The following is a 52,946-nucleotide window of genomic DNA, read 5'->3' on the forward strand; positions in this document are numbered from 1 at the left end:
ACAGGTGTTGGCGCCGAGGAAGACCAGGTTGGTCCCGGTGTCACGGGCCCGGGTGACGTGCTCGCGCTGCTCGGGGGTCCAGTACTCGTCGTGCCCGAGCGAGACCACGCACCGCGCGCCGCGCAGCACCGACGGCGCGAGGTGGACGTCCACGCCCGTGGTGTACGCGAGCGGGATGCCGAGGCGTTCGGCGAGGACCACGGCGGCGCGTTCGTAGGCCAGGAACTTCTCGGCGCCGTTCTTGTCGTACGGCCGGTCGAAGCTGACGGCCAGTGAACGGGTCCCGTACGCGCCGTCCTCGCCCTCGTAGAGGTTGCGGCCGCCCCAGAGGTTGTACGCCTGCCAGGTCGCGGGCGCGTGCATCAGCACCGTCCGGCCCTCGGCGCGCGTCGAGCGGACGATCAGCGGGACGTACCTCTGGTGTCCGTTCCGGGCGTCCAGCCGCAGCAGGTACGCGCCCTCCGGCCAGCCGTCGGCGCGGACGGCGAGCGTGCGTTCCCAGTCCGCCCGCACGGTGTCGGTGAACGTGTCCGTGCGCGGGGCGCGCTGGACGCGGCCCGCCACGGGGTCCGAGCGCCAGACCAGCCGGGCCTGGGCGCCGCCGTACCAGCCGATCCGGTAGGCGCAGACGCGGAAGCGGGGTGCGGTGGTCGAGACGTACAGTCCGAACTCGTCGCCCGGCGCCACGCTCACCGTGTCCGTGTACCCCTCGACCGCGTCGGGCGGCCCGACGGACCGGACGCGCCAGTCGGGGTTGCCGGAGCGTGCCTGTTCGGCCGAAGCGGCGGCCGTCGGGTCGGCGCCGGTACGGCTGGGCTCGGGGCCCTCGTCCGCCGGGGAGTCGCAGCCGGCCACCGCTCCCACGGCGATCCCGGCGGCCCCGGCCGCTGCGGCGCCCAGAAAGCGCCGGCGGTCCAGCCGCCCGGAGGGCTCGCCCCGCTCCGGGTGTTCGCGGTGCCTCAGCTGGTCGCACCGGTTCTCGTCGTCGCCCATCGGCCCGTCCCACGCGCCTTGCCCACGTGCTGTCCGTGTGCCGTCGATGTCCTGTCGGCACGATCTTCGGCGGGCGGGTGCCGGCGGGCGACTCCGGGAGGGCCTGATACGTCCGGTCCGGGGGCGGCTTCAGCCGGTCGGCGGGGTCCCGTCGGGCTGCCGCGTCAGATGCGCGAACGCGTCGAGGTTCCGCGTGGACTCGCCGCGGGAGACCCGCCACGCGTACTCCTTGCGGATCGCGGCGGCGAAGCCCAGTTCCAGCAGCGTGTTGAAGGAGCCGTCGGCCTCTTCGAGCACGGCGCCGAGCAGCCGGTCCACCTCGTCCTCGCCGACGGCGGCGAGCGGCAGCTTCCCGGAGAGGTAGATGTCGCCGAGCCGGTCGACCGCGTACGCGACCCCGTACAGCTTGAGGTTGCGCTCCAGCAGCCAGCGGTGGACGCCTTCGTGGTTGGCGTCGGGGTGCCGGATGACGAAGGCGTTGACGGAGAGGGAGTGCCTGCCCACGCGCAGGGAGCAGGTCGTGGAGAGCTTGCGGGTGCCGGGCAGCGTGACGACGAACGTGCCGGGTTCGGGGCTCTCCCACTTCAGCCCGGAGTCGTGGGCCGCGGATCTCAGGGCCCGTTCGACGAGGTCGGCGGCGTGGGCCGGCCCGGCGGGGGCGGCCCCGGCGGGACCGGCCCCGGTGGCGGAGGTGCTTCCGTTCGCGTCGGCTCGCGCTTCGTCAGCCATGGTGCGAGCGTACGCGACCGCGGTGATCATGTACGGCGGCCGTGTAGACGTCCGCCGTGGCCGAGGCCGCCGTGTCCCAGCCGAAGGACTGCGCGTGCCGCGAGGCCGCCAGCCCCATCCGGTCCACGAGTTCGGGCCGGTCCACCAGGCGGGCGAGCGCCTGGGCGTACGCCTCCGGCTCGTGACCGGGTATCAGGAAGCCGGTCTGGCCGTTGCGCACCGCCACCGGCAGCCCGCCCACGGCGGCCGCGACCACCGGGGTGCCCGCCGCCTGCGCCTCGATGGCGACGAGTCCGAACGACTCGCTGTAGGAGGGCATGACCAGCACGGACGCCGCGCGGAACCAGTCGGCGAGCCCCTCCTGGCCGACCGGCGGACGGAACCGTACGACATCGGCGATACCGAGCCTGGCCGCGAGCTTGTGCAGCCCCTCCGGCTTCGCGAGACCGCTGCCGCTCGGGCCGCCCACGACCGGGACGACCAGCCTCCTGCGGAGGGAGGGATCACGGTCCAGCAGGACGGCGACGGCCCGCAGCAGGACGTCGGGGGCCTTGAGCGGCTGGATCCGGCCGGCGAAGAGCGGCACGAACGCGTCCTGCGGCAGCCCGAGCCGGGCGCGCGCCGCCGCGCGCCCGTCGGCGGGGGTGAAGAGGTCGAGGTTCACACCGGGGTGGACGACCGCGACCTTCCCGGGGTCGGCTTCGTAGAAGCGGACGAGTTCGTCGGCCTCCTCGGAGGTGTTCGCGATCAGCCGGTCCGCGGCGCGCACGACCTGGGTCTCGCCGATGACACGGGCCGGGGGCTCGGGTGTGTCGCCTTCGGCGAGCGCGGCGTTCTTGACCTTGGCCATGGTGTGCATGGCGTGCACGAGGGGGGCGCCCCAGCGCTCGGCGGCGAGCCAGCCGACATGGCCGGAGAGCCAGTAGTGGGAGTGGACGAGGTCGTAGTAGCCGGGGCGGTGGCCGGCCCACGCCTGCATCACACCGTGCGTGAACGCGCAGAGCTGCGCGGGCAGTTCCTCCTTGGCCAGCCCTTCGTACGGACCGGCGTCCACGTGCCGTACGAGCACGCCCGGCGCCAGCTCCACGCTCGGCGGCAGCCCCCCGGTGGTCGAGCGGGTGAAGATCTCGACCTCGATGTCGATGTCGGCCAGCCGCTTGGCCAGCTCGACGATGTAGACGTTCATGCCGCCCGCGTCGCCCGTGCCCGGCTGGTGCAGCGGGGAGGTGTGGACGCTGAGCATGGCGACGCGCCGCGGTTTGCGGGGGTGGCCGGGGATCCGGAGCCGGGGTGGTGACACCAGGGTGCCGGCAAGCCTGGACACGTACTGGCTCACGTCGAAGCCTCTCGCTCGGAGCATGGCAAGGAGAGGGTGTGAGGACCCTCTGGGAGGCGCCAACACCGGAACGCCCTCTTTCATTTCCGGCTTTACCGAATCATTGCCGTTGAGTGCTCAACCATGGGCGGGTGTGCCGGGGACCGGGCGACGAAGGCGGTCGGGGACGGCGGGGCCCGCCGACCGCAGTCCCGTCCGGATCCGCCGCGTCGTTAGGCTCGTCCGCATGCCCGCGCGACCGCCCTCCTCGCCCCGCCGCCCCGTGGGCACGGTCACGCGCGGCACGACCAACCCGAACCGGCTGCGCCGCATGGACCGCTGGATCGCCGCCGTACACGGCCCCGCGCTGCGCCGGTCGGCCGATCCCGTCGCCGTCGACCTCGGGTACGGCGCGGCCCCCTGGACCGCCGTCGAGTTGCTGAGGCGGCTGCGGGCCGCCGAACCGCGCACCGAGGTGGTGGGCGTCGAGATCGAGCCCGCTCGGGTCGCGGCGGCGCTTCCGTACGAGGAGGAGGGACTCGGCTTCGTGCACGGCGGCTTCGAGACCCCGCTGCCGGACGGCCGCCGGCCGCTGCTGATCCGGGCGGCGAACGTGCTGCGGCAGTACGAGGAGGCCGAGGTCCCGGCCGTCTGGGACCGGCTCCGGGCCCGCCTCGCGCCCGGCGGGCTGCTGGTCGAGGGGACGTGCGACGAGATCGGCAGGCGCCATGTCTGGGTGGCGCTCGGTACGGAGGGTCCGCGCACGGTCACCTTCGCGGCCCGGCTCGGCTCGCTGGACCGCCCGTCGGATCTGGCCGAGCGGCTGCCGAAGGCGCTGATCCACCGCAATGTGCCGGGCGAACCGGTGCACGCCTTCCTGCGGGACTTCGACCGCGCGTGGGCGGCTGCCGCCCCGTACGCCTCGCTGGGCGCGCGGCAGCGCTGGATCAGGGCCGTACGGGATCTGTCGGCGGACTGGCCGCTGGCCGGCCCGGCGGCGGGTGGCGGCGCGGGCAGATGGCGGCAGGGAGAAGTGACGGTGGAGTGGGCGGCGCTGGCGCCGGGCTCGGGCGAAAGGGACGCGTCCTGGGGAACGTGAGCGGCGGGCCGTTCGTCCCTGACGGGTAGACGCGACCGTCAGCCGGTCACGCCCTCTGTCGTTCGGGGGGCCGGCATGGCACGATCGCGTCGGCGGAGAACAGTTACTGACAGTAAGTCAGATGTATTCGCCCTTACACGTTCAGAGAGTTGCGAGAGTTCGGCAGAGCAGTCGCCGAGGCGGCTGTCCGGAGGGGGAGCTTGTGAACCGACGCCGCTGCGTCAGAGTCGCGATCACGGTCGTCTGCGCTCTGTCGGTGCTCACCTCACCGGCGTTGCTGAATCAGGCGTACGCGGCTCCCGCGTCCCCAGCCTCGCCCGCCTCCCCCGCGTCTCCGGCCGCACCCGTGTCGCCGAGCGACCCCCCGGTCGCGCCACGCCCGTTCGACCGCTCCCTGCCGCCCGGCGCGGACGGCAGGACCCCCGCCGCGGACGACTCCAAACTCGAATCGGTGCGCAGGAAGCTCGACGGGCTGTACGGCAGGGCGGCCTCGGCGACCGACGCGTACAACCTCGCCGAGAGCCGCGCCGACAACCAGTCGGCCGAACTCGTCAGGCTGGCCGGCGAGATCGTCGACGGCCAGGTCCGGATCGACCGGCTCAAGCGGCAGGCGGGCGCCGCGGCCCGCGCCCAGTACCGCGCGGGCGGACTGCCGCCGGAGGCGCAGCTGATGCTCACCGACGACCCGCAGCTCTTCCTGGACGGGGCGGGCAGGGTCGAGCGGGGACAGAAGGCGACCAGGGACCTCCTCGGCCGGATGACCGAGGCGCAGGACGACCTGACGGCGTACACGAAGAAGGCCGGAGCCGAGTGGACCAAGCTCGAAGCCAGCCGGGTCAAGCAGGCGAAGGCCAAGAAGGAGATCCAGCGGCAGATCAGGGCCGCCAGGAAGATAGAGGCGGGGCTTGAGAAGGAGGAGCGCGACCGGCTGCTGATGCTCGAACAGCAGGACGCGGCCAGGGCGCAGGCGGCGTGGCTGAGTTCGGGCGCGCTCAAGGACATCAACGGCAAGGCCAGCGCGCGGGGGAAGAAGGCGATCGAGTACGCCATGGCGCAGATCGGCAAGCCGTACGTATGGGGAGCCGAGGGCCCCTCGTCGTTCGACTGCTCGGGGCTGACCTCCGAGGCGTGGTCGGCGGCCGGCAGGGTGATTCCGCGTACCTCGCAGGAGCAGTGGCGCCTGCTCCCCCGGATCCCCCTGGCCAACATGCGGCCCGGCGACCTGATCATCTACCACGACGACGCGAGCCATGTGGGCATGTACGTGGGCGACGGCTCGATCGTCCACGCACCGCGGCCCGGCCGGCAGGTGACCCTGACGGGGGCGGGCTCGATGATGATCCTCGGGGTCGTCAGGCCGGACAAGTAAGGACGGGCGGCGACGGCGCCGGGGCGCCCCTCCCGCCCCGCCTGGCCCCTTTTCATCGCATTCGCCCCGTGCGTCTCCCGCGGTTCTCCTCCCACGTGATGTTTGTCATGGCCGTTTCGAGCCGTCGCGGCGCCCCGAGCGCGCCGGATGCGTGGTGGGAAGCGGCATATGACGCGGGTTCTTCCCGGCGCGGCGTTCCGTACGCCATTCCTTTCGGACACCGGCTACCGCTAAGGTCCCGGTCGGTGGGGCGGCGATCGTCGCCGTCCCGCGCCCTCGGGGGGAGGGAAGGACTCACAGACCGATGGCCGTACCCGCACCTGTGCCGCGTCAGCGCACGGGCTCGACAGTCGAGAGCGCGCCCGCCCGGGAGACCACCGGCGGCGACCTCACGCTGCTCGTCATCGAGGACGACCCCACGGGCACCCTCGGCGCACCGGAACTGCCCGACGCGGCCGGCACCCGGGTCCGTATCCGCACCGCGCGCAACCTCACCGAGGCCGAGCGGCTGCTCACCGACGACATCCACTGCGTCCTCGTGGACCTCGCCCTGTCGGGCCGCGACGACGGCGACATCGACGGACTCGCGCCGCTCAAGCACGTGCTGCGGCTCGCGCCCCGCCACGCCGTACTCGCGCTGGCCGCCGAGGGCGACATCGAGCGGGCCGCCGCGGCCGTCCGGGTGGGCGCGCAGGACTACCTCTTCCGCGACGAGCTGGACAGCCGGCTGCTGAGCCGCGCCATCCGGTACGCCGTCGAACGCAAGCGCGCGGACGTCGCGCAGCGCCAGCTCACCGAGTCGCGGCTGCGGGCGCAGGAGAACGCCCGTCTTGAGCGCGGGCTGCTGCCCACCCCCCTGCTCCAGGGGTCGACGCTGCGGTTCGCCTCCCGATACCGGCCCGGCCGCTCCCGCGCCCTGCTCGGCGGCGATTTCTACGACACGGTCCGTACGCCGGACGGCACGGTGCACGTCATGATCGGCGACGTCTGCGGCCATGGCCCGGACGAGGCGGCGCTCGGCGTGGAGCTGCGTATCGCCTGGCGGGCGCTGACCTTCGCCGGGCTCAGCGGGGACATCCTGCTCTCGACGCTCCAGAAGGTGCTGGAGCACGAGCGGGAGAGCGAGGAGATCTTCGCGACGCTCTGCACGGTCGACATCGCGCCGGACGGGCGGCGGGCGGGGCTCTGTCTGGCCGGCCACCCGTCGCCGCTGGTCGTACGCGCCGGCCGGGTGCCCGAACTGCTGCCGTACGAGGAGGGCGGCCCCGCGCTCGGTCTGCTCCCGCGCGCCCGCTGGCCGCGCCGCGAGGTGGAGCTGGGTGAGGCGTGGAGCCTGCTGATGTACACGGACGGGCTGATAGAGGGCCGCGTCGGGACAGGCGCCAGGCAGCGGCTCGGCCAGGAGGGCATGGTCGAGATGATCACCGCACAGCTGGCACGGGGCCTGAGCGGCGAGGAGCTGCTGGAGGCCGCGGTGGCGCAGGTGCGGGAGCTGAACGGCGGCGAGCTGACGGACGACGTGGCCGTACTGCTGCTGGACCGCGGCCGGGTCACCGCCGGGCGGGCGCCCGCCTGAAACGCGGCGGGGTCACCCGGCCTCGGGCCCGCTCAGCGACCGCCGTTGTACGGCCCGTAGGGACCGTCGCTGCTGGAGCCGCCGCTCCGGCGCCCGCCGCCACCGCCGCCGACCTGCCGGATCGCGGGGCGCACATCGACGAAGTACACGATGACCGCGATGAGCCCGATGATCGGCAGGAAGGAGAGAAGCGGGAAGATCAGGCTCACGACGAGCGCGATGCCCAGGATGATCAGCCAGAACGGCTTGGTCTGCTTGTCCGCCGCGCGGAAGGCGTCCTCACGCCGGATGAACGCGTCGACCAGCGCGAAGCAGGCGAACACGGTCAGCGGAATGCTCAACATGGCCACGAGCCCGTCGAAGCCGGCCATCAACACGTTGCCCACCGCCTGTTTCTGTCCAGATCAAGTGCCGACCAGGTGCCGACAAGGTACCCGTACAACGGACCGGACACCCGTGGGGTGCCCGGTCCGTCGATATCGCTGTCACTTGCCCGCGGGCGGCGTGGCCTTCTTGGCGGCGGCCGGCTTGCGGGCGGCGGGCGCCTTCCTGGCGGCGGGCTTCGCGCCGGTCGCCTTGGTCTCCGGCTTGGCCGCCTTCGTCTCGCTCTTGACCGCGGGCTTCGCGGGCGCGGACTTGGCGGGCGCGGCCTTGGCCGTGGCGGTGGCGGGCTTGGCGGTGGCCGGCTTGGCCTGGGCGGGCTTCGCCGCGGCCGGCTTGACCGTCTGCTTCGTGCCGGGCTCGACGGCGATGGCGATCTCCGTCATCTCCTCCGCCGCCTCGCCGCGCCAGTTCCGTACGGACTGCTCGCCGCGCTCGGCGACCTTCTCGTACGTCTCACGGGCCCGGACCGCGTACTCCGCGGCCACTCCCACGCTCCGCAGCGCCAGGTCCTGAGCGGTCTCGCCCAGCTTCTTCAGGTCGGTGTCGAGCGACCCGAGCACCTCGGTGACCTTGGACTGAACGGTCGTCTGCGCCTCCCTGGCCTGGGAGGCGACCTTGTCCTGGACGTGCTTGGGGTCGGCGTTCCGCACCGCGTCGATACGGCCCGGCGCCTCGGCGCGCAGCTGCTCGATCAGCCCGGGAACCTTCCGGGCCTGCTCGACGGCGAGATCCGCCGTACCGGCCGCGAAGTAGAGGGGGGTCGGGTCGCTGAACGTCTTGCGCAGGTCATCGGCGATGGCCATGACTGTGGTCCTCCGGATCAGTGTGAGGGTGGGGTGACGGCACCGCCGCCGGCCGCACCGGGCGTGTCCCCGCCGGCGTCCCCGCTACCGGTTCCGGCGCCCTTACCGGCCGGTCCCGCGGTCGCCGCCGCTTCCGTACTCCGCGTAGTCTCCGTGCCGAGCCCGTTCTCCTTGCGGAAGGACTCGTAGATCTGGAGAAGCACCTGCTTCTGCCGCTCGTTGATCGAGGGGTCGGCGAGGATGACGGCACGCGTCTCCAGCTCCTCGCGCTCCCGCTCGTCGAGCATCCCGGCCTGCACGTACAGCGTCTCGGCGGAGATCCGCAGCGCCTTGGCGAGCTGCTGAAGGATGTCCGCGCTCGGCTTGCGCAGACCGCGTTCGATCTGGCTGAGATACGGATTGGACACCCCGGCCGCCTCGGAGAGCTGCCGCAGGGACAGCTGCGCGTTGCGCCGCTGTTCGCGCAGATACCCGCCGAGATTGCCGACGTTGAGTGATGCCATGACTCCAGGGTGCCCACCCTTGCTAACTTTTGCAAGCACCCGCTTGCAAAAGTGTTCCACGCAACAGACGGACGCCCCGAGGGGCGGCCGGCGGGGGCGTCGTGGGTACCCGGGTGCCCGCGGCGATTTCGGTTACTCACCCGCGCCGCGCCACCGGTCCCATTACGCTGGGGTACCAGTCAGTCGCGGCAGGTGCGCGGAGCGGCGCGCCAGGGGGTGGCGAGGTGAACCGGCGGCACCCGAGCGCGCCCCTCCAGTCCGCGCTGACCGCCTGGCGGCAGGCCCGGATCGCCGGTGAGGGGGTCGACACGCGGCGCACCGGCCTCGCGTATCACCTCGCCGTCAACCGGCTGCACTGGTACATCAGTCTGCTCAGGACCGGCCCGGAGCCGCGGTCCGAGGTGCAGGACGAGTTGAGCGCCGCGTGTCACGCGCTTGCCGTCCTGAGCCGGGAGTCCATACCGGCGGCAGCCGCCTCGGGCGCCCACCGGTACGCCGTGATCCACGCCCGGATCGCCCTCGCCGCCGGTGGTCTGGCCGATCCCGCGAAGGGCGCGCCCCAGCGGGTGGCGCAGGCGCTGGAGGGGCGGGCGCTCGACCGTTTCGACCCGTACGGAGTCGGTGCCGTCACCGCGGCCGAACGGATCGCCCTCGCCGCCGAGGTCCGTATGGTCATGGCCCGGCTGATCGTCGAGCATCCGCCCGCCGTGGGCGTCAGGGGCAGACGGTGGCTCGTGACGGAGGAGTCCGGGACCGGGACCAGCGCGGCCTACCGGGACCGGCGCAACTTCCGCCGGGCCGTACTGCCCGGTTGCGCGGGCCTGGACGCGGCGGGCGAGGCGTTACGGCTGGGAGCGGAGAGCGTCGGCCTGCACGCGGCGCTGGCTCGCCGGACGGCAGGGCACACGGTGGAGTACGAGAACGCGCGGAGGGAGCTGGGCCGGCTGTCCGGCCGGCTCGGGGTGAGCGCGCCCGTCGTGGAGTGAGGCACCGACGTCACCGTGGTCTCCGGTCGTGCCGGAACGACCGGGTGTCCGGCCGGCTTCGACACCGCGCACGGCACCCGGGGCGGCCCCGGCCGGGGTGCCGGGCGGTGCGCTCAGCGGCGCGGTTCCCAGCGGAAGAAGCGGGAGGCCAGCAGCACGGCCGCGACGACCCAGCCCAGGGTGGGCAGCAGCAGGAGGAGGGACTCCTCGACGGGAACGCCCCCGTTCCAGGCGTTGATGACGAGTTCGGTGGCCGAGCCGCCGGGGAGCAGCCGCTTGAGCAGCGTCATCTGTTCGGTGCCCGCGATGCCCACCCACGTGGAGACGGCGATGGCGCCGAGGCTGACGGGCAGCGTGGTCACCTGCGCGTGTTCGGGGGAGTTCGTCACGCCCGCCGTGGCCAGTCCCAGACCGAGCATCATCGCCACCGTCGAGACGACCGCCGCCACCAGCAGGAGAACGTTGGACGGTGAGCCCGCGACCGCCGCCAGCACCGCGAGGATCACGGTCACCTGGACCACCGCGAGGACGGTGACCGGGAGCAGCAGCCCGGAGAGGATGCCGGCGTCACTGGCCGGGGTGGAACGCAGGCGCTTGAGGAAGAGGTTCTGGCGGCGTGAGGCGAGCGTGGTCACGGTGGTGGCGTAGAGCCCGAACGCGGTGACGGTGAACATCACGACCGCCGCGATGTATCCGAGGCTGTACAGGTCCGCGAAGGTCTCGTGCCGGTAGACGAAGAACGCGCAGGCGGCCACGGGGATGATGAAGCTGTTGAGCAGCACCAGCCGGTTCCGGGAGATCTGGGTCAGCTCGCTCCGAGCGATGGAGAGCATGGTGAAGGTCCTCTTCTGGGAAGTTCCGGGAGTGGTCTATTCGCTGCCGATGGAGCGGAAGACGTCGTCGAGCCGGGTCGGTCCGGCCTGGAGTTCCCGCAGCTCGACCGCGTTGGCGTGGGCCCAGGCAAGCAGGGCGTAGAGGTCGTTCTGGAGGCCGAAGGTCTCGATGACGAAGTTCCCGCCGTTGTCGCGCGCGGCCCCCAGCGGCAGCGCGGGGGCGGAGGCCGGGAGGGAGAAGCGGATGGCGGCGGGCAGGGTCCGCGTCAGCTCGGAGACGGTCCCTTCCTGGTGAAAGGTGCCCTTGTGCATGAGCCCGATGCGGTCGGCGCGCTGCTGGGCCTCTTCCAGGTAGTGCGTGGTGAGCACGATGGTGGAACCGTCCTCGCGCAGTCTGTCCACGGCGTCCCACAGGGCGTCCCGCGACTGGATGTCCAGACCGGTGGTCGGCTCGTCCAGGAAGATCAGCTCGGGGCCCCCGTACACGGCGGTGGCGAAGTCCAGACGCCGCTTCTCGCCGCCGGAGAGCTGGGACACGAGGGTGCCGGCCTTGTCGGTGAGGTCGACGATGCTGAGCACGCGTTCGGCCCGGTCCGTGCGCTGGGAGAGCTTTCCGATCAGCCGGACCGATTCCAGCACGGTCAGATCCGGCGAGAAGCCGCTCTCCTGGAGCATGATGCCCATCCGGGGCCGTACGGCGCGCCGGTCGCGCGGGCTGTGCCCGAAGACCCTGACGGTGCCCGAAGTGGCCTTGCGGTGCCCCTCGACGGTCTCCAGGGTCGAGGTCTTCCCGGCCCCGTTCGTACCGAGCAGCGCGTACAGCTCCCCCTTCCCCACCTGGAAGGACAGGTCTTTCACGGCGTGGAAGTCGCCGTAGCTGAGGTTCAGACGTTCAACGTCGATCACTGGTGTCGATGTCATGCCTCCATCCCAGCCGTGAGCACGCCCGTCCGGCAGTGCGTGCTGTCATCACTCGTGATGACATTCCTCGGGCGGACGCATGACATGGCGTCACTGGCGCCGTCCGCCTGGCCGGACGAATACTTGACGGACCCGCCCCTCGATCCCGGAAAGCCGTACATGGAAACCAGCCCCTCGCACCTGTCGCACCCCGGGACGACGCAGGGGCGGCTGCGCGGGTGGAACCTCGCCGTGTTCCTCCCGCCGCTCGCCGTCATCGGGGCGGTGATGGTCGCGGTCGACGCCGGGAACTGGTGGGAGGCCGCCGTCCTCGCCCTGGGCGTGCTGGCCGCCCTGGTGGTCCTCGAACGCTGGACGGCGGGCGACACCTCACGGGTCGTACTGCCGTGCCTGCTCGTCACCGCCGCGGTGTGGGTCTTCGGGGTGCTGGTGGCCGACAGTCACCGGGCGTACTACGGCATGACGATCGTGGTCCCGTTCTACGTCGCCGGGCTGCCGCGCCACCGGGGCGCGGCGACCGCGGTCCTGGGCGCGTTCGTCGCAGCCGTCGGCTCGGCGAGGCTGCTGGAACCGGTGGACGATGTTCCCGGCGTACTGCTGCGGTACGTCCTCGTCCCCACGGCCGTCGTCGTCGTGGCGACCCTCCTCATGTTCGCCAACCGGCGGTTCTACGAGATCGTCGAGGAGGCCCGGGAGCGCGAGGCCGAACTGGCCGTCTACCGGGAACGCGTGCGGTTCGCCGGCGATCTGCACGACATCCAGGGCCACACCCTGCATGTGGTGAAACTGAAGGTCGCGCTGGCCGAGAAGCTGGTACGGCGCGACATCGGGCGCGTGGAGGAGGAGCTGCGGGAGGTGCACGCCCTGGTCAGCGACACCATCGCCCAGACGAAACAGCTCGCCTACGCACAGCGGCGGCTCAATCTCTCCGTGGAGCTGGAGAACGCGAAGAACCTCTTCGAGGCCGCGGGCATCCGTGTGCGTGTCAACCGTGAGGCCGCAGTCGACGAGCGGGTCGACGGACTGCTCGGCCAGGTACTGCGCGAGACGACGACCAACATCCTGCGCCACGCACAGGCGACACGGGTGCGGATCACCCTCTCGCGTTCGGGCATCACGATCGACAACGACGGAGCGGCGGACGCTCCCCTGCCGCCGCTCGGCGGGCTGGCCGCGCTCAGGGAGCGGGTGGGCGGCAGCGGCGGCGAGCTGACGGTGGAGCAGGAGAGCGGGCGCTTCCGTACCGCCGCGGAGTTCCCTCACCTGAGCGTGGCGGCGCCGCGCTCCCCGGCGCGGAAGGACGACAGACGATGACCAGCGTGGTGCTCGCGGACGACGAGGCGCTGCTCCGTAAGGCGCTCGCCGCGCTGCTGACCCTTGAGGACGGGATCACCGTGGTCGCCGAGGCGCACGACGGCGAGTCCGCCGTACGCGAGACACTGCGGCACCGGCCGGACGTGCTGGTCATCGACCTGGAGATGCCCGGCGTCGACGGACTCGGCGCCGTCGAACGGATTCGCCGTGAGCGGCCCGGTCAGGTCGTCCTCATGCTGACCCGCCATGCCAGGCCCGGGGTGCTCCGCAAGGCGCTGCGACTGGGGGTCCAGGGCTTCGTCAGCAAGTCGGCGGAGCCCGCGCACATCACGTCGGTCATCAACACCCTGCACGGGGGCAGGCGTTGGATCGACCCGGACGTCTCCGCGCTCGCCGTCGTGGACGACTGCCCGCTCACCGACCGCGAGATCGACGTCCTGCGGGCGACCGGCGACGGTTACTCCGCCGCCGAGATCGCCAGCCGCCTGCACCTGGCGGAGGGGACCGTACGCAACTACCTCTCGCACGCCATGCAGAAGACGCAGACCCGGACCCGGCACGAGGCGGCGCGGTACGCGCGGGAACACGACTGGCTCTGAGCGGCGACCGGCATTCGGCGCCGACGTCCGGTGCCTCGCACGCGCGGGGTACGGGTACGGGCGCGGGTCACCGGAGATCGGCGCAGGCCGGTGAGGATGTGGTCAGACGGTCGTGGTCTCCCGGCCCTGCTGCTTCTCCACCGGCTTCTTCTCCATCGCGGGCTTCTCAAGTGCCTGCTTCTCGGGCGTCGTCTTGTCGGGCGTCCCCTCGTCGGGCGTCCGGCTGTCCGCCGTCGGTCCGGGGGCCGGCGGCGGAGCCGACCGGAGGGCGGCCGACGCCGCCTCGACGGCCTGGGCCGTCTCGGCGGGGGTGGCGCGCTCCAGGAAGCGGAGGAGTTCGACCGGGAACGGCAGAACCAGCGTGGAGTTCTTCTCGGCCGCGACAGCCACCACGGTCTGGAGCAGCCTCAGTTGAAGCGCGGCGGGCTGGTCGGACATCTGCCCGGCCGCCTCGGCGAGCTTCTTCGACGCCTGGAGCTCCGCGTCCGCGTTGATCACCCGTGCGCGGCGCTCACGGTCCGCCTCGGCCTGTCGTGCCATGGACCGCTTCATGGTCTCCGGCAGCGACACGTCCTTGATCTCGACGCGGTCGATCTGTACGCCCCAGCCGATGGACGGGCTGTCGATCATCAGCTCCAGCCCCTGGTTCAGCTTCTCCCTGTTCGAGAGCAGATCGTCCAGATCGCTCTTGCCGATGATCGACCGGAGTGAGGTCTGCGCCATCTGCGAGACCGCGAACCGGTAGTCCTCGACCCGGATCAGCGCGTCCGCCGCGTCGACCACCTTGAAATAGATCACCGCGTCGACGCGCACGGTGACGTTGTCGCGTGTGATGCCGTCCTGCGCGGGGACGGGCATCGTCACGATCTGCATGTTGACCTTGCTCAGCCGGTCCACGAACGGAGTGATCAGCGTGAATCCGGGCCCACGGATGCCCTCGCGCAGCCGGCCCAGACGGAAGACGACGCCGCGTTCGTACTGCTTGACGATCCGGGCTGACGCCGCCGCGAACACCGCGCACACGCAGATCACGGCTATGACCGCTATGACAAGTCCCTCGACCATGATGACCCCCTGATGCCAGACGAAGGTCCCACAGACAACGATATGCCCGAAATGACCCTCCGGGCGATCGGCGGTCGCGACAAGATCGGCGCGACACCCCCTGGGCTCCGCACATGCCCATGCATCCGGGGCGCTCCACGGGAGACCACCAGGACGGCCGGGCTGCCCGACAGCCGGACCCACCCGGACAGCCCGGCTGAGCCGGACGGCCGGAAGGTCCGTGCGCCCGGCACCGGTCGGCCCGCCCCCGTCGTCACACGTCGAGGACCGCCACCTCCACCCCGGCCAGCCGGTCCGCGTCCGCGATGATGTCGATCTCGGCGACCTTGTCGTCCCTGATCGTGAAGGCGAGGACGAGGAACAGCCGGCCGCCGGGAGCCATCACCAGGCCCGGCGACCCGTTCACCAGCGCGGGCTGGCTGAACCTGACCCGCTCCGCCGCCATCGACGCGCCCTTGCCCACCCGCTGCGCGCCCCGGAGCAGCAGCGGTGCCGGGGTGGGGCCGGCCGCCCGGTCCGCGCGCAGGACCACGTCCGCGTCCAGCAGCGTGACCAGCGCCTCGAAGTCGCCGCCCCGGGACGCGGCCAGGAACGCCTCGACGACCTGGCGCCGGCGGGCCAGATCCGCCGCGGGCAGCGGCGAGGCCCCCTTCACCCGGCGGCGCGCACGGCTCGCGAGCTGTCGCGCCGCCGCCGGGGAGCGCTCGATCATGGGGGCGATCTCGTCGAACGGGACGGCGAACAGGTCGTGCAGGACGAACGCCAGCCGCTCGGCCGGCGTCAGCGTGTCGAGCACCACCAGCAGTGCCAGTCCGACGGAGTCGGCCAGCACCGCCTCCTCCTCCGGGCCGTACTCCCCCTCGCGCGCACCGGCCCGGTCCGGGCGGTCCGGCACGTCGAGCGGTTCCTCGCGCCGGGAGGCGCGCGTACGCAGCATGTTCAGGCACACCCGCGCCACCACGGTCGTCAGCCAGCCGCGCAGATTCCCGATCTCGCCGGCGTCGGCGCCGCTGAGGCGCAGCCAGGTCTCCTGGACGGCGTCGTCGGCCTCGCTCGCGGAGCCGAGCATCCGGTAGGCGACCGCGCGCAGACGAGTCCGGTCCTCCTCGAAACGCTCCAGAAGCAGCGTGCTCTCTTCCATCTCGTCACATTCCTCGCTCGCCGGGTGTCAGTGCGGTAGACCCTCTCAACCCGCCGATGTGACCGGGACACCCGGTCCACGACAGCCTGGAGAAACCATGACGTCATCGATCCTGGTCACGGGCGGCACGGGCACCCTCGGCCGCCTTGTCACCCCTCTGCTGCGCGACACCGGCCACCGGGTGCGGGTGCTGAGCCGGCACCCGCGCGCGTCCGAGGGCGGCGTCGAGTACGTCGCCGCCGACCTGCTCAGGGACGAGGGGATCGAGGCCGCGGTGGACGGCGCCGAGACCGTCCTGCATCTGGCGGGAGCCGCGAAGGGCGACGACGTGGCGACGGGGAATCTGGTGCGGGCCGCGTCACGTACCGGCGTTCGGCACCTGGTCTACGTCTCGGTCATCGGCTCCGACCGGATTCCGCTCGGCTATCCCCGGGCCAAGTTCGGCGCGGAGCGGGCCGTGGCCGGTTCCGGGGTGCCCTGGACGACGCTGCGCGCGGCCCAGTTCCACGACCTGGCCCTGACCATGGTGCGGGGCATGGCGAAACTGCCGGTGATCCCGGTCCCCGGCGGGCTGCGGCTCCAGCCGGTCGACGCCCGCGACGTGGCGGACCGCCTGGTGGAACTGACCCTCGGCGAACCGGCCGGCCGCGTGGCCGACCTCGCCGGTCCGAAGGTCTACGGGCTCGGGGAGCTGTGCGGCGGCTATCTCCGGGCGAGCGGCAGACGCCGGCCGACGGTGCCGCTCCGGATTCCGGGCAAGGCCGGCCGCGCCTACCGGGCCGGGGAGAATCTGACCCTCGACGGGGCCGACATCGGGCGGCGGACCTGGGAGGAGTTCCTCGCGGAGCGGGTGGGCGGCGCGGCGCGCTGAGCCGTACGCCGACGGGACGGGAGCGGACGACGGAACCGAAGGGGACGTGTGCGTAAATCGCGTGGCCGAGGCCCGTCCGCCTCGGGCACAGTGGGCGCGTGGACAGCGAACGCACCCCCCTCCGCGCCGGCTTCGTCCCCGGTCTCGACCTGTCACGCGTCCTCTACGAGGAGGCGGTGCGGCCCGTCCTCGACAGCGCGTACCCGGGGCTGCGGTACGCCGCCGCGCGGATCGGCTCCGGGTCGGAGGTGCTGGGGTTCGACACGGCCCGGTCCGCCGACCACGAGTGGGGCCCGCGGCTGAATCTGTTCCTCGCGCCGGACGACGCCGCCGAACACGGGGCGGAAATGCACCGGCTGCTCGCCGAACGGCTGCCGAAGCACGTACGCGGCTGGCCCACGCACTTCCGGCACGCCGATCCCGAAGTACCCATCGGCCGGATGGAGTTGACGGACGGCGCGGTCGATCACCGGGTGTCGGTCGACGGCCTCGACGACTGGCTGCGCGCCCAGCTCGGGGTGGCCGCGGCGACGGCCGAGGGGCCCACGGTCCGCGAGTGGCTGGCGATGCCCCAGCAACGGCTCGCGGAGGTGACCGGCGGCGCGGTGTTCCACGACGGCCCCGGCGCGCCCGGCTCGACCGGCACGCTCGGTGCGGTACGGGCCCGGCTGGCCTGGTATCCGGACCAGGTGTGGCGCTGGCTGCTGGCCTGCCAGTGGCAGCGGATCTCCCAGGAGGAGGCGTTCGCCGGACGGTGCGCCGAGGTGGGGGACGATCTCGGGTCGGCGGTCGTCGCGGCACGGCTGGTGCGCGATCTGATGCGGCTGTGCCTGCTGCTGGAGCGGACGTACGCCCCGTACGGCAAGTGGCTGGGCAGCGCGTTCGGTCGGCTCACGGTCGCGGGCGCCCTGAAGCCGTCGCTGGCGGGCGCGCTGGCCGCGACGGAGTACCGGGCGCGGGAGCGGCACCTGTGCGACGCGTACGAGTTCGTGGCCGGGCTCCAGAACGCGACGGGGCTCGCGGCCCCGGTGGATCCGGCCCGCCGGCCGTACCACAGCCGGCCGTTCCAGGTGCTGCACGCCGAACGCTTCGCACAGGCCCTCGCGGCGACCGTCACCGACCCCGGACTGCGCGGTCTGCCGCTGACCGGCGGGGTGGACCAGTGGGCGGACAGCACGGACTTCCTCGCACTGGGCGGGCCCCGGCGCGCGGCGGTCGACGCGCTCACCCGCACCGTCCCGGACTCCCCGTGACGACCGACCGCGTCCGCGCACTGTGGAGTGAACTCGCCGGTGTGCCGGTCGGGTTCACCTCCCCGGCCACCGTCGTGACCGCACCCGGCTCGCGGCTCTGCCCGCCGGGCTGGGCCGGGATCGTACGGATCGGTGAGGCCGCAATCGCCACCGCGCCGGACGCGCGGCGCACCGAGGCGCTGGGCGCGGCCGTACGGAAGCTGGCGCCCGCGGAACCGGTCGACCCGGTCCGGCTCGGCCGGGCCCTGACCGGTACGGGAGCGCCGGTGCTCGATGTGCTGGGGCCCGCCACGCTCGCCTACCTGGACCGCGCGTCCTTCGTGCCCGCGCCTCCCGGGGAGGCGGGTACGGCCGTCGAGCGGGCGGCGTCCGGCGACCCCGCGCTGACCGCGCTGCTGGCTGCGGTCTCCCCGGGCGACGCGGACGAGAGCGGTCTGGACGAGATCACCTCACCCGCGTTCCTGCTCCGCGAGGCCGGCGGTGCGGGTGCGGGGCGTGGTGTCGCCGGGGATGTGGTGGCGGCGGCCGGTTACACGGCCTGGCCGCGCTCGGTCGCCCACGTGTGCCTGCTGGTCGCCCCGCACCGGCGGGGCCGGCGGCTGGCGGGGATCGTGGCGTCGGCCGCGGTGTCGCACGCGCTCGACGCGGGGTTGCTGCCGCAGTGGCGCGCGCGGCCGTATCCGTCGCGGCGGGTGGCCGTGGCCCTGGGCTTCCGGGAGCTGGGGACTCAGCTCAGCGTGCGGATATAGGTCGTGGCGGGGCGCCCGCCGATCTCGATCTCGCCTGTGGCCACGAATCCCGTGCGGTCCAGCACCGCGCGTGAGGCGGGGTTGTCGTGGGTCGTCATCGCGCGCAGCGAGGTCAGCCCGTACTTCTCGGCGGCCAGCACGCAGACCGACCGCACGGCGTCCGTCGCCAGGCCCTTGCCCGCCGCCTTCTCGGCCATCCGGTAGCCCAGCTCGGCCGAACCGTCCGCCACGTCGACGAGGTTGAAGCGCCCGATCACCTCCTCCGCCGTGCTGCCGTCGCCGCTGACCAGCACATGGAAGTAGTGCAGTCCGGCGCCCTGCTCGGTGAGCAGATCGCCGTGCCGGGCGGCGAAATCGCTGAAGTAGGAGTCGCCCCGGTCGGAGATCGAGGCGGCGAAGTAGGCCCGGTTCTCCTGCTCGAATGCGAGCAGTGCCGGAGCGTGGTCGAGTCGGAGCAGTTGCAGTTCGGGCATGTACGCACGCTACCCGGCGTCGGCCCGGTCATGGCTCGGGATTTCCGCCCTGCGGCGCACGTCAGGGGCGTGTGCGGGGTGGTACGGGGCGCGCGGCGCCCTGTTCGCCGTGCCCGCCGGTCGCCCGGCGAGCAGCGCTCCGTCGCGCGACCGCTGACCTCGATCATGACCTCGGCGGCTCCGATCACGGCCTCGCCGAACCGGTCGGAGCGGCGACCAGGCTCGTCGCGGCCCACGCCGGGGGACTCCGCACGAATCCGGTACTCGCGAGGAACCAGCGGCATGTGATCACGGAGGTTCTGACGGATCACGCGGCGGCTTCGCGGTAGGAATGCCGGGAAGGAATCCGCCGGCCGCTGTCGATCCGGCCATGTCCCGTTCGACGTCCTGTTGTGGAGCGCTTCGCCCACACATGGACGCGACAGGACCGGACGAGGAGAAAATCATGGGTCAGCTGCTGAGAGTCATGAACTTCAGCGTCTCCAGTGACGGAATCGGTGCCGGTGAGCACCAGAGTCTCGACAGGCCGTTCGGCCACGTCGATCCCGGGCAGCTGTTCGCCTGGGCCGGCGCCACGGCGAGCTGGCCCATGCGGACCGACCCCGGCGGCAGCCGCGGTCTCGACGACTACTTCACGCGGGACTTCGCGCACAACATCGGCGCCGAGATCATGGGCCGGAACAAGTTCGGCCCCCAGCGCGGGCCCTGGCAGGACCACGACTGGCAAGGCTGGTGGGGCGGCGAACCCCCGTTCCACACCCCGGTGTTCGTCCTGACCCACCACGTACGCCCCTCGATCACGCTCTCCGACACCACGTTCCACTTCGTCGACGGCGACCCGGCCGCGGTCCTCGAACAGGCGCGGGCGGCGGCGGACGGCAAGGACGTACGGCTCGGCGGCGGGGTCACCACCATCCGGGAGTTCCTCGCCGCCGACCTGGTCGACACGATGCACGTGGCGGTCTCACCGGTGGAACTCGGCACCGGCCTGCACCTCTGGGAGTCACCGGACGAGCTGCTCGACCGGTTCCACCTGGAGGTCGTCCCGAGCCCGAGCGGTGTCACGCACCACCTGTTCTGGCGGAGGTAGCCCCCGGCCGGGCGCGTGGCCGGGTCCGCGGTGACGTCCGCCGCGGCGCTCGCGCTGTTCAGGCCACGTACTCGGTGAGGTCGATGGAGTGGATGTGCAGCGCGAAGCCGTACTCGGGGTGCTTCGTCTCCCGGTCGAGGACCAGGTCCAGCTTGCGCAGCACGTTCCCCGACCGCTCGTTGCCGGGCCGGTTCACGGCGACGACGCGGTCGAGCCCCCGGTCCTGGAGGGCGAACTCCAGCACGGCCTGGGCGGCCTCGGAGGCGTAGCCCTGCCCCCAGAAAGGGGTGCCGAGCCGCCAGCTGATCTCCACGTCGGAGCGCACCTCGGGCGGTTCGACGGGCACGGAGAGGCCGACGGCGCCGATGAGTTCGCCGGAGGCGAGCAGCTCGACCGCGAAGAGCCCGAAGCCCTCCTCGTCCCACTCCTCCTCCCAGCGCTCGATGTCCTCGGCGGTCCCGTCGAGGTCGCGGACCGAGCCGTCGCCGATCCAGCGCATGACCTCGGGGTCCGACTCGATCTCGGCCAGCGGGGCGAGGTCCGCGTCGGTCCAGCGGCGGAGGAGGAGGCGGGGCGTGCGGATCTCGGTCATGTGCCCATCCTGTCAGGGGTGGATGTGCGCGTAGTCGGCCGACCGCCACGCCGCGCGGAAGGCGCCGTGCGGATCTGCGCCGGTCCCCTCCCCGACTCCCTCCCCGGCCTCCTCGCCCCAGATCCGCACCTGCTGCGGCCCGCCGTCCGGGTCGAGCGGCTGCCAGCCCGGGTCCCCGGTCGCGGCGAAGTCCGCCCACGCCCGCACCATGCGGTGCGACAGCTCGTGGTCCTCGGGGAGCGGCGGCCCGCCGATGAGGAAGGCGAGCCGGGGGTCGGCGACGGTGCCGAAGGCGAAGGGGACGTCGGCGCAGTGCCAGGGCCGTACGACTCCGCTCCCCGTGACGCGCCGCCTGGCGAAGCGCGACAGATACGTCCGGCCGGTGCCGCCCGGGGCGGCGGCGTGGCGGTCGGCGAACCGGCTGCTGTACTCGCCGAAGGACATGTCGCCGTAGATCGCGAGGTACAGGTCGGGCGCCGGCGCGTCCGGCATCAGCGCCCGGTACGCCGGTACGAGATCGCCGGGCAGCCCGAAGTCCGCCGCGAATTGGTCCAGTTGACGGTCCGTCGTGATCCTCTTGCTGCTGCCGACCGCGTCCAGCAGCCAGTACTCCTCGGTCGTGTGGCAGACCAGCAGGTCGATGTCGGCGTGGTCCGCCGGACCGACGGCGAGGGGGTCGGCGGGCAGCAGGACGCCGTCAGCGACGGGGCCGTACAGCACCGGGTCGTAGTGGCGCGCGCCCTCCGCCGGGTCGGCGCGGAGGTCGGCGACGACCTGGTCGGACGCGCGGACCAGGTCGTACGGGGACACCGTCGCCAGCGCATCGGCGGTGGCCGCGACCCCCGCGGCGGCGGCGACACGGCGCGTGGTCCCGGCGGCGTGCCGGGGCTGGTGGACCGGGCCGACCAGGCTGTGGGCGACGGCGCGGCGGAACAGTCCGCGCGCCCGGTCCATCACCGTCAGACAGGCGACGGACGTCGCTCCCGCCGACTGCCCGGCGACGGTCACGTTGGCCGGGTCGCCGCCGAAGGCCGCGATGTTGTCGCGCACCCACTCAAGGGCGGCGATCTGGTCGAGCAGACCACGGTTCCCGGGGATGTCCGAGCCGGGGACGTCCGAGCCCGGGACATGCCCGAAGCCCTCGAAACCGAGCCGGTAGTTGAGGGTGACGACGACCAGTCCGGCGCGGACCAGGGCCGTACCGTCGAAGTCCGGCTGCGCGGAGGCGCCGAAGGTGTAGGCGCCACCGTGGATCCAGACGAGCACGGGCCGCGCGCCCGCGCCCTCCGCCCCGCCTCCTCCCTCACGCGTCCAGACGTTGAGATTCAGCACGTCCTCGTCGCCCGGTGACCACGCCGGCATACCGGGCAGCTCCGCCGACTGCGGCGCGATCGGCCCGTGGCCGACGCACTCCCGTACGCCGTGCCAGGCGGGCGCGGGCCGGGGCGACTTGAAGCGGTGGGGGCCGAACGGCGGGGCGGCGTAGGGAATTCCGAGCACCGCGACCACACCGGGAGCGGCGCGGCGGCCCCGTACCCGCCCGCCGCGCGTCGAGTAGAGATGATCCACCCGCGCACCTTATGCGACGGGTTCCGGGCCCTTTTCGCCACAGCGCCCGCCCGCGTCCGCGCCGGGCCCGCCGCCGACTCCGCTGTCCCCGCCCCGCTCGCGCACCAGCAGATCGATGCCGTCCAGCATGCGCTCAAGACCGAAGACGAACTCGTGGTCGGGGCTCTCCGGTTCCTCCGGCGCCTCCATCACCCCCGCCGCCAGCATCTCCGCGACGGACGGGAAGCGCGCCGGATCGGCCAGCTTCTGGAGGGTGTGCCCGTATCCGGCGAGTACGGCCTCCGCCGTTCTGCCGCTCGCCTCGACGGCGGCGGCCAGGTCCGCCATCAGGGTCGCCTCGTGCCGCACATAGCCGTTGACCATCAGGACCACCGACAGCTTCTCGCCCCAGTCGAGCCGGGTCCCCTCCAGGGCGACCAGCCCCCACTCCCACCAGGCGACCATCCGGGGTGTGGCGGGTGGGCTGGAGATGGGGATACGGAGCGCCCACAGGTTGCGTTGGCAGGTGCGGCGTATCTCCCACGCCCACTCCGTCAGCGCCGTACGCCAGTCGGTGCCCGGTGCGGGCGGCGCCGGCGGATCGCCGATGATCGCCTCCTGCATCAGTACGTACAGCTCGTCCTTGGCGCCCACGTAGCGGTAGAGCGACATCGGCGAGACGCCGAGCTTCTTCGCGATCCGGCCCATGGAGACGGCGGGCAGCCCCTCGGTGGCGGCGACGGTGACGGCCGTGTCGACGATCCGCGCCAGGGTGAGACCGGGCTTGCGCCCCTTCGCCGGGCGTTCGCGCAGTCCCCAGGCGGCTTCGATGCTGGGCGGCAGCCCCGTACCGGCGTCGCCGCCGCCGTCGCGCGTACCCCCGCCCACACGGCCGCCCGCGTTGTCGCCCGTGCCCTGGTCCGCGCTCTCGTCCGTCACGTCCGCGCCTCCGCCTTCCCCCGCTCGTACCGCCGCTCCCGCCTTGACGCCATCCTAGTTATGCGTAACCCTTACACATCAAGCGTAAGGGTTACGCATAAAGCGTCGGGCCCATGACGCGCAACGGAGGAGCGGTGGCCATGAGCCCCCAGAGACGAGCCATCAGCGCCATCGGGCTGGAGAAGTCCTACGGCCGCGGGGACGAGCGGGTGAAAGTACTCGACGGCATCGACCTGACCGTCGAACGCGGCACGGTCTTCTCCCTCCTCGGCCCGAACGGCGCCGGGAAGACCACCGCCGTACGGATCCTGGCCACGCTCGCCGACGCCGACGGCGGCACGGCCCGGGTGGCGGGTCACGACATACGGACCCAGCGGCGCCTGGTACGCCGGGCCGTGAGCCTGACCGGCCAGTTCGCCTCGGTCGACGAGAAGCAGACCGGCGAGGAGAACCTGCGCATGATGGCGCGCCTCCACGGCCTGTCACGCGCGGACGCGCGCCGCCGGGCCGCGGATCTGCTGGAGCGGTTCGACCTCACCGGCGCGGGGCGGCGGCTCACCCGTACGTACTCGGGCGGTATGCGGCGGCGGCTCGATCTGGCCGCCGGGCTGGTCGGCGAGCCCGAGGTCATCTTCCTCGACGAGCCGACGACCGGGCTCGACCTGCGCAGCCGCCAGGAGCTGTGGCAGGTGGTGCGAGAGCTGTCGGCGGGCGGCTCCACGGTCTTCCTCACCACCCAGTACCTGGAGGAGGCCGACCAGCTGGCGGACCGGATCGCCGTACTCGACGGCGGCCGGCTGGTCGCCGAGGGCACGGCACCGGAGCTGAAGGCACGGGTCTCCGGACACCGCCTCGACCTGGTGGCCGCCGACGCGGCGGCGTACGGACGACTCGCGCCGCTCGCCGTACGGCGCTCCCCCGACACGCTCACGCTCGGCCTGCCGACGGACGGCACGGCGGCGCGGGTACGGGCGCTGCTGGACGAGATCGATCCGGCGCGCCGCGACATCGTGAGCTTCGCGGTGCACAGCGCGACGCTGGACGACGTGTTCCTGGCCCTGACGGGCCGGGGCGCCGCCCGTACGCCCGGCACCGTCACCACCCCCACCACCGTCACCACCGCCGGGAGCACCGGCAGCGGCACCGACGCCCTGACCAGCGAGGAGCCGACCCATGTCTGACACGGCGACGACGGCCCCGGCGGGCCGCGCACTGAACAACACCCTTGTCATGACGGCCCGTTCGGTCCGGCTCAGCAGCCGCAACGGCGACGCCGTCTTCACCTCGCTCATGCTGCCGGTCATGCTGATGCTGATCTTCGTCTATCTCTTCGGCGGCGCCATCGAGACCGGCACGGGCGCGCCGTACGTCTCCTACGTCGTGCCCGGTGTCCTGCTGCTCTGCGCCGGTTTCGGCTCCTCCGGCACGGCGGTGAGCGTCAACGAGGACATGAAGGGCGGCATCATCGACCGCCTCCGCTCGCTCGATGTCGGCGGCGCCGCGTTCCTGGCCGGGCATGTCGCGTCGAGCACCGTCCGCAACATCGTCTCGACGGTCCTGGTCCTCGGCGTGGCCCTGCTGATCGGCTTCCGCCCGGCCCCGACCGTCCCGGCCGCCCTCGCGGCGGCGGGCCTGCTGCTCGCCTTCATCGTGGCGATCTCCTGGCTGGCGGCGGCGGTGGGCCTGCTGACCCGGTCCCCGGAGGCGGCGGGCGCCTTCTCCTTCTTCATGATGTTCCTGACCTACCCGAGCAGCACGTTCGCCCCGATCGCCACGATGCCGTCCTGGCTCCACGGCTTCGCCTACAACCAGCCGGTCACCCCCGTGATCGAATCCCTCCGCGGCCTCCTCCTCGACGAACCGGTGGGCTCCGCCCCATGGGTGGCCCTGGCCTGGTGCACGGGAATCCTCCTGACGGCGGCGGCCATGTCGGGCCGGCTGTTCAGGAACCGGACGGCGTGAGAGGGCGCCGGGGCGGGGCGTTCACTCCGGGAGTCACCGATCATCACAGGGCGCTTCGGCCTGCCGCCGCTCAGAACACGTCCGGGCACCAGGGGCGGCGGGAGGTGCGGAGCAGGGTGTCCGTGCGGGAGGCCGCGTCGGGCTTCTCCTCCGTCACCGTACCCAGCGCCGTCAGCCGGACCGCCGATTCGTCGCCCAGGTAGAGCGCGCCCAACTCCCGCACGTCCAGCGTCAGATCGGCTGACCGTGTCGTCGGGGTACAGGTCGCGCCCGTGGGCGTCGCGTCCAGGAGGTAGCGGCCCGAGGCGAGGGACGCGCGGTCGTGGATGTCCAGGACCAGGGTGCCGGAGGTCGCGTACGTGCGGGACTCCAGCGCGCGTACGGTGTCGAGGATCCGCACCCACAGGAAGTCCGCCTGCGTGACGATCCTGGCCGCACGCGGGTCCGGGAGGAAGAAGGGGACCAGGTCGTCGGGGGCGCGGTAGCCGGTGCGGACCGTGGTGATCCAGTCGACCGAGCAGACGTAGCGCCACAGCGCGCGCTCCGCCGCCGTCGTCACGGCGATCGCGTCGAGCACCGTCGCCGTGTTCAGCGGCTGCTTGGCGTCGCCCCACACCTCGTCCGCCTTGTACGTCAGCAGGCCCTCCACCTCGCCCGACGCCGAGCGGTACACCGCGTAGAAGGGCTCGGTCCACGGTGCGCCGTACGAGATGGCCGTGCCCGTGTGGACCCGCCACCAGCGCTCGTTGCGGCTGATCACGCCGTGCCTCAGCGAGCGCAGCCGCTCGTGCAGTTCGGGGCCCAGCTTCACCACGTCCGAGGCGTCGACCAGGTCGACCCGGCCGCCGTCGTCCGGCTGACCGGAGGCGCGCGGGTCGAGGCCGGCGCGCGGCACGTCGATCGACCAGTCGGTGATCCAGGCGGCCGGGCCGAAGCCGTACCGCCCGTAGATCGGGTACTCCGCCGCGATCAGCGTGGACACGACGTCGCCGCGCTCCTTGGCCTCCGCCAGGTCGTCGCCGATCATCCGGCTGAGCAGACCGCGGCGGCGGTGCGTGGCCGAGACCGTGACGTTGGAGATGGCACTGGACGGCAGCGGGGCGCCGCCGACGGCGGTCAGCTCCTGCGGGAAGGTGCGGTACGTCGCGACACAGCGGCCCTCGTCGAACGCGCCCCTCATACGCCGGGTGTCCATGTACGCCCCGCGGTCCGCGACGGCCTCCTCGCTCACGGTGGGCGGCCTCAGGAAGCCGGTGTTCAGGGCGCGGAGCCAGGCGGGGAGGTCGGATTCGCTGATCACACGGACGTCGATGGCCATGCTCGTACGCTAAACACAGGCGGGGCGGAAAGTCCTGCTGATTTCCGCCCAGGGCCCACGGTCCGGGGCGCGAGCGCTCAGAACGCCGCGCGCACCCCGCCGACCTCCGCGTCGCCGCCCAGCAGCGGCGCCCGGCCGATGCGCTTGAGCACCGGTCCTTCGACCCCCAGCAGCCCCAGCGCCCTCGCCAGCACCGGCCCGAGCGCGCGCAGCCCGCCGTCGTCCACCTTGAACGCCAGCGCGCGGCCGTCCTCCAGCGCCACCGCCTGCACCGCCTCCGCGCCCATCTTCGACAGCGCGCCCGGCACCTCGCGCATCAGCCAGGTGTCGGCCCTGCGCGTGCCGGCGACGTACGACGGGTGCGCCCGCATCGCGTCCGCCACCCGGCGCTCGGCCGTGCCCGGCGCGGCGAGGACGAAGTGGCGGAAGGCGCGGGCGAGTCCGGTGAGGCTGACGGCCATCAGCGGGGCACCGCAGCCGTCCGTACCGACCGCCGAGACCCGCTCCCCCGACACCTCCTCGACCACCGTGGCCACGAGCCGCTGCAACGGGTGGGACGGCTCCAGATACGTGTCCAGCGGCCAGTCGTTGCGCACACAGGCGGCGAGCATCGCCGCGTGCTTGCCGGAGCAGTTCATGGTGACGCGGTCCCGGATGCGCCCCGCCGCGAGGTACGCCTCGGCCTCGACCCGGTCCAGCGGCAGGTCGGCCGGATTCAGCAGATCGTCCGCCGTCAGCCCGGACTCGGCGAGCATCTTCTGTACGAGGGTGAGGTGGAAGTCCTCGCCGGAGTGGCTCGCCGCCGCCAACGCGAGTCGTTCACCGGACAGTTCGACCCCGGCGCGCAGCACGGCGGCGGCCTGGAGGGGCTTGTTGCTGGAGCGGGGGAAGACCGGTGCGTCCGGGTCGCCGAGCGCGAACTCCACGCTGCCGTCGGCCGCGAGCAGCACCAGCGAGCCGCGGTGCCTGCCCTCGACGAAGCCGGACCGCACGACCTCCGCGAGGACCGGGGACCGGGTGGCGCCCTCCGTCGCGGCCCCGGCCGCCGCGACGGTGGCGGGGCCGGTGGTGGCGCTGGTGGCGGGGTGAGTGGTGGCGGTGGCCGCCCCGGTCGTGGGCGTCGTCTTCCTGCGGGTCGTCATCAACGGGCCTTCCGGGCGGGGACCGCTCCGGAAGGCAGCCACGGCGTTACGTGAGCAGGTCGTCTACTTGTGCTTCGCCTTCACGGTACCTGCGGGCGATCTCCGCGCTGCACTCGTCCGCCGTCCGCTGGAGATCGTGCCGGCGCTTCGAAATCTGCTGCTCATGGAGGACCAGCCGCCCCATCGCGGCGGCCAACTCCCCATCCGTACGGGCTTCCAGGTCGGACAGCTCCACCTCGGCGAGCGCCTCGGCGGCGAGCAGCCGGAACTCCTCGTTCCGCGGTGTGGAAAGAGTCACATGCCGTGCGGAGGACCGGTGGAGCGACGGGGTGTCGGCCAGGATCTCGGAGAGCCGGTCCACGACGGGCGTCTCGGGCGCCGACCGGCGCGCCAGCTCGGCCCGCAGGATGTCGATGCGGCCCTGGAGCAGCCGGCGCAGATAGCTGAGGTCGGCCTCGTCCCGCGTCGCGTCCCGGCGCAGAGCACGCAACTCGGGGAGCCGCAGGGCGTTCTCACCGCCCGTGGCCCGCTGTGCGGGGGGCCGGACCGTCGCCGCACCGGCACCCGCCGCGGCGAGGTCGCCGGACGCCGTGCCGCCGATGATCGGTACAGGACCGGGCGACTGCCCGGCACCAGATGTGCTCATACGTGCTTACTTCCCCTCGCTCCGCCTGTCTGCATCGTGCCACTCCTGCACGTGCACATGCAGGCGATCTGCACCCGTTCGGCCCTGGATGGGCGCCGGACGGGACCCGAACAGGGCCCGGATAGGTTGGGCCGTATGCGAGCAGTGGTGCAGAGGGTCGACGGCGCGAGCGTCGCCGTGGTGACGGATTCGGGTGTCGAGACGGTCGGCGAGATCGTCGGCGAGGGACTGTGTGTGCTGGTGGGAGTCGCCCACGGGGACACGAAGGAGAAGGCGGCCCAACTGGCCCGCAAACTCTGGACGCTGCGGATCCTGGAGGGCGAGAAGTCCTGTTCCGAGGCGAACGCCCCGCTCCTGGTGATTTCGCAGTTCACTCTCTACGGGGACGCCCGCAAGGGCCGCCGCCCCACCTGGAACGCGGCGGCACCGGGCGAGGTGGCCGAACCGCTGGTGGACGAGGTCGTGGCGCGGCTGCGTGAACTGGGGGCGACCGTCGGGACGGGCCGGTTCGGGGCGGACATGCGTGTCTCGCTCACGAACCACGGCCCGTTCACGGTGCAGTTGGAGATGTGAGACGGGAGGTGGTGAGGAGCGGGACGTGGCATGTCAGGTGCGAGCACCTCACGCCTCACGCCTCGCCCGTGGCGCCCGGCGGCGGAGTCAGGACTCCACGACCACTTCCTGCGACGCCGCCGTGTTCCCCGCCATCAGCGGCGCGTCCACCGGCACATTGCGCTTGACCAGCGCCAGCGCGATCGGCCCCAGCTCGTGGTGGCGGGTCGACGTCGTGACGAAACCGAGCTGGCGGCCCTCCTCGCCGTCGGCGGCGAGCCGTACGGGCGTGCCGTGTCCGGGGAGCACCACCTCGCTGCCGTCCAGGTGCAGGAAGACCAGCCTGCGCGGCGGCTTCCCCAGGTTGTGGACGCGCGCCACGGTCTCCTGCCCCCGGTAGCACCCCTTCTCCAGATGGACGGCGCTGCCGATCAGACCCAGCTCGTGCGGGATGGTCCGGTGGTCGGTCTCGAAGCCCAGCCGCGGCCGGTGCCCCTCGACGCGCAGGGCCTCGTACGCGAGGATCCCGGCCGGCGGGCCGTTCTCCCGCGCGTACGACTCCAGGTCGGCGCGCGGCAGGAAGACGTCCCTGCCGTACGGCGTCTCCCGGACCACGGACCCCTCCGGCGTCCCGGCGATCGACCCGGCGGGGATGTGGACCACGGCGAAGTCGTCCGTACGGTCGGCGACGTCCACGCGGTAGAAGAACTTCATCGACTCCAGGTAGGCGATCAGCGCCTCCCGCGTGCCCGGCTCGACATGTGCCCACACCGTCTCGCCGTCGTCCACGAGATACAGCGCGTGCTCGATGTGGCCGTTCGCGGAGAGGATCAGCGCCTCGGTCGCCCGGCCCGCGGGCAGCTCGCTGACGTGCTGGGTGATCAGCAGATGGAGCCAGCTGAGCCGGTCCTCGCCGGTGACGGTGACGACGCCGTGGTGGGAGAGGTCCACCAGGCCCCGGCCGTCGGCGAGGGCGCGCTGTTCGCGGAACAGATCGCCGTAGTGCGCGGCGACACCTTCGTCCTGCCCTTCGGCGGCCACGGCACCGGGCAGGGAGAGGAGTGGACTGGTCGTTGAGTGTCGCTGCATGACGACAAGCGTACGACCGGCTCAGGATTCGCCGCTCGCCGCACGGGTGGTGCAGTCGCGGCACGTGCCGAAGATCGCGAAGTGCTTCATGTCCGTCGTGAAACCGAACATCTCGCGCAGCTTGTCGGTGAAGTCGGCGGCGACGGAGACATCCGCCTCGATGACGTCGGTGCAGTCCCGGCAGACCAGATGGATGTGGTGGTGCCGGTCCGCGAGGTGGTACGTCGGCGCACCGTGCCCCAGATGCGCGTGCGAGACGAGGCCCAGCTCCTCCAGCAGCTCCAGCGTCCGGTACACGGTGGAGATGTTCACACCGGACGCGGTCCTGCGCACCTCGCACAGGATGTCGTCCGGCGTCGCGTGCTCCAGGGTGTCGACGGCTTCGAGGACAAGCTGGCGCTGCGGGGTCAGGCGGTAGCCTCGCCGCCTCAGGTCACTCTTCCAGTCGGTGCTCACCACGCGCCCAGTGTAGGCAGCGCCTACTTGAAGAACGCGATTCCGTCGTCCGGCAGATCGCCCAGATCCTTCGCCCAGGCCGCGACCTGCTCCGGCGTGACGACCTTCTTGAGGTGCGCCGACATGTACGCGCGCAGCGGGACCTCGGGGGTGGACTTCTCGCCGACCCACATCAGATCGCTCTTCACATAGCCGTAGAGCCGCTTGCCGCCGTTGTACGGGCCGGCGGACGCCGTACGCGCGACCGCGTCCGTGACGAGGTCGATCTGCGGCTTCTGGTCGGCCAGCTCCCCGTACCAGATCTCCACGATGCCCTGGTCACGCACCATGACGACCTCGACCTTGCGGTTCTCGTCGATGCGCCAGTAGCCGGACTCCGACTCGATGGGGCGGATCTTCTCGCCGTCGGAGTCCAGGGCCCAGGTGTGCGAGGTGTACTCGATGAAGTCCCGGCCGTCGTGGCTGAAGGAGACCTCCTGGCCGAAGTTGGCCTTCTCCTCACCGGGGAAGTCGAAGACACCCACGCCCTCCCAGTCGCCGAGGAGGAAGGCGAGCGGGACGAGGCCCGGATTCAGGTCGGACGGAATCTCGATCATGAGCGGCTCAGGCGATCTGTAGGAGGTCGAATGGGCGGGGGCGGGAGGGCCGTGGGACCGGCCCCGGTCAGTTCTGGCCCTGGTAGAGCTTCTTCACGACCAGCACGGTGAACGCCAGGATCGCGACCGCGATCAGGGCGAGCAGGGCGGAGAAGAAGGTCTCAAGCACAGGGTGCTCCTCGGAGAGCGTCGGGGCGGTGCGGGGCCGGTCCCCAGCGTAATGGGTGGGGACGCGGCGGTTCGCTGCGAGGTGGCCGGGGGCACCGAGGCGCGTTCCCGGCCCGGGACGGCGCGCCGACGGGGCCGCGCGGGCGCGCATGACAGCGCATTACAGTTCGGGGCATGGCGAAGAAGCTCGTGATCAAGGTAACCGCCGGCGCCGACGCCCCCGAGCGCTGCTCCCAGGCGTTCACCGTGGCGGCGGTCGCCGCGGCCAGCGGTGTGGAGGTCTCCCTCTGGCTGACCGGTGAGTCCGCGTGGTTCGCCCTGCCGGGCCGGGCCGCCGAATTTGAACTGCCGCACGCCGCGCCACTGCCGGACCTGATCGAGTCGATCCAGTCGGCGGGCCGGATCACGCTCTGCACACAGTGCGCGGCACGCCGCGGGATCGCGGAGGACGACGTGCTGGAGGGTGTGCGGATCGCGGGCGCCCAGGTCTTCGTCAGCGAGGCGATGGCCGACGACGCGCAGGCACTCGTGTACTGAGGCGTACTGCGCGGCGCGGCGCCCGAGCTGTCCGGCGTGTGCCGACGGCGTCATTTCCGCGGTGGTTTCTTCCTGCCGTCCAGCTCGTCCCACCACTCGTCGGACTCGGGGTCGCCCGACGCGTCGTCCCACCAGCGGTCGTCCGGGCCGCGCGCGTTCGCGATCATCGCCGCGACCGGGGGGATGACCATCGCCACCACACACATCCCGATCGCCGCCGGCACCGACCACAGGCGCACGAACGCCCAGGCGCTGACGAAGAGGACGATGCATCCGCCCATCAGCACGAAGTAACGGCGACGGCGTCGCGTGTACATACATCGAGCTTACGACTGGCACGGAGGACCGCACCCCGTCTCAGGAAGCGTCCAACCCCCTGGGGTGCGGTCCTCCGGCCGCTCGTGCCCCGCTCGGCAGGGCCGCGGCGGTGCCGCCGCGGAACCGGCCTCAGACCGCGATGGCCACCTCGGCCAGCCCACCCGTCCGGGCGACGACCGTGCGGTCCGCCGTACCGCCCGGCACGAGCGCGCGCACGGTCCACGTGCCCTCGGCCGCGTAGAAGCGGAACTGTCCGGTCGCCGAGGTCGGCACCTCGGCGGTGAATTCTCCGGTCGAGTCCAGCAGGCGCACGTAGCCGGTGACGGGCTCGCCGTCACGGGTCACGGAACCCTGGATGGTGGTCTCACCGGGCTTGATCGCCGAGGCGTCCGGGCCGCCGGCCTTCGCTCCGCACATATGGGATCTGTCCTCCGGGTCAGGCAGGTGGTCTCGCGGGACGGTGTCGCGCGGGCTGGACTACTTGTTGGCGCCGAGCTCGATCGGCACGCCGACGAGGGAGCCGTACTCGGTCCACGAGCCGTCGTAGTTCTTGACGTTCTCCTGGCCCAGCAGCTCGTGCAGGACGAACCAGGTGAGCGCGGAGCGCTCACCGATGCGGCAGTAGGCGATGGTGTCCTTCGCCAGGTCGACCTGCTCCTCCTCGTAGAGGGCCTTGAGCTCGTCGTCCGACTTGAAGGTGCCGTCGTCGTTGGCGTTCTTCGACCACGGGATGTTGCGGGCGCTCGGCACGTGGCCGGGGCGCTGCGACTGCTCCTGCGGGAGGTGCGCCGGGGCGAGCAGCTTGCCGCTGAACTCGTCGGGCGAGCGCACGTCGACCAGGTTGAGGCTGCCGATCGCGGCGACGACGTCGTCACGGAAGGCGCGGATGGACGTGTCCTGGGCCTTGGCCTTGTACTGCGTGGCCGGGCGCTCGGGCACCGCGTCGACCAGGTCGCGCGAGTCCAGCTCCCACTTCTTGCGGCCGCCGTCGAGGAGCTTGACGCCCTCGTGGCCGTAGAGCTTGAAGTACCAGTAGGCGTAGGACGCGAACCAGTTGTTGTTGCCGCCGTAGAGGATCACGAGGTCGTCGTTGCCGATGCCCTTCGCGGACAGGAGCTTCTCGAAGCCCTCCTGGTCGACGAAGTCACGCCGCACGGGGTCCTGGAGGTCCTGCTTCCAGTCGATGCGCACGGCGTTACGGATGTGGTTCTTCTCGTACGCCGAGGTGTCCTCGTCGACCTCGACGATGACGACCTTCGGGTCGTCGATGTGGGCCTCGACCCAGTCGGCGTCTACCAGGACGTCGCTGCGGCTCATGTGTTCTCCTCCGGGGCAGTGTGCGGCGGGTGGTGCGGGCGGCGGCGCCTTCCGGGCACGGGGGCGCGGCGGGCTGCGTACGGCACGGGGTGGCCCTGACATGGTCGAAGGGCCGGAGAGAGGGGGCGGGGCGGACGTGTCCCGCTCAGGCGGTGCGACAGAGCATGGCGGCGACGCGGCACAGGTCGACTGCCCGCCGCTTCGTGAGGTTCGCCTGTCCCCGCTGCTGGAGACCGCTGATGAAGCACTGCATGCGTCCGATCGTAAGGACGGATACGGTGCGATGTCACCGGCGTGTCGAATCGTGAGACAGGATCGTCCGAGATACGGGACCAATGGGCGTTCCCGGCGGCCCCGGGCCGGGGCCCGCGGCCGACGCACCGCCGTTCCATCTACGAGGTGGACATCTGCGTCTCACGATACGGAGAGGGGTGGAACGGGCCGCCCGGGCGCGGGGTCGTGAGGTCGTGGGACTGCCGTGGGGCGCTGCTGTGGGACCGCCGTGGGGGACGGCCGCCCGGCCTTTCGGAGAGTCCGGGCCGGAGGGCCCGCGCCGTCAGCCGGTGAGGTCCACGTCCTGGCCCGTGCCCGAGAACCGCAGACCGTCCTCAGTCGCCGTGACCTTGTCGAGCGTGATGGTCGACGGCAGCCCGTCGATCGTCAGGTCGTAGTCGACGACCTCTTTCAGCTTGTCGCCGACACCCGGCACCGGCAGGGTCGGCAGGTCCTCCGCGCGCAGCCGGACCTTGTCGCCGCCCTCCAGGGAGACGGTGCTGTACGTCGTGAAGTCGTCCCGCAGCAGCCCCTTGAGGGCGTCCGGCACGTCGATGCCCGCGCCCTCCACCAGATCGCCCAGTGGCCCCGAGACCTTGACCTGCCCCTTCGCCGCCCGCTCCGGCCCGGCGTAACCGACCGTCGCGCCCTTCGGCGCCGACTTGGTGAGGTCCTCGTACGAGATCAGGGCGGAGCCCTCCGCGCTGCCCGCGACCGCCGACGAGAAGGTGCTGTTCACCTTCACGTCCCGCAGTTCGGCCCGCACCTCGGTCACCTCGACCTCACGGCCCTCGGTGGTGGCGGTTATCCCGCCGATGCTGACCTCGATCTCGTTCAGCTTCGAGTTCGCCACCTGGGTGAGGAAGGGGAAGCCCTTGATCGAGACCTCGGGCTCGCGGCCGAGACCCTGACTGCTCTTGATCTTGCTCGCCGCCTCGGTCTCGGCGAAGTGCACCGCGGCCCGGTCGGCGGCGACGAACAGCCCGCCGAGGATCACGACGAAGATCAGCAGAATTCGCAGTGCGCGCATTGCTCGGTGTCCCCCACCCTGGTCGTACCGGCCCAGCCCCCGTGACGCCGTGAGCCTAATGGGTCGACGCCCGGAGCGGCGGTTCGGTTCCTGGGGCGTTACCGGGACGGTTGTCCGACGGGCCCGGGGGGCGGGTCCCCGTCGAGTCCCCGGGCCGGTCCGTCCTCAGCCACCGGACGGGCTCAAAGGGCCCGTCCCAGCAGGTAGATCGCGGGGACCGCGACCGTCAGCGGCAGCGCCACCCCGGCCGTCATGTGCACGAAGCGCGACGGGTAGTCGTAGCTGGCCACCCGCAGGCCGATCAGCGCGCACACCCCGGCACCGAGGCCGAGCAGCGCGCCCTGGCCGCCGAGGTCCGTCAGTCCGCCCGCCGCGGCACCGGCACCCGCGCCGGCCGCGAGCGCGACCACGACCGAGACGGCGCCGGGCAGCGGGAGCGCGCGGGCGACGGTCGCGGCGGCCACGGCCACCGCGCCCACCGTCACGGCGTCCGGCACGGCGGCGAGACCCCCGGTGGCGATGATGGCGAGCGCGGCGGAGGCGACGGTGGCCATCAGGCCCTGCATCCGTTCGTCGGCGCTCGCGTAGCTGCGCAGTTGCAGGACGACCGTCAGCAGCACCCAGGCACCGAGGGTGCCGAGGATCGCGGCCAGCGCGTGGTCGTCGCCGACCGAGAGGACGGCCGCGTCGGCGACGAGCGCGCCCGCGAAGGCGAGTGCGATGCCCTGGCGGGCGGGCCACATGCCGTTGAGCCGGAACCAGCCCGCGGCGGTGACCGCCTGGAGGACGACCAGCGGGACGGCCAGCGCCCACGGTCCGACGGCGGCGCCGCCCGCGAGCAGCAGGGCCAGTACGGCGGTGAGCCCGGCGGGCTGGATGCCGGGCGGGATGATCGGCGACCGGCCCTCGGCGCGGGCGCGCTGGGCGTCGGTGATGCGGGCGTTGCCCATGGTGGTGGGAGCGCCGTAGCTGTCGGCGGCCGGGGCCGCGGGAGCGGCGGGCACGTGAGCGGGCGCCGGTGCCGGGCCGGCCGGGGTGCCGTAGGGCTGCTGTCCGGGAGCCGGGACCTCGGGGGGCAGCGGATGGGCGCCTGACTGCTGCGGCAGATAGGCGGTGTCGGCGGCGGCCGACTGGGGGTGGGGGTGGGGCTGGGACTGCGGCTGCGGGGAGTACGGCTGCGGCTGGTGCTGGTGCTGGTGCTGGACCTGTGGCTGGTACCGGGTGTCCCAGGTCTGGCCCTCCCAGGTCTGCGCGTCCTGCCCGTCGGACGGTTCCTGGTACGGCTGCTGCTGGTAGTGCTGCCGCGGTGCCTGCTGCTGGTACTGCTGCTGCGCGTAGTCCTGCTGATACGGCTCGGAGCCGTGACTCCCCGCGTACCCCTGCTGTCCGTCGTACCGGCCGCTGTACTGGCCCTGCCCGTTGTACTGGTCGTCGCTCATGCTCGGCTGTTCACCCTCCTGCGAACGGCGGGAGCACTTCGACCGTGCCGCCCTCGGCAAGCCGTACGGTCTCATGCCCACGGGTGCCGACGGGATCGCCGTCGACGAGGAACGAACACCTCTGGAGCACCCGCACCAGCTCACCGGGGTGTCTGTCCCGCACCGTGTCCAGTGCCTGGGCCAGGGTGTCCGCCGCGTACGGCTCCTCGGCGACACCCGCCGCCGCCTTGGCCGCGGCCCAGAAGCGGATGGTCCCCGCTGCCATGGCGTACTCCTCCATCTAATTCTCGGCAATTTTCCCGCCGGATTCCGCCGGCCCTCCATGATGGCCGATCCCCAGCCCCGCCACGGCAATCGGCGCCTCCGGAGGGGGCCGGAGAAGTGATGACCCGCTGTTCGCGCCCTCTGACACTGAGCACATCTGGGTTATTCTGCTCCGGAAGAGGATCCGGGCAATGTAGCCCCCGGGTCCTTTTGCGCTTTCCGACCCGGAGCGCGGGACGGAAGGCGATGCCACATACGCCCCCGCGTTTCAGGGTGCGGGAGGTGCCCCCTTGCAGGGACCGAGGAGGAACCGACGTAATGGGCGAGCCAATGACGCAGACGCACCACGGGTGTCCGAACCGGGCAGGTGGGCAGCGATGAGTTCTCTGCTGCTGCTCACGAACGCCCTCCAGCCGTCGACGGAGGTGCTGCCCGCTCTCGGACTGCTTCTGCACCACGTACGGGTGGCCCCGGCCGAGGGACCGGCCCTGGTCGACACCCCCGGAGCGGACGTCATCCTGATCGACGGCCGGCGCGACCTGCCCCAGGTGCGGTCGCTCTGCCAGCTGCTGCGCTCCACCGGACCCGGCTGCCCGCTGGTCCTCGTGGTGACCGAGGGCGGCCTCGCCGCCGTCACCGCCGACTGGGGCATCGACGACGTCCTGCTCGACACAGCGGGCCCGGCCGAGGTCGAGGCACGGCTGCGGCTGGCCACCGGACGCCAGCAGATCTCGACCGACGACTCCCCGATGGAGATCCGCAACGGTGATCTCTCGGTGGACGAGGCGACCTACAGCGCGAAGCTGAAGGGCCGGGTCCTGGACCTGACCTTCAAGGAGTTCGAGCTGATCAAGTATCTGGCGCAGCACCCCGGCCGGGTCTTCACCCGGGCGCAGCTGCTCCAGGAGGTGTGGGGCTACGACTACTTCGGTGGTACGCGGACGGTCGACGTGCACGTACGGCGGCTGCGCGCGAAGCTCGGCCCCGAGCACGAGTCGCTGATCGGCACGGTCCGCAACGTCGGTTACCGCTTCGTCACGCCGGAGAAGGTCGAGCGCGCGGCGGAGGAGGCGAAGGCGAAGGCCATCGCCGAGGCTGCCGCCAAGGCGAGGGCCGCGGGCCCCGCGGACGGTGCCGCCGACGACAGCACGCACACGGCCGACACGTCCGAGGTACGGGAAGCCGCCGTACGGCCTGCCGGGAGGTAGGTCACCACGCGTAGACTGCCGCGCGTGGCCAAGGTGACGCGGGACGACGTGGCACGACTGGCGGGGACTTCGACCGCGGTCGTCAGTTATGTCATCAACAACGGACCCAGGCCGGTCGCCCCGGCCACGCGCGAGCGTGTACTCGCCGCGATCAAGGAGTTGGGCTACCGGCCCGACCGCGTCGCGCAGGCGATGGCGTCGCGGCGCACCGACCTCATAGGGGTCGTCGTGCCCGACGCGCGCCAGCCGTTCTTCGCGGAGATGGCGCACGCGGTCGAACAGGCAGCCGCCGAGCGCGGAAAGATGGTGCTCGTCGGCAACTCCGACTACCGCAACGAGCGCGAGGTCCACTATCTGCGGGCCTTCCTCGGTATGCGGGTGTCCGGGCTGATCCTGGTCAGCCAGGGCCCGAGCGAGCGCGCGGCCGCGGAGATAGAGGCGTGGGACGCCCGCGTCGTACTGCTGCACGAGCGGCCCGAGGGCATCGACGACGTGGCCGTCGTCACCGACGACATCGGCGGCGCGCAGCTGGCCACCCGGCATCTGCTGGAGCACGGTCATCCGTACGTGGCGTGCCTCGGCGGCGTGGAGTCCACGCCGGTCGTCGGTGACCCGGTGACCGACCATGTCGAGGGCTGGCGGCGGGCGATGCGGGAGGCCGGTCTGTCGACGGAGGGGCGGCTGTTCAAGGCGCTCTACAACCGGTACGACGCCTACAACGTCGCGCTGAAGCTGCTCGCCGGGCCCGACCGGCCGCCGGCGATCTTCTGCTCGACCGACGACCAGGCGATCGGTGTGCTGCGGGCGGCGCGCGAGCTGCGGATCGACGTGCCGGGCGAGCTGGCGGTGGCCGGCTTCGACGACGTCAAGGAAGCCGGTCTCACGGACCCTCCGCTGACAACGGTGTCGTCGGACCGGCCCGCGATGGCGCGGGCCGCGGTGGACCTGGTGCTGGACGACGGGCTGCGGGTGGCGGGGTCGCGCCGGGAACGGGTGAAGCAGTTCCCGTCGGCGCTGATCGTACGGCGCTCGTGCGGCTGCTTCTGAGTCCGTCCCGACCGTGTGGAGGCGGCCCGCGAGGGCCGCCTTTATATGGGACATACGAGGTTCTGTCGGGCTTCTCAGAACGTCTTCAGACAGCTCTCATCCAGCGGGCGGATTGTCGATGACATGACCGACAACCAGCGTCGCAGCGACGAAGACCCGAACCAGCAGGACCTCGGCAGCGGCCGGTCGTACCCGCCGCCGCCTCCGTACGAGCCCGCCGGGCAGCACACGTACGGCGCCTCCGACGCGCCGTACGGCCGGCACGCGCCCGAGGCCCCGTACACCCACCACGCGCAGGCCGGGCACGCCACCTGGGGCTGGGGATCCGCGTCCCCCGCGCACTCCCCCGGCCACGCCCGCCGCGCCCGGCGGCCGGTCGCGCTGCTCGCCGCCGCCGCGCTCGTCGCGGCCGTGGTCGGCGGTGGTACGGCGGCGCTGACCTCGACCCTGACCAACGACTCCACGGGCACCACCGCGAGCACCGTCACCGGCACGACCGTCTCGCAGAGCAGCAAGGGCACGGTCGCGGGTGTGGCGGCGGCCGTCTCCCCCGCCATAGTGGAGATCCAGGCGCAGTCGGACGCCGGACAGTCCACCGGCTCCGGTGTGGTCATCACCGGGGACGGCGAGATCATCACCAACAACCACGTCGTCGCGGGCGCGCAGACGGTGAAGGTACAGCTCAGCACCGGCAAGACGTACACCGCGGACGTCGTGGGCACCAGCCCGGACAAGGATCTCGCCCTCATCAAGCTCCAGGGCGCGAGCGGACTCAAGACGGCGGCGCTCGGCGACTCCGGCAGTGTGAAGGTCGGCGACGAGGTCGTGGCGATCGGCTCGCCCGAGGGGCTGACCGGCACGGTGACCAGCGGTATCGTCTCGGCGCTCGACCGCGACGTCACCGTGTCGAAGGACGAGGGCCAGGGTCAGCGGCAGCAGCAGGGCGGTGACGAGGGCCGGTGGCCGTTCGAGTTCGGCGGACAGCAGTTCAACGGCGACGAGGGCTCCTCCACCACCACGTACAAGGCGATCCAGACCGACGCGTCGCTCAACCCGGGCAACTCCGGTGGCGCGCTGATCAACATGAACGGCGAGATCATCGGCATCAACTCGGCCATGTTCTCGGCGAGCGGTTCGAGCGGCGACAGTTCGTCGGCGGGCAGCGTCGGGCTCGGCTTCGCCATCCCGGTCAACACGGTCAAGTCCGACCTGAGCACGCTCCGCGCCGGGAACGGCGACTAGGCCGTCTCTTCGAAGTCCCGCCCGGCCCGCGACGCCCGGCGGGGGCCGGGCCCTGCGGGCGGACGGCGCTACTTTGAAGACACGGCCCAGTCCCCACCCGACGTGCGAGGCTGAAGACCCGGGGTGCGGTCCGGGGCCCCTGCCGACCCCGGACCCGGCCCCGCCCGCGCCGTTTCCGCTTCCGTTTCCGCAGCCGTCCAGAGGGAGAGCGACGACATGAGCCCCGCCGAAGGCGATCCGCAGCGCGTCCTGATCGTCGACGACGAGCCCGCCGTCCGGGAGGCGCTCCAGCGTTCCCTCGCCTTCGACGGGTACGGCACCGAGGTCGCCGTCGACGGTGTCGACGCCCTCGCCAAGGCCGCCGTCTACCAGCCCGATCTGATCGTGCTCGACATCCAGATGCCGCGCATGGACGGCCTGACGGCGGCCCGCCGGCTGCGGGCCGGCGGATCGACCGTGCCCATCCTGATGCTGACGGCGCGCGACACGGTCGGCGACCGGGTCACCGGGCTCGACGCGGGCGCCGACGACTATCTGGTGAAGCCCTTCGAGCTGGACGAGCTGTTCGCCCGGATCCGCGCGCTGCTGCGGCGCAGTTCGTACGCCGGGTCGGCGGGCGGGGAGCTGCCGCAGGACGACGCCCTGTCCTTCGCCGATCTGCGCATGGACCTGGCGACGCGCGAGGTCACCCGGGGCACGCGCCGGGTGGAGCTGACCCGTACCGAGTTCACCCTGCTGGAGATGTTCCTCGCCCACCCGCGTCAGGTGCTGACGCGGGAGCAGATCCTGAAGGCCGTCTGGGGCTTCGACTTCGAGCCCAGCTCCAACTCCCTGGACGTGTACGTGATGTATCTGCGGCGCAAGACCGAGAGCGGCGGCGAACCGCGGCTGGTCCACACCGTGCGCGGGGTGGGTTACGCGCTCCGTACCGACGGCGGCCCCGGCCCCGCCGGACCCGGCCCCGCACCCTCCGGACCCGGCGGACCCGGCGGCGCCGAGTGACCTCTCTCGCCCGGCGGTTGCGTACGCTGCCGCTCCGCTCCCGGCTCGCGATGCTCGTCGCCACCGCCGTCGCCGTCGCCGTCGCGGCGGCGGCCGTCGCCTGCTGGCTGCTCACCCGCGCCCAGCTGGAAGCGGAGCTGGACAACTCGCTCCGCAACACCTCCGCCCCGAACAACCTGGTCCAGGACGCGCTGAACCGGTGCGCCCTCGGCCAGACCCCTCCCGAGCCCTCCCACCCCGGTTTCGCCTACGTCCAGGTCGTCGGCCGCGACGGCAGCCGGTGTGTGGACGCCTCCTCCCAGCCGGTGCAGGTCCAGCCCGCCGACATCGCCGTGGCGCGCGGTACGGAGCAGGACACCCTGCACGACTCCACGACCGAGAAGGGCGCCCCGGTACGCGTCCACACCCAGCGCGTCCCCTTCGGTCCGGCCGGCGCGCAGGTCACCGTCTCCGTCTCCCGCCCCCTCGACGAGATCGACGCCTCGCTGAACCGGCTCGCCCTGCTGCTGACCGCCGTCGCCGGCGCCGGTGTCATCGGCGCGGGCGCCGCCGGCCTCTGGGTGGCCAGGACCGGTCTGCGCCCGGTCGACGGGCTGACCCGCGCGGTCGAGCACGTCGCGCGCACCGAGGATCTGGGCCTGCGCATCCCGGCCGAGGGCGAGGACGAGATCGCCCGTCTCTCCCGCTCGTTCAACTCCATGACGGCCGCCCTCGCTTCGTCCCGCGACCGGCAGGCGCAGCTGATCGCCGACGCGGGCCACGAGCTTCGTACCCCCCTGACCTCGCTGCGCACGAACGTCGAACTGCTCGCCCGCAGCGAGGAGACCGGCCGCGCGATCCCCCCGGAGGACCGTACGGCGCTGATGGCGTCGGTGAAGGCGCAGATGACGGAGCTGGCCTCGCTGATCGGCGACCTCCAGGAACTGTCCCGCCCCGACGCCCCCGACCCCGGCCCCCTCCAGGTCGTCGCGCTGCACACGATCGTCGAGAGCGCCCTGGAACGCGCCCGGCTGCGCGGGCCGGACCTGACGATAGAGGTGACGCTGCACCCCTGGTATGTGCGGGCCGAACCGGCCGCCCTGGAGCGGGCGTTGGTCAACGTGCTGGACAACGCGGTGAAGTTCAGCCCGCCGGGCGCGGCGGTGGAGGTCGCGCTCGGCGAGCGGGGCGAGTTGACGGTACGGGACCACGGGCCCGGTATCCCGGCGGAGGAACTGCCGCACGTCTTCGAACGCTTCTGGCGCTCCCCGTCGGCCCGCGCGCTGCCGGGCTCGGGGCTCGGCCTGTCGATCGTGGCGCGCACGGTGCAGCTGACGGGTGGCGAGATCGCGCTCCGCCCGGCCGCGGGCGGCGGCACGGTGGCCGCGATCCGCATCCCGGGGGCCTCGACGCCGCCCCCGACCGGCGCGTCGGGCGCGACGAGGGCCTGACGGGCCGGGCTGTCCGTGGTCGTCGGAGCCGACCGCGTCAGAGGGGCCGGAGGCGGCGGCGCAGGAGGCAGAACTCGTTGCCTTCCGGGTCGGCCAGGACATGCCAGTTCTCGGTGCCGTCCTGGCCGACGTCCGCCCGCCGCGCGCCGAGCGCGAGCAGCCGCTCCAGCTCGGCGTCCTGGTCGCGGTCGGTGGCGTTGACGTCGATGTGCAGCGGGAGTTTCCCGGTCCTGGGGGCGCTGCTCGGGCTCAGGACGAGGGTGGGCTGCGGGCCGCCGAAGCCCACGTCCGGCGGCCCGATCTCGATGCTTCCGTCCGGCTCCCGGTCGAGTTCGACGTAACCGAGCACCTCGCTCCAGAACGCGGCGAGCCGCTCGGGGTCGGCGACGTCGATGACCAGTTCACTGATGCGGCATGCCATGGCCGCGAGTGTAGAGGCGTCCTCGGCCACGGGCCGGAAACACCCGGGGGTGGCTGCCCCGGCCGTCCTAGTTGTGCCGGATCAGTGAGTCCACCAGCCCGGCCCTGGTCTCCGGGAAGTCCAGCGGCACGATGCCGAGCCCGCGCCAGCCGGCGCCCTCCGACCCGTCGAGCAGCGAGTGCACCTGCGGGTTGAGCCGGTCGGAGTTCCAGCGGGGCGGCAGCAGCGCGGCGGTACTGACGAAGTTGATGAACTGCTTGCCCGGCTGCTGCACCGCCTTGCGGAAGTGGGCCTCGATCTTGGGGTACTTGGCGCCCGGCTCGGCCTGGTAGTCGTCCTGGATGTCGAAGAGTCCGCCGTCCCCGTACCGCACGCCGGGCAGCCCGCCGTTGTCCGCGAGCAGTACCACCTTGCCGCGGGCCTGGCCGAGCGTCGGCAGGGTGCTGTCGAACCGGAAGAGGGAACGCCAGCCCTTGCCGTCCAGATAGGTGTCGAAGATCCGCCGGAACTCCGCGTCGCTCTCCGTCGAGTACTCCTGCTTGACGCGCATCAGTACGGTTTCGGACGGGTGCGCCTGGAGGAAGTCGCGGCACGCGGTGAGGACGTCGTCGAAGTTGAGGTTCTGGTAGAAGGCGGCGTGGTGGATCGGGAAGGCGTTCTCGAACGCCCGGCACCGTATGTCGAGGAACCGCACTCCGGTGTTCAACTGCTGGGCGATGGTGGTCCCTTGGCACGCGACGTACAGACCGCCGCTGCGCGCGCCGGAGTTGTGCGTGCCGGGAAGGGTGAGGCGCTGTACGGGGGTGGAGTCGCCGATCCCGGCGAGCCAGTCGGAGGGGGCGAGCGCGCGCCTCGTCCCGGTGCGCCCGGCCGCCGCCGTCGCCGTCGCGGAGCCCGCACCGACGAGCGCGGTGGCGGAGAGCGCGAGGGCCCCGGCGAGGATCCCTCTGCGCCCAAGTCCAGTACTGGTGGGGGGAGTTGTGCCGCTGTCTGTGACCATGCGCCGAATTATGGCGTGTACGCATCACGCAGGACAGGGCCCACGGGCCCGACACGACCACCCCGGCCGGATACGCACCTCGGCCAGGCCGTGTCTGACAAATGGCGCCGTCCGCCCGTAGGGCGGGGCTCGCGGCGGCTGGTGCGGTGCATCGCGAGGCGGAGGATCGGACTCGTACCGGGCGTACTCGGCCGAGTCCGGCAACGCGGCGAGGTGCCGTACCAGGCGCCGCGGGCCAGGCGGGATTTGTCAGACACGGCCTAAGAGGGCTCGGGTCTGTGGGCGAGGAAGGTGGCGATGCCGCGCTCGGCCCCCTCGGCGGGCTCCTCCACCAGCCGCGCGGTGACGACGAACCCGGCCTGCTTCAGGAGTCCCGCGATCCGGTCGGGCGGCAGCAGGTAGGACTCGTAGGACACCGGACGGCCGCCGTACGCCTGGGTGGGACGCAGATGCCGGTCGGGGCCCACGTGTCCCGACAGCATCAGCGAGCCACCGGGCGCGAGGGTGCGGAGGAACTCGCCGAACACCACCGGCAGCAGCGCCGGCGGTGTGTGGTGCGTGGAGTAGTAGGCGAGTATGCCGCCGAGGCCGCCGTCCTCGATCGGGAGCGCGGTCATCGAGCCGACGTCGAAACGCAGCTCCGGGTGGGCGGCGCGGGCCAGTTCGACCATCGCGGGCGACAGATCCATGCCGAACGCGGGCACGCGCCGCTCGGCGAGATACGCCGTGACCCTGCCGGGCCCGCAGCCCAGATCGGCGACCGGCCCGAGGGCGGCCGTCCGCACCACCTCGGCGAAGACGTCCAGCATCCCCCGCGACAGCGGATCCAGCTCCGCCGGGGGCTTGACGCGTCCGACGTAGTCGGACGCGACCGTGTCGTACGACTCCCGGACGGCGGCGAGGTAGGAGAGGTCAGGCATACGGGCGACTCTAAGGGCTGTCCCGCTCCTCTGCGGTGGCGCTCGACCGCCACCGGGAACGGGCTTGACCCTCACGTGGCGTGAGGCCGGAGAGTGAGCCGCATGAGCGACTACTACAACGCGTTCGAGATCAGTCCCGTACCCGATCCCGGCCCGGACGCCGTCCCGCCGGAGCCGTTCCGCGGGATCTACGCAATGCCCGCGTTCGTGACGGTGCCGACGACCGATCTGGCGGGGTCGGTGGACTTCTGGACCCGTGGTCTCGGGTTCTTCGAGCTGTTCGGCATCCCCGGCACGCTGGTGCATCTGCGCCGGTGGGCCTTCCAGGACGTACTGCTCGTCGCCGCGGAGAGCGTCCCGGAGCGGGCGCCGGCGATCAGCTTCAGTTTCGCGTGCGTGCTCGGCCAGGTCGACTCCCTCGTGGAGGACTGCCGCGCACTGCGCCCGGACTCGGTCGACGGGCCGCGTGACACGCCCTGGAACACCCGCGACGTGACGGTGACCACCCCCGAGAACGCCCGGATCGTCCTCACCGCGGCGAAGCCCTTCGATCCGGCGAGCCAGGAGGCACGGAACCTCGCGGCCGTCGGGATCACCCCGCCGTCCGCGGGGCGCGACGACAATGGGGACCATGCGTGATGCCACGGACTCCGGCGCGGACGGCAGCGGTGACGGCTACGGCTACGGCTACGAGGAGGGTGACGGCGGCGACGGGGACGGGGCCGGTCTGACCGTCGGTCAGGTCTCCTCGCGCCTGGGAGTGACGGTCCGCGCGCTGCACCACTGGGACGAGATCGGTCTGGCGCGGCCCTCGTTGCGTACGGCCGCCGGATACCGGCTCTACACCGCCGGCGATCTGGAACGCCTGCACCGCGTCGTCGTCCACCGCGAGATCGGCCTCGGTCTGGACAGTATCCGGACCGTCCTGGACGACTCGACGGCGGACGTGCCCGCCGCGCTGCGCGCACAGCGCGCACAGGTCGCCGAGCGGATCGAGCGCCTCCAGCGGCTCGGCGACGGACTGGACCGGATGATCGACGCCCACGAGCGCGGTCCGCTGCTGACCGTCGAGCAGCGGGCCGAGATCTTCGGCCCCGGGTGGGACCCGGACAGGGCGGCCGAAGCACGTGCGCGCTACGGGGACACGACGCAGTGGCGTCAGTACGCCGAACGCTCGGCCGCCCGCGGCCCGGAGGAGTGGCGGGCCGTGGCCGACGCCGTCGCCGACCTCGACCGCGCGCTCGGGGAGGCGATGGACGCCGGTGTCACGCCCGGCAGCCCGGAGGCGAACCGGCTCGTCGAGCGGCACCGCGAGGTCTTCGCCTCGTACTTCCCCCTGACCAGGCAGATGCAGGTCTGTCTCGGCCGCAGGTACGAGGCCGAACCGGGGTTCGCCGCCCACTACGACGGCGTCCGCACGGGACTCGCCGCGTGGTTCCGCCGGATCATCGACGCCAGTGCGCGCGCCCACGGCATCGACCCGGACACCGCGACCTGGCGGTAGCACGCGGGCTCATGGCGGGTCGGCGGGGTCATGGGTGATCAGGTCTCCGGGCTGGCACCGGAGCACGTCGCAGATCCTCGACAGGGTCGAGAAGCGGATGGCCTTGGCCCGGCCGTTCTTGAGCACGGACAGGTTGACGACGGTGATGCCCACGCGCGCGGACAGTTCGGTGAGCGTCATCCCGCGCTCGGCGAGGATCCGGTCGAGATGGATCCGGATCGAGTGAAGTTCCTCATCGGGCATCAGATGGTCCCTTCGAGGTCCTCTCGCATACGTACGCCCTCGCCCATTATCCTGCCCATGATCACGGCCGCGAGACCGGCCAGGACGAGCACCAGCGGCCCGGTGACCGTCGGCCCCGATCCCACGATCGGCGCCATGCTCCCGACGAGCCAGGACTGCGACCACCCGACGACGAGCCCCGCAAGCGGCGTACCCACGGCGACGAACCAGCCGAGGACGGTGAGCCGTTGGGCGACGGCGTCGGTGAACGGCCCCTGCGACAGCACGGTCTTGAGCAGCCGGGAGAAGAGCAGCAGCGCGAGCGAGCCGAACAGCAGCCAGGGCAGCTCGTGCCCGAGGTCGGCGGCGCGCTGCCCCACGGAGGGTCCGTCCTGGCAGAGGGTCGCGGCACTGCTGGACGCGTTGACGCCGTCGGCGACGGGCAGGCCGTCCGCCAGTGTGGCGTTGCGCCAGAAGTCCGTCCGTACGCATATCGCGCCGTCGTCGAGCATGTGCGTGACGCCCGTACCGAGGAAGGCGAGCCCGCAGAGCACCGCCAGGGCGTAGGTGACCGAGGCCAGAGTCCTCGTCAGTCGCGTGTTCATCAGGGCCCCATCCTATCGATTTTCGATATGCCCAACGTAGCGGAGCATATCGATATTCGACAAGTCCGAGGTCCGCCGCGTCCGGCGTCACCGGCGTGCACCGACAGGAATTCCTGTCTTGACAAATTTATTTGTCGGTCGCATCCTGGAGGCGTGCTGGACGTCGCCGTGATCGAAGAACCCGCCGCCGCCGAGGCGTCCCTGGACCCGATACGGTCCCGGATCCTCGCCGCCCTCGCCGAGCCCGGCTCGGCCGCCATGCTGGCCACCCGCCTGGGGCTGCCCAGACAGAAGGTCAACTACCACCTGAAGGAGCTGGAGCGGCACGCGCTGGTCGAGCTGGCCGAGGAGCGGCGCAGGGGCAACGTCACCGAGCGGGTGTTCCGCGCCACCGCCGCCTCCTACGTGATCTCACCCACCGCCCTGGCCGCCGTCAGCCCGGATCCCTCCCGTGCGCCCGACCAGCTCTCGGCCCGCTGGCTGCTCGCCCTGGGGGCCCGGCTGGTGCAGGAGGTCGGGGCGCTGCTGGGCGGCGCGGCGCGGGCCCGGCAGCGGGTCGCGTCCTTCGGTGTCGACGCCGAGGTGCGTTTCGCGTCCGCCGCCGACCGGCGGGAGTTCGCCGACGAACTGGCCCGGAGCGTGGCCACGCTCGTCGGCCGGTACCACGACGAGTCCGCCTCCGGCGGACGCAGTCACCGCGTGATCGTCGGGCTCCACCAGATCCCCGCCGTGCCTCCGCCGGAACCAGGCCGGACGCACAGGAACCAACCCGAAGCAGGACAGGAGGACCGGTCATGACGCACCCGTTCGGGATCGAGCTGGAGACGACCCTGCCGGCGAGCCCGGAAGAGGTCTGGGAGGCGATCGCGACGGGGCCGGGGATCGACTCCTGGTTCATGGGCCGCAACGAGGTCGAGCCGCGCGAGGGCGGCACCGCCTCCATGGAGACCGGCGGACACCGCGAGGAGGCGGTGATCACCGCCTATGAGCCGGGCAAGCGCTTCGCGAGCCGTACGCCGGAGGACGAGAACGGCCGGTTCATGGCCTTCGAGTATCTGATCGAGGGGCGGGACCGGGGCAGCACCGTGCTCCGCGTCGTCCACAGCGGTCTGCTCGGCGACGACTGGCAGGACGAGTACGACGCCCTGCGCCGCGGCTGGCCCTTCCACCTCCACACGCTCCACGAGTATCTGGCCCACTTCCCCGGACGCGCCGGCGTCCCGGTCTTCGCCATGGCGCCGTCCGAAGGCAGGACGACACACCAGGTGCGGGCGGCGCTGGTCCGGGGGCTGTCGCTGCCGGACCCGGTGGCCGCCGGCGTCCGGGGCCGGGCCGAGCCGCCCGGACTGGCGCCGCTGGACGGGGAGGTGGTGTGGGTGGACGCCGAGCGCGTCGGGCTGCGTACGGACCAGGGGCTCTACACCTTCCACCACGGCTCGGGCGTCGTGCTGATGTTCCACCACCTCTTCGCGCCCGGCACGGACGCGGACGGGGCCGAGGCCGCCTGGCAGCGGTGGCTGAACGATCTCCTCGCCTGACGGCCCCGAGCCATCGAGCGACCGCCGGTCCCACCCGCCGAGGCACCGTCCGGAACCGTCGAAGACCCACAACCGACAGCAGGGAAGAGAACCATGCGTACTTTGATCAGCACCGCCTTCGTCTCGCTCGACGGCGTCATGGAGGCCCCGGGCGGCGAGCCCGGCTACCGGAACTCGGGGTGGACCTTCAAGGAAGTCGACTTCCTCCCCGAGGCCTACGACATCAAGGAGCGTGAACAGCAGGAGGCCACGGCGCTCATGATGGGCCGGGTCAGCTACGAGGCGTTCAGCCCCGTGTGGCCGCGCATGGACGAGTTCGCCCGCTACAACGCCCTGCCGAAGTACGTCGTCTCCACCACCCTCACCGAGGACAGCCTCGTCCCGAACTGGGGCGAGACCACCATCCTCCGCTCGCTCGACGAGGTCGCCGCCCTCAAGGAGACCGAGGGCGGCCCGATCAGTGTCCACGGCAGCGCCGCCCTGAACCACGCCCTCTCGGACGCGGGCCTGATCGACCGCTACCACCTGCTCGTGTATCCGCTGCTGCTGGGCGCGGGCAAGCGGCTGTTCAGCACCACGGACAAGGACACGCAGAAGCTGAAGCTGGTCGAGCACGCCGTGTACGACAACGGTCTCCAGCTCAACGTGCTCGACGTCGTGCGCTGACCCCACGCGATGGTCCAGGTCGGCTGGGGCGACAGCCTCACTCAGCCGAGGGGCGCGGCGGCGAGAGCGGCCTCCGTGTCGGCGTTCACCAGGTCGGCGTTGATGCGTGCGCCGGCCAGGGCGCCGGCCGCCGCCGAGGCTCCGACCTGGGCGGCGGGGTCGGTGGCGTTGCCCGCCACCCATACGCCCGGGACGGATGTGGCACCCGCCGGGCCGGACGCGAAGTGGCGGCCCGTACCGCCCGGCAGATCCTCCGTCGGCAGCTTGAGCCCGTCGAGGCCGTCGGTGCGGGCCGACATCGTGGTCGCGACTGCGATGACCCGGCGGGGTACGGTGCGGCCGTCGGTCAGCCGCACGCCCTCGATACCGAACCCGCCGCCACTGCCGGTGGATGATCCGGTGGACTCGACCGACGCCACGGGGGTGTCCACGACGCCGATGCCGCGGGCGGCGAAGCGCGCACGGGTGCCGTCGTCCAGCTCGGTGCCGCGGGTGAAGTAGACCAGGTCATCGGTCAACTGGCGGAACAGCAGGGCGTGGTGGACGGAGGCCGGACCCACGGCCAGGACGCCGATGGGTTCGTCGCGCACCTCCCAGCCGTGGCAGTACGGGCAGTGCACCACGCCGTGGCCCCAGTGCCGGGCCAGCCCCGGGACGTCGGGCAGTTCGTCGCGCAGCCCGGTGGCGACCAGCAGTCGGCGCGCCCGCAGTACGGCGCCGTCGGCGAGGGCCACGGCGAAGCGGGGGTCGCCGCCGGGGGCCGGGTCCGCCGGGACGGCGTCCGTCACCTCGCCGGCCACGATCCGGCCGCCGTAGCCGCGCACTTCCTCGCGCCCCTTGCGCAGCAGTTCCGCCGGCGGGACGCCGTCCTGGCCGAGCAGGCCGTGCACGCCCTCGGCGGGCGCGTTGCGGGGCGTGCCGCTGTCGATCACCACGACCGAGCGGCGGGAACGGGCGAGCATCAGCGCGCCGTTCAGTCCGGCGGCGCCGCCGCCGATCACGACGGCGTCGTACTCGCGCTCGTGCGCGCGCTCCGCCTCGTGTTCCGACTCGTGCTCCCTGTCAACAGTCGTCACGGACATGTGCGCCGCCTTTCCCTGGTGGTGAGCGGGCCCCGAGCGGCCCGCGCGCCCCACGCTAGGCGCGACTTGCGCATGCGGCATAACATGTTGCTCATGACGCAAGAAGATGGTGAGCTGGACAGCCTCGTACGCAAGCGGATCCGCGCGCTACGGGTGGCGCAGGGCTGGTCCCTCGACGAGCTGGCCACCCGCGCGCGGCTCAGCCCCTCCACGCTCAGCAGGATCGAGACCGGCCGGCGCCGTCTCGCCCTGGACCAGCTCGTCACCCTCGCCCGCGCCCTGGACACCTCGCTCGACCAGCTCGTGGAGACGGCCGCGGACGACGTCATCTCCAGCCCGACGATCGACGCGGCCCATCAGCAGATGCGGTGGCCCGTGCGGGCGGCTCCGGACCTGACGGTCGTACGTCAGCGGGTGACGGATCCGCCGCCCGACAACCCCGCGCGCATGCGTGCCCATCCCGGCCACGAGTGGCTCGTCGTCCTCTCCGGCACCGCGGTCCTGCTGCTGGGCAACCGCCGTTTCCGGGTGGAGACCAACCAGGCGGCGGAGTTCCCCACGATGCTTCCGCACGCGATCGGGGCGGAGGGCGGCCCGTGCGAGGTCCTGGGGATCTTCGACCGTGACGCGCGGCGCGGGCACCAGGGCGGCGCGGGCGGACAGCCGCCGGACGGGCCGGGCGGGCCGGACGGGCCGGGCACGCGGTAGAGCCGCGGCGGCTTGCCGGTTCGGCAGCGCGGAGAGCCACCTTCTTGCGCGTTCGGAAAGCGGTGCCGCCGGGCACCACCGGTCCGCTTAGCGTGCGGTCATGACACCCGCATCGCACCAGCACAAGCACCAGCACGACGGCGCCGGCCACGGCCACGGCCAGGACCTGGACCACGACCACGACCAGGCGGAGATCCTCGACCTGGACGCGGAAGTGCTCGCCGAGCACATCGCGTCCATCACCGCCTGGCTGCCCGTCGAAGCCGCCCCCCGGCACATCGTGGACCTGGGCAGCGGAACCGGAGCCGGTACTCTCGCGCTGCTCAGGCGCTTCCCCGGCGCCGAGGTGACCGCCGTCGACACATCCGCCGCCCACCTCCACCGGCTCCTGGAGAAGGCCGAGTCGGACGGGATGGCGGGCCACGTGCGTACGGTTCAGGCCGATCTCGACACCGGCTGGCCCGACCTCGGCACCCCGGACCTCGTCTGGGCGTCGGCCTCCATGCACCACATGGCCGAGCCCGACCGCGTCCTGCGCCGGGTGCACGACACGCTCGCGCCGGGCGGACTGTTCGCCGTGGTCGAACTGGCGGGCTTCCCGCGGTTCCTGCCCGCCGACGCCCCGGCGGAGCGGCCCGGCCTCGAGGAGCGCTGCCATGCGGCGCTCGACCGCCAGCACGCCGAGCAGATGCCGCACCGAGGCGCCGACTGGGGGCCCAAGCTGACCGCCGCCGGCTTCACCGTCGAGGGTGAGCGCACCATCACCGTGAACCTCGGACCGCCCCACACCGAGGCGGTCGGCAGCTACGCCCTCAGCAGCCTGCGCCGCATCCGCGGCGGCGTCGCCGAGACGCTGGCCGCCGAGGATCTGGCGGCTCTCGACCGGCTGCTCGACGCCGACGGTCCACACGGCATCACCCGCCGGGACGACCTCACGGTCCGCACCGAGCGCACAGTATGGGCGGCACGGGCACGGCGCGCCTGAGCGACGCGGTCCGGCCGGCGGGCGGACCCCATCCGGACCGTCTCGCCACCTCATCGCCTCGCCATTACTTACGCATCACTCCTTATCCATCCTCTTTGAGCGATCGGTAGAGCAGCTTGAGGTAATATGCATACTCATGGAGAGCGGAGAGCGTGAGCTGTACTCGGTCGGTGAGGTCGCCGAACGGCTCGGGCTGCACGTGCGGACCGTGCGGAACTATGTCCGTGACGGGCGGCTGAAGGCCGTACGGATCGGCAAGCAGTACCGGATCAGCCGGGCGGACTTCGAGGCGCTGACCGGTTCCCCGGAGCCGGAGACCGACGAGTCGGCCGCGGCGGACGTTCCGCGCGGACGGCACCTGGAGGTGTCGAGCATCGTGCAGATCGATTCGGTCGGGCCGGACGCCGCGAGCCGGCTGAGCACCTTCGTCACGGCGAGCGCGCAGTCCACGCGCGGCCAGGCGCACTCCTTGCGCATCCAGACCGTCTACGACCCGGAGCGGACCCGTATGAAGATCGTGATCCTCGGCAGCGCCGCCGAGACGGCCGACCTGCTGAACCTGGTCGACAGTGTCCTGGGGCCGGGCAACGACCTGCTGCCCTCCGAGGGATGGGAGAACGGCCGTGGCTGATCTTCTGGTGGAGCACAGCGGCGTACAGGTACTGGTCTGCGACCCGGACGGCGCCACTATCGCCACCGAACAGGACGCGCTCGACCATCTCGTCGGCGCGGCCTTCCAGGGCGCGGAACTGGTCGCGGTCCCGGCCGGACGGTTCGACGACCGTTTCTACGACCTCAGCAGCGGTGTCGCCGGCGGGATACTCCAGAAGCTGGCCAACTACCGGCTCCGGCTGGCCGTTGTCGGCGACATCTCGCACCACCTCGGGACCGGCACCGCGCTGCGCGATCTCGTACGGGAGGCGAACCGGGGCCGGGACGTCTGGTTCGTGACCGACCTGGACGAACTCACGGCGCGGCTCGGCGCCGTCCGCTGAGCGGGCCCCGGGGCCGGGGCCGCGCCGGGTCCGGCACGACTTACGGGACCCGGCCCGGACCCGGCGCGTAAATGCGGTGACGTCCCGGCCGCGGTGGCGGTAGCTTCCGGCGGATGACC

At 72.2% G+C, this 52,946-nt stretch carries 62 protein-coding genes (2 of these 62 running past the window's edge); 29 read left to right on the forward strand and 33 right to left on the reverse strand.

What is annotated here, in order from left to right:
• The 3 genes from ACZ61E_RS18930 to mshA form a co-directional block, all read right to left on the reverse strand.
• Positions 1-993, reverse strand: the 5' portion of a protein-coding gene (locus ACZ61E_RS18930; RefSeq protein WP_469700782.1) for a N,N-dimethylformamidase beta subunit family domain-containing protein. It extends 657 nt beyond the left edge of the window; the window shows 993 of its 1,650 coding nt (coding positions 1-993); the start codon lies at positions 991-993; the stop codon falls past the left edge of the window.
• 129 nt (positions 994-1,122) lie between these two features.
• A complete protein-coding gene (locus tag ACZ61E_RS18935) occupies positions 1,123-1,722 on the reverse strand; it encodes a type III secretion system chaperone family protein (protein ID WP_469700783.1) in 600 nt (199 codons plus the stop codon).
• Positions 1,715-3,058: a D-inositol-3-phosphate glycosyltransferase gene (gene mshA, locus ACZ61E_RS18940; protein ID WP_469700883.1), complete on the reverse strand. Its 1,344-nt coding sequence runs from the start codon at positions 3,056-3,058 to the stop codon at positions 1,715-1,717. The genes ACZ61E_RS18935 and mshA overlap by 8 nt, the downstream gene beginning before the upstream one ends.
• Positions 3,059-3,284: 226 nt before the next feature.
• Here mshA and ACZ61E_RS18945 point away from each other — a divergent pair, with 226 nt between their 5' ends.
• The 3 genes from ACZ61E_RS18945 to ACZ61E_RS18955 all read left to right on the forward strand — a co-directional run bounded on the left by ACZ61E_RS18945 (position 3,285) and on the right by ACZ61E_RS18955 (position 7,081).
• Positions 3,285-4,136, forward strand: coding sequence for a class I SAM-dependent methyltransferase (locus tag ACZ61E_RS18945; RefSeq protein ID WP_469700784.1), 852 nt, complete (start codon positions 3,285-3,287; stop codon positions 4,134-4,136).
• Positions 4,137-4,338: 202 nt separating this feature from the next.
• Entirely contained in the window at positions 4,339-5,505 is a 1,167-nt protein-coding gene (locus ACZ61E_RS18950; RefSeq protein ID WP_469700785.1) for a C40 family peptidase, read from the forward strand.
• A gap of 304 nt (positions 5,506-5,809) precedes the next feature.
• Positions 5,810-7,081 carry a PP2C family protein-serine/threonine phosphatase gene (locus ACZ61E_RS18955; protein ID WP_469700787.1) on the forward strand — a complete coding sequence of 424 codons (1,272 nt, stop codon included), beginning with the start codon at positions 5,810-5,812 and terminating at the stop codon, positions 7,079-7,081.
• A gap of 32 nt (positions 7,082-7,113) precedes the next feature.
• Here ACZ61E_RS18955 and ACZ61E_RS18960 read toward each other — a convergent pair whose 3' ends face one another.
• From ACZ61E_RS18960 to ACZ61E_RS18970, 3 genes are all read right to left on the reverse strand, one after another.
• Positions 7,114-7,458, reverse strand: coding sequence for a DUF2516 family protein (locus tag ACZ61E_RS18960; RefSeq protein ID WP_469700884.1), 345 nt, complete (start codon positions 7,456-7,458; stop codon positions 7,114-7,116).
• Between the two features lie 108 nt (positions 7,459-7,566).
• Positions 7,567-8,268 carry a hypothetical protein gene (locus tag ACZ61E_RS18965; protein ID WP_469700789.1) on the reverse strand — a complete coding sequence of 234 codons (702 nt, stop codon included), beginning with the start codon at positions 8,266-8,268 and terminating at the stop codon, positions 7,567-7,569.
• A gap of 17 nt (positions 8,269-8,285) precedes the next feature.
• Positions 8,286-8,771, reverse strand: a complete 486-nt coding sequence (locus ACZ61E_RS18970) for a helix-turn-helix domain-containing protein (protein WP_469700791.1) — start codon at positions 8,769-8,771, stop codon at positions 8,286-8,288.
• A 224-nt stretch (positions 8,772-8,995) separates the two neighbouring features.
• Here ACZ61E_RS18970 and ACZ61E_RS18975 point away from each other — a divergent pair, with 224 nt between their 5' ends.
• A complete protein-coding gene (locus ACZ61E_RS18975) occupies positions 8,996-9,757 on the forward strand; it encodes a hypothetical protein (protein ID WP_469700793.1) in 762 nt (253 codons plus the stop codon).
• Positions 9,758-9,870: 113 nt separating this feature from the next.
• Here ACZ61E_RS18975 and ACZ61E_RS18980 read toward each other — a convergent pair whose 3' ends face one another.
• Positions 9,871-10,590: an ABC transporter permease gene (locus ACZ61E_RS18980; RefSeq protein WP_469700795.1), complete on the reverse strand. Its 720-nt coding sequence runs from the start codon at positions 10,588-10,590 to the stop codon at positions 9,871-9,873.
• Between the two features lie 36 nt (positions 10,591-10,626).
• Positions 10,627-11,511, reverse strand: coding sequence for an ABC transporter ATP-binding protein (locus tag ACZ61E_RS18985; protein WP_469700796.1), 885 nt, complete (start codon positions 11,509-11,511; stop codon positions 10,627-10,629).
• A gap of 84 nt (positions 11,512-11,595) precedes the next feature.
• Between ACZ61E_RS18985 and ACZ61E_RS18990 the strand changes: the two genes are divergently transcribed.
• On the forward strand, positions 11,596-12,825 hold the full coding sequence (locus ACZ61E_RS18990) for a sensor histidine kinase (protein ID WP_469700797.1): 1,230 nt from the start codon (positions 11,596-11,598) through the stop codon (positions 12,823-12,825).
• On the forward strand, positions 12,822-13,424 hold the full coding sequence (locus ACZ61E_RS18995; RefSeq protein ID WP_469700799.1) for a response regulator: 603 nt from the start codon (positions 12,822-12,824) through the stop codon (positions 13,422-13,424). Before ACZ61E_RS18990 ends, ACZ61E_RS18995 begins: the two co-directional genes overlap by 4 nt.
• 102 nt (positions 13,425-13,526) lie before the next feature.
• Here ACZ61E_RS18995 and ACZ61E_RS19000 read toward each other — a convergent pair whose 3' ends face one another.
• Both ACZ61E_RS19000 and ACZ61E_RS19005 read right to left on the reverse strand, forming a co-directional pair.
• Positions 13,527-14,489, reverse strand: coding sequence for a slipin family protein (locus ACZ61E_RS19000; protein WP_469700800.1), 963 nt, complete (start codon positions 14,487-14,489; stop codon positions 13,527-13,529).
• Positions 14,490-14,742: 253 nt separating this feature from the next.
• Positions 14,743-15,630 carry a sigma-70 family RNA polymerase sigma factor gene (locus tag ACZ61E_RS19005; RefSeq protein WP_469700801.1) on the reverse strand — a complete coding sequence of 296 codons (888 nt, stop codon included), beginning with the start codon at positions 15,628-15,630 and terminating at the stop codon, positions 14,743-14,745.
• A 97-nt stretch (positions 15,631-15,727) separates the two neighbouring features.
• Between ACZ61E_RS19005 and ACZ61E_RS19010 the strand changes: the two genes are divergently transcribed.
• From ACZ61E_RS19010 to ACZ61E_RS19020, 3 genes are all read left to right on the forward strand, one after another.
• Complete coding sequence (locus ACZ61E_RS19010; RefSeq protein WP_469700803.1) at positions 15,728-16,501, forward strand: SDR family oxidoreductase; 774 nt, start codon at positions 15,728-15,730, stop codon at positions 16,499-16,501.
• Between the two features lie 98 nt (positions 16,502-16,599).
• On the forward strand, positions 16,600-17,754 hold the full coding sequence (locus tag ACZ61E_RS19015; protein ID WP_469700804.1) for a DUF4037 domain-containing protein: 1,155 nt from the start codon (positions 16,600-16,602) through the stop codon (positions 17,752-17,754).
• The gene (locus ACZ61E_RS19020; protein ID WP_469700806.1) at positions 17,751-18,503 is read left to right on the forward strand and encodes a GNAT family N-acetyltransferase; all 753 of its coding nucleotides are present in this window, start codon (positions 17,751-17,753) and stop codon (positions 18,501-18,503) included. Before ACZ61E_RS19015 ends, ACZ61E_RS19020 begins: the two co-directional genes overlap by 4 nt.
• Here ACZ61E_RS19020 and ACZ61E_RS19025 read toward each other — a convergent pair.
• A complete protein-coding gene (locus tag ACZ61E_RS19025) occupies positions 18,482-18,976 on the reverse strand; it encodes a GNAT family N-acetyltransferase (protein WP_469700807.1) in 495 nt (164 codons plus the stop codon). The genes ACZ61E_RS19020 and ACZ61E_RS19025 overlap by 22 nt on opposite strands.
• A gap of 445 nt (positions 18,977-19,421) precedes the next feature.
• On the opposite strand from ACZ61E_RS19025, the gene ACZ61E_RS19030 reads away from it, so the two are divergent.
• Positions 19,422-20,066 carry a dihydrofolate reductase family protein gene (locus ACZ61E_RS19030; protein WP_469700809.1) on the forward strand — a complete coding sequence of 215 codons (645 nt, stop codon included), beginning with the start codon at positions 19,422-19,424 and terminating at the stop codon, positions 20,064-20,066.
• Between the two features lie 58 nt (positions 20,067-20,124).
• Here the strand turns inward: ACZ61E_RS19030 and ACZ61E_RS19035 are convergent, their stop codons facing one another.
• From ACZ61E_RS19035 to ACZ61E_RS19045, 3 genes are read right to left on the reverse strand one after another with little or no spacing between them, the layout of a single operon-like run.
• Complete coding sequence (locus tag ACZ61E_RS19035; protein ID WP_469700811.1) at positions 20,125-20,658, reverse strand: GNAT family N-acetyltransferase; 534 nt, start codon at positions 20,656-20,658, stop codon at positions 20,125-20,127.
• 12 nt (positions 20,659-20,670) lie between these two features.
• Positions 20,671-22,227 carry a carboxylesterase/lipase family protein gene (locus ACZ61E_RS19040; RefSeq protein ID WP_469700812.1) on the reverse strand — a complete coding sequence of 519 codons (1,557 nt, stop codon included), beginning with the start codon at positions 22,225-22,227 and terminating at the stop codon, positions 20,671-20,673.
• A 9-nt stretch (positions 22,228-22,236) separates the two neighbouring features.
• Positions 22,237-23,145: a TetR/AcrR family transcriptional regulator gene (locus tag ACZ61E_RS19045; RefSeq protein ID WP_469700813.1), complete on the reverse strand. Its 909-nt coding sequence runs from the start codon at positions 23,143-23,145 to the stop codon at positions 22,237-22,239.
• A 140-nt stretch (positions 23,146-23,285) separates the two neighbouring features.
• On the opposite strand from ACZ61E_RS19045, the gene ACZ61E_RS19050 reads away from it, so the two are divergent.
• On the forward strand, positions 23,286-24,326 hold the full coding sequence (locus ACZ61E_RS19050; RefSeq protein WP_469700814.1) for an ATP-binding cassette domain-containing protein: 1,041 nt from the start codon (positions 23,286-23,288) through the stop codon (positions 24,324-24,326).
• A complete protein-coding gene (locus tag ACZ61E_RS19055; protein WP_469700816.1) occupies positions 24,319-25,107 on the forward strand; it encodes an ABC transporter permease in 789 nt (262 codons plus the stop codon). Before ACZ61E_RS19050 ends, ACZ61E_RS19055 begins: the two co-directional genes overlap by 8 nt.
• 70 nt (positions 25,108-25,177) lie before the next feature.
• Here ACZ61E_RS19055 and ACZ61E_RS19060 read toward each other — a convergent pair whose 3' ends face one another.
• The 3 genes from ACZ61E_RS19060 to ACZ61E_RS19070 all read right to left on the reverse strand — a co-directional run bounded on the left by ACZ61E_RS19060 (position 25,178) and on the right by ACZ61E_RS19070 (position 28,213).
• A complete protein-coding gene (locus tag ACZ61E_RS19060) occupies positions 25,178-26,425 on the reverse strand; it encodes a GNAT family N-acetyltransferase (protein WP_469700817.1) in 1,248 nt (415 codons plus the stop codon).
• A gap of 77 nt (positions 26,426-26,502) precedes the next feature.
• The gene (locus tag ACZ61E_RS19065; protein WP_469700818.1) at positions 26,503-27,567 is read right to left on the reverse strand and encodes an asparaginase; all 1,065 of its coding nucleotides are present in this window, start codon (positions 27,565-27,567) and stop codon (positions 26,503-26,505) included.
• A gap of 46 nt (positions 27,568-27,613) precedes the next feature.
• On the reverse strand, positions 27,614-28,213 hold the full coding sequence (locus tag ACZ61E_RS19070; RefSeq protein WP_469700819.1) for an RsiG family protein: 600 nt from the start codon (positions 28,211-28,213) through the stop codon (positions 27,614-27,616).
• A gap of 135 nt (positions 28,214-28,348) precedes the next feature.
• Here ACZ61E_RS19070 and dtd point away from each other — a divergent pair, with 135 nt between their 5' ends.
• Positions 28,349-28,786, forward strand: a complete 438-nt coding sequence (dtd, locus tag ACZ61E_RS19075; protein ID WP_469700820.1) for a D-aminoacyl-tRNA deacylase — start codon at positions 28,349-28,351, stop codon at positions 28,784-28,786.
• A gap of 87 nt (positions 28,787-28,873) precedes the next feature.
• On the opposite strand, the gene ygfZ is transcribed toward dtd, so the two are convergent.
• The 3 genes from ygfZ to ACZ61E_RS19090 are packed head-to-tail and all read right to left on the reverse strand — an operon-like array spanning position 28,874 to position 30,906.
• Entirely contained in the window at positions 28,874-29,854 is a 981-nt protein-coding gene (gene ygfZ, locus ACZ61E_RS19080; RefSeq protein WP_469700821.1) for a CAF17-like 4Fe-4S cluster assembly/insertion protein YgfZ, read from the reverse strand.
• A 21-nt stretch (positions 29,855-29,875) separates the two neighbouring features.
• Complete coding sequence (locus tag ACZ61E_RS19085) at positions 29,876-30,313, reverse strand: Fur family transcriptional regulator (protein WP_469700823.1); 438 nt, start codon at positions 30,311-30,313, stop codon at positions 29,876-29,878.
• A gap of 20 nt (positions 30,314-30,333) precedes the next feature.
• A complete protein-coding gene (locus ACZ61E_RS19090; protein WP_469700824.1) occupies positions 30,334-30,906 on the reverse strand; it encodes a heme-binding beta-barrel domain-containing protein in 573 nt (190 codons plus the stop codon).
• A 342-nt stretch (positions 30,907-31,248) separates the two neighbouring features.
• Here ACZ61E_RS19090 and ACZ61E_RS19095 point away from each other — a divergent pair, with 342 nt between their 5' ends.
• Entirely contained in the window at positions 31,249-31,611 is a 363-nt protein-coding gene (locus ACZ61E_RS19095; RefSeq protein WP_469700826.1) for a DsrE family protein, read from the forward strand.
• 50 nt (positions 31,612-31,661) lie between these two features.
• Here ACZ61E_RS19095 and ACZ61E_RS19100 read toward each other — a convergent pair whose 3' ends face one another.
• The 7 genes from ACZ61E_RS19100 to ACZ61E_RS19130 form a co-directional block, all read right to left on the reverse strand.
• Complete coding sequence (locus ACZ61E_RS19100) at positions 31,662-31,928, reverse strand: DUF3099 domain-containing protein (protein WP_469700828.1); 267 nt, start codon at positions 31,926-31,928, stop codon at positions 31,662-31,664.
• 130 nt (positions 31,929-32,058) lie between these two features.
• Positions 32,059-32,346, reverse strand: a complete 288-nt coding sequence (locus ACZ61E_RS19105; protein ID WP_355186987.1) for a DUF1416 domain-containing protein — start codon at positions 32,344-32,346, stop codon at positions 32,059-32,061.
• 60 nt (positions 32,347-32,406) lie between these two features.
• Complete coding sequence (locus tag ACZ61E_RS19110; RefSeq protein WP_469700830.1) at positions 32,407-33,246, reverse strand: sulfurtransferase; 840 nt, start codon at positions 33,244-33,246, stop codon at positions 32,407-32,409.
• 145 nt (positions 33,247-33,391) lie between these two features.
• On the reverse strand, positions 33,392-33,499 hold the full coding sequence (locus ACZ61E_RS19115; protein WP_023540667.1) for a putative leader peptide: 108 nt from the start codon (positions 33,497-33,499) through the stop codon (positions 33,392-33,394).
• Between the two features lie 303 nt (positions 33,500-33,802).
• A complete protein-coding gene (locus ACZ61E_RS19120) occupies positions 33,803-34,549 on the reverse strand; it encodes an LmeA family phospholipid-binding protein (protein WP_469700831.1) in 747 nt (248 codons plus the stop codon).
• 182 nt (positions 34,550-34,731) lie between these two features.
• Positions 34,732-36,063 (reverse strand): hypothetical protein, encoded by a 1,332-nt coding sequence (locus tag ACZ61E_RS19125; protein ID WP_469700833.1) that lies wholly within the window; start codon positions 36,061-36,063, stop codon positions 34,732-34,734.
• Complete coding sequence (locus ACZ61E_RS19130; RefSeq protein WP_469700834.1) at positions 35,999-36,253, reverse strand: MoaD/ThiS family protein; 255 nt, start codon at positions 36,251-36,253, stop codon at positions 35,999-36,001. Before ACZ61E_RS19130 ends, ACZ61E_RS19125 begins: the two co-directional genes overlap by 65 nt.
• Before the next feature lie 376 nt (positions 36,254-36,629).
• On the opposite strand from ACZ61E_RS19130, the gene ACZ61E_RS19135 reads away from it, so the two are divergent.
• The 5 genes from ACZ61E_RS19135 (at position 36,630) to ACZ61E_RS19155 (ending at position 42,181) form a co-directional block, all read left to right on the forward strand.
• On the forward strand, positions 36,630-37,460 hold the full coding sequence (locus ACZ61E_RS19135) for a response regulator transcription factor (protein WP_469700836.1): 831 nt from the start codon (positions 36,630-36,632) through the stop codon (positions 37,458-37,460).
• A gap of 24 nt (positions 37,461-37,484) precedes the next feature.
• Positions 37,485-38,507, forward strand: coding sequence for a LacI family DNA-binding transcriptional regulator (locus ACZ61E_RS19140; RefSeq protein WP_147876589.1), 1,023 nt, complete (start codon positions 37,485-37,487; stop codon positions 38,505-38,507).
• Between the two features lie 123 nt (positions 38,508-38,630).
• Complete coding sequence (locus tag ACZ61E_RS19145) at positions 38,631-39,749, forward strand: S1C family serine protease (RefSeq protein WP_469700838.1); 1,119 nt, start codon at positions 38,631-38,633, stop codon at positions 39,747-39,749.
• A 216-nt stretch (positions 39,750-39,965) separates the two neighbouring features.
• Positions 39,966-40,751 (forward strand): response regulator transcription factor, encoded by a 786-nt coding sequence (locus ACZ61E_RS19150; RefSeq protein WP_469700839.1) that lies wholly within the window; start codon positions 39,966-39,968, stop codon positions 40,749-40,751.
• Positions 40,748-42,181 (forward strand): sensor histidine kinase, encoded by a 1,434-nt coding sequence (locus ACZ61E_RS19155; protein WP_469700840.1) that lies wholly within the window; start codon positions 40,748-40,750, stop codon positions 42,179-42,181. The genes ACZ61E_RS19150 and ACZ61E_RS19155 overlap by 4 nt, the downstream gene beginning before the upstream one ends.
• A 37-nt stretch (positions 42,182-42,218) precedes the next feature.
• On the opposite strand, the gene ACZ61E_RS19160 is transcribed toward ACZ61E_RS19155, so the two are convergent.
• The 3 genes from ACZ61E_RS19160 to ACZ61E_RS19170 form a co-directional block, all read right to left on the reverse strand.
• On the reverse strand, positions 42,219-42,602 hold the full coding sequence (locus tag ACZ61E_RS19160; RefSeq protein WP_469700842.1) for a VOC family protein: 384 nt from the start codon (positions 42,600-42,602) through the stop codon (positions 42,219-42,221).
• Between the two features lie 67 nt (positions 42,603-42,669).
• Positions 42,670-43,602 (reverse strand): phosphatidylinositol-specific phospholipase C, encoded by a 933-nt coding sequence (locus ACZ61E_RS19165; protein ID WP_469700844.1) that lies wholly within the window; start codon positions 43,600-43,602, stop codon positions 42,670-42,672.
• A 260-nt stretch (positions 43,603-43,862) separates the two neighbouring features.
• Complete coding sequence (locus ACZ61E_RS19170) at positions 43,863-44,522, reverse strand: class I SAM-dependent methyltransferase (protein ID WP_469700845.1); 660 nt, start codon at positions 44,520-44,522, stop codon at positions 43,863-43,865.
• Positions 44,523-44,624: 102 nt separating this feature from the next.
• Here ACZ61E_RS19170 and ACZ61E_RS19175 point away from each other — a divergent pair, with 102 nt between their 5' ends.
• A complete protein-coding gene (locus ACZ61E_RS19175; protein WP_469700846.1) occupies positions 44,625-45,161 on the forward strand; it encodes a VOC family protein in 537 nt (178 codons plus the stop codon).
• On the forward strand, positions 45,154-46,026 hold the full coding sequence (locus ACZ61E_RS19180; RefSeq protein ID WP_469700848.1) for a MerR family transcriptional regulator: 873 nt from the start codon (positions 45,154-45,156) through the stop codon (positions 46,024-46,026). Before ACZ61E_RS19175 ends, ACZ61E_RS19180 begins: the two co-directional genes overlap by 8 nt.
• 9 nt (positions 46,027-46,035) lie before the next feature.
• Here ACZ61E_RS19180 and ACZ61E_RS19185 read toward each other — a convergent pair whose 3' ends face one another.
• Together ACZ61E_RS19185 and ACZ61E_RS19190 are read right to left on the reverse strand one after the other, a co-directional pair.
• On the reverse strand, positions 46,036-46,269 hold the full coding sequence (locus ACZ61E_RS19185) for a helix-turn-helix domain-containing protein (protein WP_469700849.1): 234 nt from the start codon (positions 46,267-46,269) through the stop codon (positions 46,036-46,038).
• Entirely contained in the window at positions 46,269-46,853 is a 585-nt protein-coding gene (locus tag ACZ61E_RS19190) for a DUF2975 domain-containing protein (RefSeq protein ID WP_469700850.1), read from the reverse strand. The genes ACZ61E_RS19185 and ACZ61E_RS19190 overlap by 1 nt, the downstream gene beginning before the upstream one ends.
• Positions 46,854-47,006: 153 nt before the next feature.
• Here ACZ61E_RS19190 and ACZ61E_RS19195 point away from each other — a divergent pair, with 153 nt between their 5' ends.
• From ACZ61E_RS19195 to ACZ61E_RS19205, 3 genes are all read left to right on the forward strand, one after another.
• Entirely contained in the window at positions 47,007-47,651 is a 645-nt protein-coding gene (locus tag ACZ61E_RS19195; RefSeq protein WP_469700852.1) for an ArsR/SmtB family transcription factor, read from the forward strand.
• The gene (locus tag ACZ61E_RS19200; protein ID WP_469700853.1) at positions 47,648-48,391 is read left to right on the forward strand and encodes an SRPBCC family protein; all 744 of its coding nucleotides are present in this window, start codon (positions 47,648-47,650) and stop codon (positions 48,389-48,391) included. Before ACZ61E_RS19195 ends, ACZ61E_RS19200 begins: the two co-directional genes overlap by 4 nt.
• A 93-nt stretch (positions 48,392-48,484) precedes the next feature.
• On the forward strand, positions 48,485-49,057 hold the full coding sequence (locus ACZ61E_RS19205) for a dihydrofolate reductase family protein (protein WP_469700855.1): 573 nt from the start codon (positions 48,485-48,487) through the stop codon (positions 49,055-49,057).
• Positions 49,058-49,098: 41 nt separating this feature from the next.
• On the opposite strand, the gene ACZ61E_RS19210 is transcribed toward ACZ61E_RS19205, so the two are convergent.
• A complete protein-coding gene (locus ACZ61E_RS19210; protein WP_469700885.1) occupies positions 49,099-50,058 on the reverse strand; it encodes an NAD(P)/FAD-dependent oxidoreductase in 960 nt (319 codons plus the stop codon).
• A 174-nt stretch (positions 50,059-50,232) separates the two neighbouring features.
• Here ACZ61E_RS19210 and ACZ61E_RS19215 point away from each other — a divergent pair, with 174 nt between their 5' ends.
• The 5 genes from ACZ61E_RS19215 to ACZ61E_RS19235 form a co-directional block, all read left to right on the forward strand.
• Complete coding sequence (locus tag ACZ61E_RS19215; protein WP_469700856.1) at positions 50,233-50,847, forward strand: helix-turn-helix domain-containing protein; 615 nt, start codon at positions 50,233-50,235, stop codon at positions 50,845-50,847.
• Between the two features lie 100 nt (positions 50,848-50,947).
• Positions 50,948-51,832 carry a class I SAM-dependent methyltransferase gene (locus tag ACZ61E_RS19220; RefSeq protein WP_469700858.1) on the forward strand — a complete coding sequence of 295 codons (885 nt, stop codon included), beginning with the start codon at positions 50,948-50,950 and terminating at the stop codon, positions 51,830-51,832.
• 136 nt (positions 51,833-51,968) lie between these two features.
• A complete protein-coding gene (locus tag ACZ61E_RS19225) occupies positions 51,969-52,463 on the forward strand; it encodes a helix-turn-helix domain-containing protein (protein ID WP_469700859.1) in 495 nt (164 codons plus the stop codon).
• Entirely contained in the window at positions 52,456-52,827 is a 372-nt protein-coding gene (locus ACZ61E_RS19230; RefSeq protein WP_469700860.1) for a DUF4180 domain-containing protein, read from the forward strand. The genes ACZ61E_RS19225 and ACZ61E_RS19230 overlap by 8 nt, the downstream gene beginning before the upstream one ends.
• 113 nt (positions 52,828-52,940) lie before the next feature.
• Positions 52,941-52,946, forward strand: partial view of a cytidine deaminase family protein gene (locus ACZ61E_RS19235; protein WP_469700861.1) — the start only. The gene runs 408 nt beyond the window's last position; only the first 6 of its 414 coding nucleotides appear in the window; it begins with the start codon at positions 52,941-52,943; the stop codon falls past the right edge of the window.

Source organism: Streptomyces sp. NPDC104581, assembly GCF_055583685.1.

What these genes read in the sequence shown, in the direction of transcription:
- ACZ61E_RS18935 (WP_469700783.1), bottom strand. Translation starts at nt 1,722, where the DNA reads ATGGCTGACGAAGCGCGAGCCGACGCGAACGGAAGCACCTCCGCCACC.
- ACZ61E_RS18945 (WP_469700784.1), top strand. Translation starts at nt 3,285, where the DNA reads ATGCCCGCGCGACCGCCCTCCTCGCCCCGCCGCCCCGTGGGCACGGTC.
- ACZ61E_RS18955 (WP_469700787.1), top strand. Translation starts at nt 5,810, where the DNA reads ATGGCCGTACCCGCACCTGTGCCGCGTCAGCGCACGGGCTCGACAGTC.
- ACZ61E_RS18965 (WP_469700789.1), bottom strand. Translation starts at nt 8,268, where the DNA reads ATGGCCATCGCCGATGACCTGCGCAAGACGTTCAGCGACCCGACCCCC.
- ACZ61E_RS18970 (WP_469700791.1), bottom strand. Translation starts at nt 8,771, where the DNA reads ATGGCATCACTCAACGTCGGCAATCTCGGCGGGTATCTGCGCGAACAG.
- ACZ61E_RS18980 (WP_469700795.1), bottom strand. Translation starts at nt 10,590, where the DNA reads ATGCTCTCCATCGCTCGGAGCGAGCTGACCCAGATCTCCCGGAACCGG.
- ACZ61E_RS18985 (WP_469700796.1), bottom strand. Translation starts at nt 11,511, where the DNA reads ATGACATCGACACCAGTGATCGACGTTGAACGTCTGAACCTCAGCTAC.
- ACZ61E_RS18990 (WP_469700797.1), top strand. Translation starts at nt 11,596, where the DNA reads ATGGCGTCACTGGCGCCGTCCGCCTGGCCGGACGAATACTTGACGGAC.
- ACZ61E_RS18995 (WP_469700799.1), top strand. Translation starts at nt 12,822, where the DNA reads ATGACCAGCGTGGTGCTCGCGGACGACGAGGCGCTGCTCCGTAAGGCG.
- ACZ61E_RS19000 (WP_469700800.1), bottom strand. Translation starts at nt 14,489, where the DNA reads ATGGTCGAGGGACTTGTCATAGCGGTCATAGCCGTGATCTGCGTGTGC.
- ACZ61E_RS19005 (WP_469700801.1), bottom strand. Translation starts at nt 15,630, where the DNA reads ATGGAAGAGAGCACGCTGCTTCTGGAGCGTTTCGAGGAGGACCGGACT.
- ACZ61E_RS19010 (WP_469700803.1), top strand. Translation starts at nt 15,728, where the DNA reads ATGACGTCATCGATCCTGGTCACGGGCGGCACGGGCACCCTCGGCCGC.
- ACZ61E_RS19025 (WP_469700807.1), bottom strand. Translation starts at nt 18,976, where the DNA reads ATGCCCGAACTGCAACTGCTCCGACTCGACCACGCTCCGGCACTGCTC.
- ACZ61E_RS19030 (WP_469700809.1), top strand. Translation starts at nt 19,422, where the DNA reads ATGGGTCAGCTGCTGAGAGTCATGAACTTCAGCGTCTCCAGTGACGGA.
- ACZ61E_RS19035 (WP_469700811.1), bottom strand. Translation starts at nt 20,658, where the DNA reads ATGACCGAGATCCGCACGCCCCGCCTCCTCCTCCGCCGCTGGACCGAC.
- ACZ61E_RS19050 (WP_469700814.1), top strand. Translation starts at nt 23,286, where the DNA reads ATGAGCCCCCAGAGACGAGCCATCAGCGCCATCGGGCTGGAGAAGTCC.
- ACZ61E_RS19055 (WP_469700816.1), top strand. Translation starts at nt 24,319, where the DNA reads ATGTCTGACACGGCGACGACGGCCCCGGCGGGCCGCGCACTGAACAAC.
- ACZ61E_RS19060 (WP_469700817.1), bottom strand. Translation starts at nt 26,425, where the DNA reads ATGGCCATCGACGTCCGTGTGATCAGCGAATCCGACCTCCCCGCCTGG.
- ACZ61E_RS19065 (WP_469700818.1), bottom strand. Translation starts at nt 27,567, where the DNA reads ATGACGACCCGCAGGAAGACGACGCCCACGACCGGGGCGGCCACCGCC.
- ACZ61E_RS19070 (WP_469700819.1), bottom strand. Translation starts at nt 28,213, where the DNA reads ATGAGCACATCTGGTGCCGGGCAGTCGCCCGGTCCTGTACCGATCATC.
- dtd (WP_469700820.1), top strand. Translation starts at nt 28,349, where the DNA reads ATGCGAGCAGTGGTGCAGAGGGTCGACGGCGCGAGCGTCGCCGTGGTG.
- ygfZ (WP_469700821.1), bottom strand. Translation starts at nt 29,854, where the DNA reads ATGCAGCGACACTCAACGACCAGTCCACTCCTCTCCCTGCCCGGTGCC.
- ACZ61E_RS19090 (WP_469700824.1), bottom strand. Translation starts at nt 30,906, where the DNA reads ATGATCGAGATTCCGTCCGACCTGAATCCGGGCCTCGTCCCGCTCGCC.
- ACZ61E_RS19095 (WP_469700826.1), top strand. Translation starts at nt 31,249, where the DNA reads ATGGCGAAGAAGCTCGTGATCAAGGTAACCGCCGGCGCCGACGCCCCC.
- ACZ61E_RS19100 (WP_469700828.1), bottom strand. Translation starts at nt 31,928, where the DNA reads ATGTACACGCGACGCCGTCGCCGTTACTTCGTGCTGATGGGCGGATGC.
- ACZ61E_RS19105 (WP_355186987.1), bottom strand. Translation starts at nt 32,346, where the DNA reads ATGTGCGGAGCGAAGGCCGGCGGCCCGGACGCCTCGGCGATCAAGCCC.
- ACZ61E_RS19110 (WP_469700830.1), bottom strand. Translation starts at nt 33,246, where the DNA reads ATGAGCCGCAGCGACGTCCTGGTAGACGCCGACTGGGTCGAGGCCCAC.
- ACZ61E_RS19115 (WP_023540667.1), bottom strand. Translation starts at nt 33,499, where the DNA reads ATGCAGTGCTTCATCAGCGGTCTCCAGCAGCGGGGACAGGCGAACCTC.
- ACZ61E_RS19120 (WP_469700831.1), bottom strand. Translation starts at nt 34,549, where the DNA reads ATGCGCGCACTGCGAATTCTGCTGATCTTCGTCGTGATCCTCGGCGGG.
- ACZ61E_RS19125 (WP_469700833.1), bottom strand. Translation starts at nt 36,063, where the DNA reads ATGAGACCGTACGGCTTGCCGAGGGCGGCACGGTCGAAGTGCTCCCGC.
- ACZ61E_RS19130 (WP_469700834.1), bottom strand. Translation starts at nt 36,253, where the DNA reads ATGGCAGCGGGGACCATCCGCTTCTGGGCCGCGGCCAAGGCGGCGGCG.
- ACZ61E_RS19135 (WP_469700836.1), top strand. Translation starts at nt 36,630, where the DNA reads ATGAGTTCTCTGCTGCTGCTCACGAACGCCCTCCAGCCGTCGACGGAG.
- ACZ61E_RS19145 (WP_469700838.1), top strand. Translation starts at nt 38,631, where the DNA reads ATGACCGACAACCAGCGTCGCAGCGACGAAGACCCGAACCAGCAGGAC.
- ACZ61E_RS19150 (WP_469700839.1), top strand. Translation starts at nt 39,966, where the DNA reads ATGAGCCCCGCCGAAGGCGATCCGCAGCGCGTCCTGATCGTCGACGAC.
- ACZ61E_RS19160 (WP_469700842.1), bottom strand. Translation starts at nt 42,602, where the DNA reads ATGGCATGCCGCATCAGTGAACTGGTCATCGACGTCGCCGACCCCGAG.
- ACZ61E_RS19165 (WP_469700844.1), bottom strand. Translation starts at nt 43,602, where the DNA reads ATGGTCACAGACAGCGGCACAACTCCCCCCACCAGTACTGGACTTGGG.
- ACZ61E_RS19170 (WP_469700845.1), bottom strand. Translation starts at nt 44,522, where the DNA reads ATGCCTGACCTCTCCTACCTCGCCGCCGTCCGGGAGTCGTACGACACG.
- ACZ61E_RS19175 (WP_469700846.1), top strand. Translation starts at nt 44,625, where the DNA reads ATGAGCGACTACTACAACGCGTTCGAGATCAGTCCCGTACCCGATCCC.
- ACZ61E_RS19180 (WP_469700848.1), top strand. Translation starts at nt 45,154, where the DNA reads ATGCGTGATGCCACGGACTCCGGCGCGGACGGCAGCGGTGACGGCTAC.
- ACZ61E_RS19185 (WP_469700849.1), bottom strand. Translation starts at nt 46,269, where the DNA reads ATGCCCGATGAGGAACTTCACTCGATCCGGATCCATCTCGACCGGATC.
- ACZ61E_RS19190 (WP_469700850.1), bottom strand. Translation starts at nt 46,853, where the DNA reads ATGAACACGCGACTGACGAGGACTCTGGCCTCGGTCACCTACGCCCTG.
- ACZ61E_RS19200 (WP_469700853.1), top strand. Translation starts at nt 47,648, where the DNA reads ATGACGCACCCGTTCGGGATCGAGCTGGAGACGACCCTGCCGGCGAGC.
- ACZ61E_RS19205 (WP_469700855.1), top strand. Translation starts at nt 48,485, where the DNA reads ATGCGTACTTTGATCAGCACCGCCTTCGTCTCGCTCGACGGCGTCATG.
- ACZ61E_RS19215 (WP_469700856.1), top strand. Translation starts at nt 50,233, where the DNA reads ATGACGCAAGAAGATGGTGAGCTGGACAGCCTCGTACGCAAGCGGATC.
- ACZ61E_RS19220 (WP_469700858.1), top strand. Translation starts at nt 50,948, where the DNA reads ATGACACCCGCATCGCACCAGCACAAGCACCAGCACGACGGCGCCGGC.
- ACZ61E_RS19225 (WP_469700859.1), top strand. Translation starts at nt 51,969, where the DNA reads ATGGAGAGCGGAGAGCGTGAGCTGTACTCGGTCGGTGAGGTCGCCGAA.